This is a genomic window from Micromonospora inaquosa, assembly GCF_003857055.1.
GTDB classification, from domain to species: domain Bacteria; phylum Actinomycetota; class Actinomycetes; order Mycobacteriales; family Micromonosporaceae; genus Micromonospora; species Micromonospora inaquosa.
Genome location: NZ_QGSZ01000190.1, coordinates 1 through 54,968, shown reverse-complemented (window position 1 = coordinate 54,968; position 54,968 = coordinate 1). Strand labels below are relative to the sequence as shown.

Annotated in this window: 54 protein-coding genes, 2 pseudogenes and 1 riboswitch (1 of these 57 running past the window's edge); of the genes and pseudogenes, 33 read left to right on the top strand and 23 right to left on the bottom strand. The window is 72.4% G+C overall.

From position 1 onward, the window contains the following. Positions 1 to 587, top strand: the 3' portion of a protein-coding gene (locus tag DLJ59_RS12315; protein ID WP_124772636.1) for an isocitrate lyase/PEP mutase family protein. Its footprint begins 130 nt before the window's first position; 587 of the gene's 717 nt are visible here — the last part of the coding sequence; its start codon lies beyond the left edge, outside the window; the stop codon is at positions 585 to 587. Between the two features lie 114 nt (positions 588 to 701). Here DLJ59_RS12315 and DLJ59_RS37355 read toward each other — a convergent pair whose 3' ends face one another. The 4 genes and pseudogenes from DLJ59_RS37355 to DLJ59_RS12295 all read right to left on the bottom strand — a co-directional run bounded on the left by DLJ59_RS37355 (position 702) and on the right by DLJ59_RS12295 (position 4,646). Continuing rightward, complete coding sequence (locus tag DLJ59_RS37355) at positions 702 to 1,652, bottom strand: hypothetical protein (protein WP_244235982.1); 951 nt, start codon at positions 1,650 to 1,652, stop codon at positions 702 to 704. A 311-nt stretch (positions 1,653 to 1,963) separates the two neighbouring features. Beyond that, entirely contained in the window at positions 1,964 to 3,313 is a 1,350-nt protein-coding gene (locus DLJ59_RS12305; RefSeq protein ID WP_124772635.1) for an FAD-dependent oxidoreductase, read from the bottom strand. A gap of 94 nt (positions 3,314 to 3,407) precedes the next feature. Beyond that, positions 3,408 to 3,755, bottom strand: a pseudogene (locus tag DLJ59_RS12300) (TcmI family type II polyketide cyclase); the annotation flags it as partial. A gap of 93 nt (positions 3,756 to 3,848) precedes the next feature. Further along, the gene (locus DLJ59_RS12295; RefSeq protein ID WP_124772694.1) at positions 3,849 to 4,646 is read right to left on the bottom strand and encodes an AfsR/SARP family transcriptional regulator; all 798 of its coding nucleotides are present in this window, start codon (positions 4,644 to 4,646) and stop codon (positions 3,849 to 3,851) included. Positions 4,647 to 5,068: 422 nt separating this feature from the next. Between DLJ59_RS12295 and DLJ59_RS12290 the strand changes: the two genes are divergently transcribed. The 10 genes from DLJ59_RS12290 (at position 5,069) to DLJ59_RS12245 (ending at position 13,531) form a co-directional block, all read left to right on the top strand. Beyond that, positions 5,069 to 5,407 carry a TcmI family type II polyketide cyclase gene (locus DLJ59_RS12290; protein ID WP_124772634.1) on the top strand — a complete coding sequence of 113 codons (339 nt, stop codon included), beginning with the start codon at positions 5,069 to 5,071 and terminating at the stop codon, positions 5,405 to 5,407. After that, on the top strand, positions 5,404 to 7,170 hold the full coding sequence (locus DLJ59_RS12285; RefSeq protein ID WP_124772633.1) for an acetyl-CoA carboxylase carboxyltransferase subunit alpha: 1,767 nt from the start codon (positions 5,404 to 5,406) through the stop codon (positions 7,168 to 7,170). Before DLJ59_RS12290 ends, DLJ59_RS12285 begins: the two co-directional genes overlap by 4 nt. Beyond that, positions 7,167 to 7,697 (top strand): acetyl-CoA carboxylase biotin carboxyl carrier protein, encoded by a 531-nt coding sequence (gene accB / locus DLJ59_RS12280; protein WP_124772632.1) that lies wholly within the window; start codon positions 7,167 to 7,169, stop codon positions 7,695 to 7,697. The genes DLJ59_RS12285 and accB overlap by 4 nt, the downstream gene beginning before the upstream one ends. Before the next feature lie 18 nt (positions 7,698 to 7,715). Further along, positions 7,716 to 9,146, top strand: a complete 1,431-nt coding sequence (locus DLJ59_RS12275; RefSeq protein WP_124772631.1) for an acetyl-CoA carboxylase biotin carboxylase subunit — start codon at positions 7,716 to 7,718, stop codon at positions 9,144 to 9,146. After that, positions 9,143 to 9,895, top strand: coding sequence for an SRPBCC family protein (locus DLJ59_RS12270; RefSeq protein WP_124772630.1), 753 nt, complete (start codon positions 9,143 to 9,145; stop codon positions 9,893 to 9,895). Before DLJ59_RS12275 ends, DLJ59_RS12270 begins: the two co-directional genes overlap by 4 nt. After that, positions 9,888 to 10,292 carry a cupin domain-containing protein gene (locus tag DLJ59_RS12265; protein ID WP_124772629.1) on the top strand — a complete coding sequence of 135 codons (405 nt, stop codon included), beginning with the start codon at positions 9,888 to 9,890 and terminating at the stop codon, positions 10,290 to 10,292. The genes DLJ59_RS12270 and DLJ59_RS12265 overlap by 8 nt, the downstream gene beginning before the upstream one ends. Beyond that, complete coding sequence (locus DLJ59_RS12260; RefSeq protein ID WP_124772628.1) at positions 10,289 to 11,563, top strand: beta-ketoacyl-[acyl-carrier-protein] synthase family protein; 1,275 nt, start codon at positions 10,289 to 10,291, stop codon at positions 11,561 to 11,563. Before DLJ59_RS12265 ends, DLJ59_RS12260 begins: the two co-directional genes overlap by 4 nt. A gap of 23 nt (positions 11,564 to 11,586) precedes the next feature. Then, positions 11,587 to 12,834, top strand: coding sequence for a beta-ketoacyl synthase N-terminal-like domain-containing protein (locus DLJ59_RS12255; RefSeq protein ID WP_124772693.1), 1,248 nt, complete (start codon positions 11,587 to 11,589; stop codon positions 12,832 to 12,834). Continuing rightward, positions 12,831 to 13,148, top strand: a complete 318-nt coding sequence (locus DLJ59_RS12250; RefSeq protein ID WP_124772627.1) for an antibiotic biosynthesis monooxygenase family protein — start codon at positions 12,831 to 12,833, stop codon at positions 13,146 to 13,148. The genes DLJ59_RS12255 and DLJ59_RS12250 overlap by 4 nt, the downstream gene beginning before the upstream one ends. 122 nt (positions 13,149 to 13,270) lie before the next feature. Then, the gene (locus tag DLJ59_RS12245) at positions 13,271 to 13,531 is read left to right on the top strand and encodes a hypothetical protein (RefSeq protein WP_124772692.1); all 261 of its coding nucleotides are present in this window, start codon (positions 13,271 to 13,273) and stop codon (positions 13,529 to 13,531) included. A 142-nt stretch (positions 13,532 to 13,673) separates the two neighbouring features. On the opposite strand, the gene DLJ59_RS12240 is transcribed toward DLJ59_RS12245, so the two are convergent. The 4 genes from DLJ59_RS12240 to DLJ59_RS12225 form a co-directional block, all read right to left on the bottom strand. Beyond that, entirely contained in the window at positions 13,674 to 15,110 is a 1,437-nt protein-coding gene (locus tag DLJ59_RS12240) for a glycine hydroxymethyltransferase (protein ID WP_124772626.1), read from the bottom strand. Between the two features lie 19 nt (positions 15,111 to 15,129). Continuing rightward, positions 15,130 to 15,219: riboswitch (ZMP/ZTP riboswitch) on the bottom strand. Between the two features lie 110 nt (positions 15,220 to 15,329). Next, on the bottom strand, positions 15,330 to 15,830 hold the full coding sequence (locus DLJ59_RS12235) for a hemerythrin domain-containing protein (protein WP_124772625.1): 501 nt from the start codon (positions 15,828 to 15,830) through the stop codon (positions 15,330 to 15,332). 79 nt (positions 15,831 to 15,909) lie between these two features. Continuing rightward, complete coding sequence (locus tag DLJ59_RS12230) at positions 15,910 to 16,779, bottom strand: NAD(P)H-hydrate dehydratase (protein WP_124772624.1); 870 nt, start codon at positions 16,777 to 16,779, stop codon at positions 15,910 to 15,912. Beyond that, positions 16,763 to 17,494 (bottom strand): histidine phosphatase family protein, encoded by a 732-nt coding sequence (locus tag DLJ59_RS12225; RefSeq protein ID WP_124772623.1) that lies wholly within the window; start codon positions 17,492 to 17,494, stop codon positions 16,763 to 16,765. The genes DLJ59_RS12230 and DLJ59_RS12225 overlap by 17 nt, the downstream gene beginning before the upstream one ends. Here DLJ59_RS12225 and DLJ59_RS12220 point away from each other — a divergent pair. Next, entirely contained in the window at positions 17,466 to 17,978 is a 513-nt protein-coding gene (locus DLJ59_RS12220; protein WP_244235981.1) for a hypothetical protein, read from the top strand. The two genes, DLJ59_RS12225 and DLJ59_RS12220, sit on opposite strands and share 29 nt — an antisense overlap. Before the next feature lie 103 nt (positions 17,979 to 18,081). Further along, positions 18,082 to 19,053 (top strand): DNA polymerase domain-containing protein, encoded by a 972-nt coding sequence (locus DLJ59_RS12215; protein ID WP_124772622.1) that lies wholly within the window; start codon positions 18,082 to 18,084, stop codon positions 19,051 to 19,053. Positions 19,054 to 19,063: 10 nt separating this feature from the next. Here DLJ59_RS12215 and DLJ59_RS12210 read toward each other — a convergent pair whose 3' ends face one another. After that, positions 19,064 to 19,570: an Lrp/AsnC family transcriptional regulator gene (locus DLJ59_RS12210; RefSeq protein ID WP_124772621.1), complete on the bottom strand. Its 507-nt coding sequence runs from the start codon at positions 19,568 to 19,570 to the stop codon at positions 19,064 to 19,066. A gap of 109 nt (positions 19,571 to 19,679) precedes the next feature. Here DLJ59_RS12210 and pdhA point away from each other — a divergent pair, with 109 nt between their 5' ends. The 4 genes from pdhA (at position 19,680) to DLJ59_RS12190 (ending at position 25,056) form a co-directional block, all read left to right on the top strand. Continuing rightward, the gene (gene pdhA, locus DLJ59_RS12205; RefSeq protein WP_208648654.1) at positions 19,680 to 20,843 is read left to right on the top strand and encodes a pyruvate dehydrogenase (acetyl-transferring) E1 component subunit alpha; all 1,164 of its coding nucleotides are present in this window, start codon (positions 19,680 to 19,682) and stop codon (positions 20,841 to 20,843) included. Further along, a complete protein-coding gene (locus DLJ59_RS12200; protein ID WP_208648657.1) occupies positions 20,840 to 21,844 on the top strand; it encodes an alpha-ketoacid dehydrogenase subunit beta in 1,005 nt (334 codons plus the stop codon). The genes pdhA and DLJ59_RS12200 overlap by 4 nt, the downstream gene beginning before the upstream one ends. Further along, a complete protein-coding gene (locus DLJ59_RS12195) occupies positions 21,829 to 23,223 on the top strand; it encodes a dihydrolipoamide acetyltransferase family protein (protein ID WP_124772690.1) in 1,395 nt (464 codons plus the stop codon). The genes DLJ59_RS12200 and DLJ59_RS12195 overlap by 16 nt, the downstream gene beginning before the upstream one ends. A 153-nt stretch (positions 23,224 to 23,376) precedes the next feature. After that, positions 23,377 to 25,056, top strand: coding sequence for a right-handed parallel beta-helix repeat-containing protein (locus DLJ59_RS12190; protein WP_124772689.1), 1,680 nt, complete (start codon positions 23,377 to 23,379; stop codon positions 25,054 to 25,056). 58 nt (positions 25,057 to 25,114) lie between these two features. Here DLJ59_RS12190 and DLJ59_RS12185 read toward each other — a convergent pair whose 3' ends face one another. After that, positions 25,115 to 27,214, bottom strand: coding sequence for a PQQ-dependent sugar dehydrogenase (locus DLJ59_RS12185; protein WP_124772618.1), 2,100 nt, complete (start codon positions 27,212 to 27,214; stop codon positions 25,115 to 25,117). Between the two features lie 23 nt (positions 27,215 to 27,237). Next, positions 27,238 to 28,203, bottom strand: a complete 966-nt coding sequence (locus DLJ59_RS12180; protein WP_124772617.1) for a sugar phosphate isomerase/epimerase family protein — start codon at positions 28,201 to 28,203, stop codon at positions 27,238 to 27,240. A gap of 656 nt (positions 28,204 to 28,859) precedes the next feature. Here DLJ59_RS12180 and DLJ59_RS12175 point away from each other — a divergent pair. After that, complete coding sequence (locus tag DLJ59_RS12175; protein ID WP_124772616.1) at positions 28,860 to 30,128, top strand: L,D-transpeptidase; 1,269 nt, start codon at positions 28,860 to 28,862, stop codon at positions 30,126 to 30,128. A gap of 62 nt (positions 30,129 to 30,190) precedes the next feature. On the opposite strand, the gene DLJ59_RS12170 is transcribed toward DLJ59_RS12175, so the two are convergent. Then, a complete protein-coding gene (locus tag DLJ59_RS12170; RefSeq protein ID WP_124772615.1) occupies positions 30,191 to 31,207 on the bottom strand; it encodes an SMP-30/gluconolactonase/LRE family protein in 1,017 nt (338 codons plus the stop codon). A 182-nt stretch (positions 31,208 to 31,389) separates the two neighbouring features. Between DLJ59_RS12170 and DLJ59_RS12165 the strand changes: the two genes are divergently transcribed. Then, positions 31,390 to 31,776, top strand: coding sequence for an STAS domain-containing protein (locus tag DLJ59_RS12165; protein ID WP_124772614.1), 387 nt, complete (start codon positions 31,390 to 31,392; stop codon positions 31,774 to 31,776). Between the two features lie 74 nt (positions 31,777 to 31,850). On the opposite strand, the gene DLJ59_RS12160 is transcribed toward DLJ59_RS12165, so the two are convergent. Both DLJ59_RS12160 and DLJ59_RS12155 read right to left on the bottom strand, forming a co-directional pair. After that, the gene (locus DLJ59_RS12160) at positions 31,851 to 32,243 is read right to left on the bottom strand and encodes an FKBP-type peptidyl-prolyl cis-trans isomerase (RefSeq protein WP_124772613.1); all 393 of its coding nucleotides are present in this window, start codon (positions 32,241 to 32,243) and stop codon (positions 31,851 to 31,853) included. A gap of 221 nt (positions 32,244 to 32,464) precedes the next feature. Further along, complete coding sequence (locus DLJ59_RS12155; protein ID WP_244235980.1) at positions 32,465 to 33,022, bottom strand: hypothetical protein; 558 nt, start codon at positions 33,020 to 33,022, stop codon at positions 32,465 to 32,467. A 340-nt stretch (positions 33,023 to 33,362) separates the two neighbouring features. Here DLJ59_RS12155 and DLJ59_RS12150 point away from each other — a divergent pair. Then, positions 33,363 to 34,318, top strand: a pseudogene (locus tag DLJ59_RS12150) (TerC/Alx family metal homeostasis membrane protein). Between the two features lie 40 nt (positions 34,319 to 34,358). Here the strand turns inward: DLJ59_RS12150 and DLJ59_RS12145 are convergent. From DLJ59_RS12145 to DLJ59_RS12130, 4 genes are read right to left on the bottom strand one after another with little or no spacing between them, the layout of a single operon-like run. Beyond that, positions 34,359 to 34,919 (bottom strand): hypothetical protein, encoded by a 561-nt coding sequence (locus tag DLJ59_RS12145; RefSeq protein ID WP_124772611.1) that lies wholly within the window; start codon positions 34,917 to 34,919, stop codon positions 34,359 to 34,361. Beyond that, positions 34,916 to 35,437: a DUF6286 domain-containing protein gene (locus DLJ59_RS12140; RefSeq protein WP_124772610.1), complete on the bottom strand. Its 522-nt coding sequence runs from the start codon at positions 35,435 to 35,437 to the stop codon at positions 34,916 to 34,918. Before DLJ59_RS12140 ends, DLJ59_RS12145 begins: the two co-directional genes overlap by 4 nt. 1 nt (position 35,438) lies before the next feature. Beyond that, positions 35,439 to 35,819, bottom strand: a complete 381-nt coding sequence (locus DLJ59_RS12135; protein WP_124772609.1) for an Asp23/Gls24 family envelope stress response protein — start codon at positions 35,817 to 35,819, stop codon at positions 35,439 to 35,441. Beyond that, positions 35,816 to 36,007, bottom strand: a complete 192-nt coding sequence (locus tag DLJ59_RS12130; protein ID WP_124772608.1) for a hypothetical protein — start codon at positions 36,005 to 36,007, stop codon at positions 35,816 to 35,818. The genes DLJ59_RS12135 and DLJ59_RS12130 overlap by 4 nt, the downstream gene beginning before the upstream one ends. Before the next feature lie 164 nt (positions 36,008 to 36,171). Between DLJ59_RS12130 and DLJ59_RS12125 the strand changes: the two genes are divergently transcribed. Together DLJ59_RS12125 and DLJ59_RS12120 are read left to right on the top strand one after the other, a co-directional pair. Beyond that, positions 36,172 to 37,044, top strand: a complete 873-nt coding sequence (locus DLJ59_RS12125; RefSeq protein ID WP_124772607.1) for a DUF2726 domain-containing protein — start codon at positions 36,172 to 36,174, stop codon at positions 37,042 to 37,044. A gap of 605 nt (positions 37,045 to 37,649) precedes the next feature. Beyond that, the gene (locus DLJ59_RS12120; protein WP_341869584.1) at positions 37,650 to 38,597 is read left to right on the top strand and encodes a hypothetical protein; all 948 of its coding nucleotides are present in this window, start codon (positions 37,650 to 37,652) and stop codon (positions 38,595 to 38,597) included. Between the two features lie 116 nt (positions 38,598 to 38,713). Here the strand turns inward: DLJ59_RS12120 and DLJ59_RS12115 are convergent, their stop codons facing one another. After that, entirely contained in the window at positions 38,714 to 39,061 is a 348-nt protein-coding gene (locus DLJ59_RS12115) for a histone-like nucleoid-structuring protein Lsr2 (protein WP_124772605.1), read from the bottom strand. 144 nt (positions 39,062 to 39,205) lie between these two features. After that, positions 39,206 to 39,814: a response regulator gene (locus tag DLJ59_RS12110; RefSeq protein WP_244235979.1), complete on the bottom strand. Its 609-nt coding sequence runs from the start codon at positions 39,812 to 39,814 to the stop codon at positions 39,206 to 39,208. 98 nt (positions 39,815 to 39,912) lie between these two features. Between DLJ59_RS12110 and DLJ59_RS12105 the strand changes: the two genes are divergently transcribed. The 4 genes from DLJ59_RS12105 (at position 39,913) to DLJ59_RS12090 (ending at position 44,604) form a co-directional block, all read left to right on the top strand. Further along, the gene (locus DLJ59_RS12105) at positions 39,913 to 40,644 is read left to right on the top strand and encodes a sensor histidine kinase (protein WP_124772603.1); all 732 of its coding nucleotides are present in this window, start codon (positions 39,913 to 39,915) and stop codon (positions 40,642 to 40,644) included. 83 nt (positions 40,645 to 40,727) lie between these two features. Continuing rightward, complete coding sequence (locus DLJ59_RS12100; protein ID WP_124772602.1) at positions 40,728 to 41,597, top strand: manganese catalase; 870 nt, start codon at positions 40,728 to 40,730, stop codon at positions 41,595 to 41,597. 141 nt (positions 41,598 to 41,738) lie between these two features. Continuing rightward, on the top strand, positions 41,739 to 44,069 hold the full coding sequence (gene lon, locus DLJ59_RS12095; protein WP_124772601.1) for an endopeptidase La: 2,331 nt from the start codon (positions 41,739 to 41,741) through the stop codon (positions 44,067 to 44,069). Between the two features lie 130 nt (positions 44,070 to 44,199). Beyond that, positions 44,200 to 44,604 carry a DoxX family protein gene (locus DLJ59_RS12090; protein WP_124772600.1) on the top strand — a complete coding sequence of 135 codons (405 nt, stop codon included), beginning with the start codon at positions 44,200 to 44,202 and terminating at the stop codon, positions 44,602 to 44,604. A gap of 48 nt (positions 44,605 to 44,652) precedes the next feature. Here the strand turns inward: DLJ59_RS12090 and DLJ59_RS12085 are convergent, their stop codons facing one another. Further along, positions 44,653 to 46,398, bottom strand: a complete 1,746-nt coding sequence (locus tag DLJ59_RS12085) for a DEAD/DEAH box helicase (protein WP_244235978.1) — start codon at positions 46,396 to 46,398, stop codon at positions 44,653 to 44,655. Positions 46,399 to 46,503: 105 nt separating this feature from the next. Next, positions 46,504 to 47,433 (bottom strand): hypothetical protein, encoded by a 930-nt coding sequence (locus DLJ59_RS12080; RefSeq protein ID WP_208648652.1) that lies wholly within the window; start codon positions 47,431 to 47,433, stop codon positions 46,504 to 46,506. Positions 47,434 to 47,565: 132 nt separating this feature from the next. Here DLJ59_RS12080 and DLJ59_RS12075 point away from each other — a divergent pair, with 132 nt between their 5' ends. The 4 genes from DLJ59_RS12075 to DLJ59_RS12060 all read left to right on the top strand — a co-directional run bounded on the left by DLJ59_RS12075 (position 47,566) and on the right by DLJ59_RS12060 (position 51,203). Continuing rightward, complete coding sequence (locus tag DLJ59_RS12075; RefSeq protein WP_124772599.1) at positions 47,566 to 48,720, top strand: sensor histidine kinase; 1,155 nt, start codon at positions 47,566 to 47,568, stop codon at positions 48,718 to 48,720. Then, positions 48,717 to 49,322 carry a response regulator transcription factor gene (locus DLJ59_RS12070; RefSeq protein ID WP_124772598.1) on the top strand — a complete coding sequence of 202 codons (606 nt, stop codon included), beginning with the start codon at positions 48,717 to 48,719 and terminating at the stop codon, positions 49,320 to 49,322. The genes DLJ59_RS12075 and DLJ59_RS12070 overlap by 4 nt, the downstream gene beginning before the upstream one ends. Positions 49,323 to 49,424: 102 nt before the next feature. Then, a complete protein-coding gene (locus DLJ59_RS12065; protein ID WP_124772597.1) occupies positions 49,425 to 50,624 on the top strand; it encodes a low temperature requirement protein A in 1,200 nt (399 codons plus the stop codon). 60 nt (positions 50,625 to 50,684) lie between these two features. Next, entirely contained in the window at positions 50,685 to 51,203 is a 519-nt protein-coding gene (locus tag DLJ59_RS12060) for a 2'-5' RNA ligase family protein (RefSeq protein ID WP_124772596.1), read from the top strand. 24 nt (positions 51,204 to 51,227) lie between these two features. Here DLJ59_RS12060 and DLJ59_RS12055 read toward each other — a convergent pair whose 3' ends face one another. Beyond that, a complete protein-coding gene (locus DLJ59_RS12055; RefSeq protein WP_124772595.1) occupies positions 51,228 to 51,896 on the bottom strand; it encodes a glycine-rich domain-containing protein in 669 nt (222 codons plus the stop codon). Positions 51,897 to 52,022: 126 nt separating this feature from the next. On the opposite strand from DLJ59_RS12055, the gene DLJ59_RS12050 reads away from it, so the two are divergent. The 3 genes from DLJ59_RS12050 to DLJ59_RS12040 all read left to right on the top strand — a co-directional run bounded on the left by DLJ59_RS12050 (position 52,023) and on the right by DLJ59_RS12040 (position 54,670). After that, on the top strand, positions 52,023 to 52,766 hold the full coding sequence (locus DLJ59_RS12050; protein ID WP_124772594.1) for an ArsR/SmtB family transcription factor: 744 nt from the start codon (positions 52,023 to 52,025) through the stop codon (positions 52,764 to 52,766). Between the two features lie 159 nt (positions 52,767 to 52,925). Then, positions 52,926 to 53,876: a cytochrome P450 gene (locus DLJ59_RS12045; protein ID WP_244235977.1), complete on the top strand. Its 951-nt coding sequence runs from the start codon at positions 52,926 to 52,928 to the stop codon at positions 53,874 to 53,876. After that, the gene (locus tag DLJ59_RS12040; RefSeq protein ID WP_124772592.1) at positions 53,873 to 54,670 is read left to right on the top strand and encodes an isocitrate lyase/PEP mutase family protein; all 798 of its coding nucleotides are present in this window, start codon (positions 53,873 to 53,875) and stop codon (positions 54,668 to 54,670) included. Before DLJ59_RS12045 ends, DLJ59_RS12040 begins: the two co-directional genes overlap by 4 nt. Positions 54,671 to 54,968: the final 298 nt, after the last annotated feature.

Here is a 54,968-nt window from a genome sequence, read left to right as displayed (position 1 = left end):
CGAGCGCGGGTGTCGCCGCCTCGCTCGGCTACGAGGACGGCGCGACCCCGCCAGACGAGATGTTCGCGGCGGTCGCGCGCATCGTCCGCGCGGTGTCCGTTCCCGTGTCCGCTGACGTCGAAGGCGGTTACGGTCTCGCCCCTCGCGAGTTGGTCGGGCGGCTGTTGGACGCCGGCGCCGTCGGCTGCAACCTGGAGGACTCGGACGGGCCCGGCACCCTCAAGGACCCGCGGCGGCACGCGGACTGGCTGGCCGCGGTGCGCGCGGAGGCTGGGGATGCTCTCTTCATCAACGCTCGCGTCGACACGTTTCTGTTCGGGACTGGTGACCCGACCGACGCTGTGGAACGGGCCCGTCTCTACGTGGCGGCCGGAGCGGACTGCGTCTACCCGATCCTGGCGCCGACGCAGGTGCTTCCACAGCTGCGGGAGGGCATCTCCGGACCGATCAACATGACCGCCGGACCGGATCGGGAGTCCCTGGCCGAGCTGGGCCGGCAGGGCGCGACCCGGATCACCTTCGGCCCGGGAATGCAGCGGTACGCCATGACGGCCATCGGCGAGCTCGCGGCCGAGCTGCGCGCCTGAGGCCGACCGCCGAGTGGATCGTGTGGCGGCGCGCGTCGGCGCACGCTCGGCAGCTACGACCGAGCCCCCGGCCACCGTCGCGATGACGGCTGCCGGGGGCTCGAAGACGGACGGTCAGGCCTGGTTGCCGTTCGGCAGAACCGCGGCCATCTCGTCGCCGGCACCAGCGAGTACGCGGGCCTGCTGGGGCCAGCTGGCCAGCCCAGGCGCGGCGCGCAGGCCGGCAGCCCGGATCAGGTCGCGCAGCGCCGGCTCGTCCAGTTCGCCGAGCTGGCCGTACGTGCGCACGCCAGCGTCCTGCAACGCGGCGGCCATCTTCGGCCCGATCCCCTGAATCCGGCGGAAGTCGTCGGCCGGACCCGTCGGGTCGGCGTCGAGGCTGATCGCCGCGTCGGCCGCCGAACGGACCGGAGGGGTCGCGGTGGTGGTCGGCCGGACCGGAGGCGTGGCCACCGCCGACCGTTCGGTCTCCGCGTCGTCGGCCGGGCCGACGGAGACCGGCGCGTCGTCCACGGGCGTGGTGTCGACCGGCGTGGTGTCGACCGGTGCCGGGTCGGCGGGCGGGAGGTCGTCCGCGGGCTGGCGCGGGGCGACCACGGCCGCCGGGGCGGACTGCTCGTCGGCCGTGACCGGCTCGGGGGCTGACTCCACGACCGGCTCCGGCCGCAGCTCAGCGGCGTCGGGCTGCTCGGTGGCCGGTGCGGGCGGCGGGTCCTCGGTCAGCGCCATGTCCGCCGCCTCGGCGGCGCTCGGCGTGTCCGCCGGCGCGGGCACCGGGGTGGGACCGTCCGATTCGGTCATCGCGGCCGGCGCGCTGACCGTGTCGACCGGTGCCGGCTCGTCGGCGACAGCGATGGGTGCCGAGTCGACGGCGGCCGCGGGGTGGGCCTCGTCGGTGGTGGCATCCGGCGTGGGCGTGGCGATCACGGCCAGTCCGGCGACGGGGTCACCATCCACTATCGAATTGCCCTGTACGCCCCGCCGGCCGCGCAGCAGCCACCCGGCGGCCAGGCCCAGCAACAGTGCCAGTACCACTATCAGCGAGTGTCCGAAAGACCACGCCACGGCGAACCTCCCTCTCAGCTCGTTGGAAAAGTCACGAGAAAAACTCGCCGCAGCTTCGCACACGCGTATTTCCGACAACAGACAGGATCGGCCGACAGCGTTACGGTGGCGCCAGTCACCTCAGCCAGTGCCCGCCGGGTGACACAGCGTCGCCCAATCAACCCGATCCGGCCCCGACGAGACCGGGATCCGCGGAGATGCCGGACCGATGAGACCGGGCCCGGACCGGGGTCGGGCGGAGGGCGCGCCAGACATGATGAGACCCGGGCTCGGCGAGGACGCCGAGCCCGGGTCGGCCCGAGGCCGAAGGTTCAGTCCCGGTCGCCCTCGTAGGTGTGGAAGTCGTCGACGAACCGGCGACGCAGCCGGGGCACCCGGCTGGTCACGCCGAAGTAGCCGCGCGCGCCGAGCAGCGCGAGCCGACCCACCACCGGCCGGTACATCCGGTCATCGCCGTTGGTGCCGCTGCGATTCAACGATTCGGCGACCCGCGCGAAGCCGTACGGCGCCATCACCGCCTCGTAGTCGGCGACCGCCTGGAGCAGGGTCTTGTCGCCGGCGGTGGCGCGGCTGAGCTGCTCGCAGAGCAGGCGGGCGTCGCGCAGCGCGGTGTTCGCGCCCACGCCGCGACCAGGCGTCATGGTGTGGATGGCGTCGCCGAGCATGGTGACGGTGCTGCTCTTCCAGGGCGGCACCGGCTCGGACGTGGACACCTTGATCGGTAGGGCGCTGGCCGGGTCCGCGCGGGCGAGCAGCTCCCGTAGGTGCGGATGCCAGTTCGAGGTGAGGTCCAGGGCGACCTGCACCAACTCGTCGCCGCGGCGGTGCATGACGTCGGACGGGAACCGGTTGGCCGCACTCCAGATGATCAGATTGATGTTGTCGGTGGTGGTGTCGTGGGCCAGGCCGGGCCAGGCGCGTAGCAGGGCGGCGTCGGCCTCGCTGACGCCGGGCTTGATCGCCCGCTCGGCGTCCCACTTGAACTCCATGACGTGCAGCACGCCCATCATCCCGCCGACGCCGAAGATCAGCGAGATGCCCTGCTGGACCCGCTCCGGAATGAGACCGCGGGTGTGCGGGGTCAGCGGGACCCGGGTGGCGATGTTGATCGTCCCGGCGTCTCGCGTGACGGCGTGCGGCAGGTACTGGCGGCGTACGGCGGAGTGGGTGCCGTCGGCAGCCACCAGCAGGTCGCCGGTGGCGGTGGTGCCGTCGGCGAAGTGCGCGGTGACACTGCCGTCGTCGCGCTGCTCGTACCGGGTGAAGGTCTTGTCGAAGTGCACCACGTCCTCCAGGCCGGTCAGCAGCACCTGGCGCAGTACCATCCGGGCCACCGAGTGTTCGGTGCGCACCGGGTCGGCGCTCGGCCGCAGCGCGAACGACGCGGTCTGGCGGAGCCCCTGGGTGACCACGTTGAAGTAGTGCGGCGGCCGGGCGCAGGTGGCCAGGAAGGTGGCGAACAGTTCCGGGGGCAGGCACTCCCGCAGCGCCCGGCTACCGGTGGGGCCGATGCCGACCCGGTAGCCGAGCAGCCCTTCGGCCCGGTCGCGGTGTCGTTCGTAGACGGCGACGCTGATTCCGGCGCGGCGCAGGCCGTGCGCCAGGCACAACCCGCCGGTGCCCGCGCCGATGATCAGGACGTGCGGTGGCGCGGCGGACATGTCAGCCGGCCGGGTGCGCGGCGGGTGCCTCGGTGCCGGCCGGGCGCGCGGTGGGCGTGGTAATACTGGCCGGGCGCGCGGTGGGCGCGGTAGTGCCGGCTGGGGGCGCGGTGGGCGCGTGGGTGGCGTCCCAGCGGTAGAAGCAGCCGGCGATCGCGTCCCGGGGGGAGCGCCAGGTCGGCAGGTACGGCGACGTGTGCGCGGAGAGCCGCTCGTTGACCTGTTGGAAGAGCGGGTGGTTGCGGGCCGCCGCCAGCGCGTCCGGGTCGACGTCGTCCGAGGTCTCCAGCAGGTGTACGCACAGGTCGTGCAGGCAGTACAGAGATCGGTGCGTGACGCCGGTCAGGCCGGGGAGTTCGGTGGCGTCGGACTCGGCGAAGATCTGCGCGACCCGCCCCTCCGCTCCCGGGATGATCCGGCTGACGATCAGTAGACGACTCATGGGACCCCTTCCGCCGGTGGCCTGCCCGACCCTCGGGGATCGGTGCCACGTGCTCTGTGCGCCCACCGTGCCGCAGCGGCTGTCACGTCACCGTCACGTACGCCGACCGGCTGTTGACGGGCGGTCGGTGAGGGCGTCGCGGCTGGCCTGGCGGATCGGGGCGAGCGTGTCGTCGAGCAGGGCGCTCATGGCCGGGCTCGGTTCCAGTCGCAACTCCCGGCGCAGCAGGTCCCGGTAGACGTAGAAGGCGTGCACGGCCTCGAAGGCGTTGCCCTCGGCCAGGTGGATGCGGACCACCAGCCGGTGCGGTGTCTCCCGTAACGGCTCGGCGGCCATCGCCTCCAGCGCGGCTTCGAGGGCCTCACCATGCCGCCCCGCGGCCAGGTGGTGCCCGGCCACCTGTTCCAGCATGTGCAGGCGGAGTTGGCGCAGGCGCTCCCGGTCCAGCAGCACCCAGTCGTCGTACCAGCCGGGAAGGAGGTCGTGCCGCCCGGCGGCGAGCGCCCCGGCCGCGGTGCGGGGGTCGTCGCCGTCCCGGACCCGCGCAGCGGTGCCGACCAGGTCGTCCACGTCGAGTCGGACCGCCGGGCCGAGGCGTACGGTGTCGCTGGCCACTGTCATCGGGCAGCACGGGTCCTGTCGAAGCCGCCACAGGGCGGTGCGTAGCGAGGACAGCGCACGCTCCTCCGACGCGTCGGGCCAGAGCAGCCCGGCGAGCTGGCTGCGGGTGGCGCCGGGACGGAGCCCGATCAGCGCGATCACCCGTTGCAGCCCGCGCGGCACCACGACCGGCACCGCCTCGCGGAGGAGTCGGAAGCCTCCGAGCAGGTGGAGTGAGACGCCCTCCTCGGGCGGGTCTCCGGCGGTCGGCACGGACGGATCAGCGGCCACGGCGGCACCCCCTGCGGAACGCTCGTCCCGACTGTCTGCTGTCCCGGATCGGTTGCCCGCGACGCCACTGTCGACCCCGCCGATCGCGGCGTGGTCGGGCGCGGCCCCGCCCACCGAGGCCGCCGAGCTGACCATGCTGAAGATTATCAATGATGGTCACGTTGAGTCAACGTAGCGCGAACCTTCTATTTGCGACAGTCAACCCGAGATCGGTTCTGAACTGCACAAACATTAGCGGGCACGGCTTGCTGGCCGCATAGCTGATACACAGGTTGCGTCAACGCAGCGTCACCACCATGCGTCGCTGACCGGCCTGGCGCGGTGACGCCGCCGTGACGAGGATCGGCGCATCGTGTCGGGAGTCGTCCAGCGCGTCCGGGGGCCACCCGTCGCCCGCCGGACGCTGTGGGGGGAGGCCCAGTATGGACCGATCGCTGATCATCGCGAAGGTGGATCCGACCGCCGAGGAGCGGGTCGCCGAGATCTTCGCCGAGTCGGACGCGACGGAGCTGCCGCGCCTGGTCGGCGTCCGGCACCGCTCGCTGTACCGCCTGCACGACCTCTATGTGCACCTGCTCGAGACCGCCCAGCCGACGGAGGGCGCGGTGGAGGCCGCGCGCGGCCACCCCGAGTTCATCCGGGTCAGTGACCGACTGCGTCCGTACGTGTCGCCGTACCTGTCGACCTGGCGCTCGCCACGCGACGCCATGGCGCGGTGCTTCTACCGGTTCGACGCCCCGGGCACCGGGCGGCGGTCGTGACGGCCACCGCGCCGCGCGAAGAGCAGCTCTGGTCCCGTTGCGCCGGCTGCGCCAGCCTGCTGTACCGCAAACGGCTGCGCCGCAACCTCGACGTCTGCCCCGAGTGTGGGGAGCACGCCCGACTCGGCGCGCCGGAACGCCTGCGCCAACTGGTCGACCCGGGTTCGCTGCGCCCGCTTCCCGACCATCTGCCGGAGGCGGACCCCATCGACTTCGTCGACGTGCTGCCGTACCCGCACCGGCTCACCGGCGCACGGGCCAGCACCGGCCTGGCCGAGGGGGTCGTCTGTGCCACGGCCACCATCGGCGGGCACCCGGTGGTCCTGGCGGTGATGGATTTCCGCTTCCTCGGCGGCAGCCTGGGTTGCGCGGTGGGCGAGCTGATCACCCGGGCGGCCGAACGGGCACTGGACGACCGCACCCCACTCGTCCTGGTCACCGCGTCCGGCGGGGCGCGGATGCAGGAGGGCGCGCTGTCGTTGATGCAGATGGCGTCCGTCAGCCAGGCCATCGCCGCGCTGCGCGAGGCGGGGCTGCTCACCGTGAGCGTGCTCACCGACCCGACCTACGGCGGGGTGGCCGCCTCGTTCGCCACCAACACCGATCTGGTGCTCGCCGAGAGTGGCGCGCGGATGGGCTTCGCCGGCCCCCGGGTGATCCGCCAGATCACCGGGCGGGCACTGCCGGAGGGCTTTCAGACCGCCGATTTCCTGCTCCGACACGGGCAGGTCGACATGGTGGTGCAGCGCCGATCGCTGCGCGGGAGACTGATGGCGCTACTCGCCGCGACCCGGGTCGGCCGCCCGGCGCGTGCGCCCGTACCCCGGCAGGAGCCGGCATCGCGCCGCGAGCGCCTCGCCGCCGACGGCCCGGCTCTGCCGCCGTCGGCGGGTCCGGCTGCCCATGAAGACGCGGTCACCCCGGTCGCCGGTGACACCCCGGCGGTACGCGACGCGTGGGACACCGTCCGGATGGCGCGACATCCCGGACGACCCACCACACTGGATTACCTGGACTCCGTCTTCGACGGGTTCGTGGAGCTGCACGGCGATCGGCTCGGCGCGGACTGCCCGGCCATCGTGGGTGGGGTGGCGCGGCTGGGCGGCCGGCACGTGATGGTCATCGGCCACCAGAAGGGGCACACCACCGCCGAGTTGGTCGCCCGCAACTTCGGCATGGCCAGCCCGGCCGGGCACCGCAAGGCGCTGCGGTTGATGCGCCTCGCGGCCCGGCTCGGTCTGCCAGTGGTCACCCTCGTGGACACCCCCGGCGCCGACCCCGGGGTGAGAGCCGAGGAGCAGGGCCAGGCCGCCGCCATCGCCGAGAACATTCTCACCCTCACCGTGCTGCCCACCCCCGTGCTCGCGGTGATCACCGGGGAGGGCGGCAGCGGCGGCGCGCTGGCCCTGGCGGTGGCCGACCGGGTGCTGATGCTGGAGAACGCCGTCTACTCGGTGATCAGCCCCGAGGGGTGTGCGGCGATCCTCTGGCCGGACCGGTCCGCGGCGCCGCAGGCCGCCCGCGCGTTGCGACTGACCGCGCCCGACCTGTGTCGGCTCGGGGTGGTCGACGAGGTCGTGGCGGAGCCGTCGTCCGCAGCGCACGACGACCCGGCGGAGACCGCCCACCGGTTGCGCGCCGCCCTGCTGGCCAACCTCCTGCCGCTGCTGGACGTGCCGCCCGCCATGCTGGTCCGCCTGCGCCGGCAACGCTTCCGTCGGTTCGGCGCGAACCGCGCCGCCGCCCGGGTGGGCCCGCGATGACCGCCGGGGACCCGGCGGTGTCGACCGTCGAGGCGTCCGACGACGTCGGGGTGGACGGCGAGGAGGCGCTGGCCGGGCTGCGCCGGCAGGCGCAGCACCTGATCGCCGAGCTGGCCGGGCCGGTGCGCCGGATCCGGCTGCGCAGCGGGCCGGCGGTGCTGGAGGTCGAGTGGCACCCCGACGACGTGGCCCGTCCGGAGATACCCGCGGTACCGGCCCAGGCGGCGCCGGCGGTCGTGTCGGCGACCAGTGCCCCACCTGCGGTGATCCGGCCACCGGTGCCCGGGCGGGCCGCGGTGCGCGCCCCGATCGTCGGCACCTTCTACCGGGCGTCGGAGCCCGGCGCGCGGCCGTTCGTGGCGGTCGGCGACCTGGTCCGCCCGGGCCAGCCGGTCGCCATCGTCGAGGCGATGAAGCTGATGAACGAGGTGACCGCGGACCGTGCCGGCAGGGTGGCCGCGATCCTCGTCGAGGACGGCCAGCCGGTCGAGTACGACCAGCCGCTCGTCGAACTGGACCCGGCATGACGGCGCGGGGTGGTTGACATGTTCGAGACCGTGCTGATCGCCAACCGGGGCGAGATCGCGCTGCGGGTGCTGCGCGCCTGCAAGGAGCTCGGCGTGCGAACTGCGGTGGTCTACTCCGCCGCCGACGCCGACTCGGCGGCGGTCCGCCTCGCCGACCAGGCCGTCCGGATCGGACCCGCGTCGAGTCGGCGCAGCTACCTCAACGCCGCGGCCATCATGGAGGCGGCGCGGCAGGTGGGCGCGCAGGCCGTGCACCCCGGTTACGGTTTCCTCTCCGAGGACGCCGACTTCGCCGAGATCTGCGCCGACAACGGGCTGACGTTCATCGGCCCGCCGCCGGCGGTGATGGCCGCGCTGGCCGACAAGTCCTCGGCACGGGCCCTGATGAGCCGGGCCGGCCTGCCGCTGTCGCCGGGCAGTGTCGCGCCGGTTCCGACCGCCGCGGCGGCGGCCGAGGTGGCCGAGGCCGTCGGCTACCCGGTGATCGTGAAGGCCGCCGCCGGGGGCGGTGGTCGGGGGATGACGGTGGTGCACACCCCCGGCGAGCTGCGCCGGGCGTACGGGCGCACCCGGGCCGCGGCGCAGGCCGCCTTCGGCGACGACCGGGTGTACGTCGAGCGTTACCTCACCGAGGCGCGCCACGTCGAGGTGCAGGTGCTCTGCGACGCCCACGGGAACGGGGTGCACCTGGGCACGCGGGACTGCTCGGTGCAACGGCGTCATCAGAAGCTGGTCGAGGAGGCGCCCGCCCCGGCGCTGCCCGCCGCTGTTCTCGACAGCATCGCCGAGACCGCCCTGCGGGGTGCCCTCCAGGTCGGCTTCGTCGGTGCCGGCACGCTGGAGTTCCTGGTCGACGCCGAGGAGAAGTTCCACTTCCTGGAGATCAACTGTCGGATCCAGGTGGAGCATCCGGTCACCGAGATGGTCACCGGGATCGACCTGGTGCACGAGCAACTGCACATCGCCGCCGGGGTGCCGCTGCGCTGGCGTCAGGAGGAGATCCGCCTGCACGGCGTCGCGGTGGAGTGCCGGGTCAACACCGAGGACCCGGGGCGCGACTTCGCCCCCACGCCCGGGCGGTTGGAGCGGTTCACGCCACCCGGCGGCCCGTTCACCCGGGTGGACACCCACGCCAGCGCCGGTTACCTGGTCGGCCCCTGGTACGACTCCCTGCTGGCCAAGGTGATCGTCTGGGCGCCCGACCGGGAGCTGGCCCTCAACCGGCTGGAACGTGCCCTGGACGAGTTCGACATCGCCGGTCCGGGCGTGCACACCACCATCCCGTTCGTCCGGCGGGTGCTCGACGACGCCGCATTCCGCAAGGGCCGTTACACCACCGGCCTGGTCGACCGTCTGCTCGCCGCGCCCGCGCGGCGGTCGACGCCCACCCCCGCACCGCGTACCGCGCCCGCCGCAGATCCCGACGCAACCCACAGGAGGACCCGATGACCGTCACCCATGGTCGCCCGATGACCGCCGAGATCACCGACATCCTGGTGGCGCACTGCGGGCTGGACGCCGACGCCGCGGCCCGGGCGCCCGCCGCGTCGCTGGAGGAGCTGGGGATGGACTCGCTCGCCCTGCTGGAGCTTTCCGCGGTCGTCGCCGACCGCTGGCAGGTGAGCATCCCCGAGCAGGCCGGGCAGTTGAGCATCCCGGCGGTGGCGGACCTGGTCGCCCGCCGCGCCGACCCACCCGGACACACCGAGAACAGCGTGGTCATCGACGCGCCGCTGGGACTCGTCTGGGAGGTCACCAACGACGTGGCGAACTGGACCGAGCTGTTCACCGAGTACGCCGTGGTGGAGATCCTGCACCGCGAGGGGCACACCGTGCGGTTCCGGCTCACCATGTATCCCGACGAGAACGGGGTGAGCTGGAGCTGGGTCAGCGAGCGCACCGCCGACCCGGTGAGCAGGCAGGTCCGGGCGCACCGGGTGGAGACCGGGCCGTTCGAGTACATGCGCATCCACTGGCGCTACACCGAGGAGGCCGGTGGCACCCGGATGACCTGGACGCAGGACTTCGCGATGAAGCCCACCGCGCCGGTCGACAACGCCGCGATGACCGAACGGATCAACACCAACAGCGTGATCCAACTCGCGGTGATCAAGGACCGGGTGGAGCGGATCGCCCGGCAGCGCGCCGACCAGGGCGTTTCGGTGGGCGACGAGCTGACGGAGGCCGACGATGAGTGACCTGAGCACCCGCCCGATCGCCGCCCGGGACGTACCCGCCGACCGCCGGCGCGGCGGTGAGCTGCGGGTGCTGCTCGGCCCTCGCACCGTCGGCAGCACCTCGGGCTTCCTGGGGGTGGCCACGCTCGCGCCGGGGGAGCGGATCGCCGAGCACTACCACCCGTACAGCGAGGAGTTCCTGTACCTGGTGCGGGGCGCGATCACCGTGGACCTGGACGACCAGCCGACGTTGCTGGCCGCCGGTGAGGGGCTGTTCGTTCCGGTGAACGTGCGGCACCGGCTGCGCAACACCGGCGTCGAACCGGCCGAGGTGGTCTTCCACCTGGGGCCGCTCGCTCCCCGGCCCGAGTTAGGCCACGTCGACACGGAACTGGTCGAACAGCGGAGCACCTCATGACCGGGCGCCGCACGGTGGTGACCGGCATTGGGGTGGTCGCCCCGGGCGGCGCCAGCCGGGACCGCTTCTGGAAGACCATCACCGAGGGGCGGACCGCCACCCGGCGGATCAGTTTCTTCGACCCGTCGGCCTTCCGGTCGCAGATTGCGGCGGAGTGCGACTTCGACCCGGTCGCGGCGGGGCTCAGCGAGGCCGAGCGGCGCCGGGCCGACCGGTACGTGCAGTTCGCGCTGGCCTGCTCGGTCGAGGCGGTGGCCGACGCCCAACTGGTGCTCACCGACGCGGAACGGGACCGGGCCGGGGTGGTGCTGGGCACCGCGGTCGGCGGCACGATGGCACTGGAGCAGGAGTACGTCACAGTGAGCGAGCACGGCCGGCGTTGGCTGGTGGACGGGGCGCGCGGTGGCCCGTACCTCTATCAGGCGTTGGTGCCCAGCAGCCTCGCCGCGGACGTCGCCTGCCGGCACGGGTGGCACGGCCCGGCGCAGGTGGTGTCCACCGGTTGCACCTCCGGCATCGACGCCATCGGGTACGCCCACCAGATGATCGTGGACGGTGAGGCGGACGTGATGCTGGCCGGCGCGTCCGACTCGCCGATCTCACCGGTCACTGTCGCCTCGTTCGACGCGATCAAGGCGACCAGCCCGGACAACGACGACCCGGCCCACGCCTCCCGCCCGTTCGACGCCGACCGGCACGGGTTCGTGCTGGCCGAGGGCGGGGCGGTGCTGGTGCTGGAGGAGGCCGAGCACGCCCGGCGGCGCGGGGCGCACATCTACTGCGAGGTGGCCGGCTATGCCAGCCGCAGCAACGGCTACCACATGACCGGGCTGCGCCCGGACGGGTTGGAGATGAGCCTCGCCGTCACCGACGCGCTCCGGCAGGGCCGGATCCTTCCCGAGCAGGTTTCCTACATCAGCGCGCACGGCTCGGGCACCCGGCAGAACGACCGGCACGAGACGGCCGCGTTCAAGCGGGCGCTGGGTCAGGCCGCGTACCGGGTGCCGATCAGCTCGATCAAGTCGATGGTCGGGCACTCGCTCGGCGCGATCGGGTCGATCGAGATGGCCGCGTGCGCCCTCGCCATCGAGTTCGGCGTGGTGCCGCCGACGGCGAACTGGAGCACCCGGGATCCGGAGTGCGACCTGGACTACGTACCCAATGAGGCGCGGGAGGTCCCGGTGGACGTGGCGCTCTCGGTGGGCAGCGGGTTCGGCGGTTTCCAGTCGGCGATGGTGTTCCGTCGGATGCTCGGCGCGGTGGCGGCGTGAGCGCCCCTCAGCAGCGGGGCGGGGTGACGGCCCGGGCGGTGGTGACCGGCATCGGGGTGGTCGCGCCGAGCGGCATCGGCGCGGACGCGCACTGGCGTACGGTGCTCGCCGGCACCCGCAGGACCGGACCGATCACGTTGTTCGACCCGTCCGGCTATCCGACCCGCTTCGGCGGGGAGGTGCCCGGCTTCACCGCCGACTCCTACGCCGACAGTCGGCAACTGGTGCAGACCGACCGGTGGACGCACCTCGGCTTCGCCGCCACCCGGCTGGCGTTGGCCGACGCCGGGTTGCCCGACCGGGCACCTGACCCGTACGGCTACGCGGTGACCCTGGCCAGTTCGTCCGGGGGCAACCTGTTCGGTCAGCGGGAGTTGCAACGACTGTGGGGCGGCTCGTCGCGCACGGTCGGGGCGTACCAGTCGATCGCCTGGTTCTACGCGGCCAGCGTCGGTCAGCTCTCCATCCACCACCAGTTCAAGGGCCCGAGTGGGGTGCTGGTCGCGGAGTCGGCCGGCGGGTTGGACAGCCTGGCGCACGCCGCCCGTGCGGTGCGCCGAGGCACTCCGGTGGTGATCGCCGGGGCCACCGAGTGCCCGTTGAGCCCGTACGCGTTGGCCTGCCAGCTGCGCTCGGGGCTGCTCAGCGACGTCGCCGACCCGGAGCGGGCGTACCGTCCGTTCGACGCCACGGCCAGCGGTTACCTGCCGGCCGAGGGGGGAGCGGTGTTCGTGGTGGAGGAGTTGGGGCACGCCCTGGCCCGGGGTGCCCGGGTCTACGGCGAGGTGAGCGGGTGGGGCGCCACCCACGATGCCGCGCACACCACCGCGGACAGTGTCGGTGACCCGGCCCAGTACGCGCGGGCGATGCGCCTGGCCCTGGACCGGGCGGGCGTCGACCCGGCCGGAATCGACGTGGTGCTGCCCGACGCGCTCGGTGTGCCCCGCTACGACCGCAGCGAGGCGGAGGCCCTGCGGGCCGTGTTCGCCGACCGGCCGCCTCCGGTGACGACCCAGAAACCGCTGACCGGTCGGGCGTACCAGGGCGGCTCGGCGTTGGACGTGGCCACCGCGTTACTCGCCTTCGCCCATGACACGCTGCCCGCGTCGGCGGGGCCGGACGAGGTGGCCGAGGGCTGTGAGCTGGACTTCCTGCGGGAGCACCGCCGGCCGCGCAGCCGGCTCGCGCTGGTGTGCGCGCGCGGCTTCGACGGGTTCAACAGCGCGCTGGTCCTACGTGGGGCCGCGCCGATGAGGGGAGAGGCGTCATGAGCGAGCAACGGGCCCGGGTGGTCTTCCTGGTACGGGTGCCGGTGCCGCGCACCGAGCGGTTCCTCGCCGCGTACGAACAGGTGCGGCACCTGGTCGCCGGGGGCGTGCCGGGGCACCTGGTCGATCAGGTGTGCCGTTCGTCGACCGACCCGGAGCAGTGGTTGATCACCAGTGAGTGGGCGAGCCTGGCCGACTTCGAGAACTGGGAACGCAGCCCGGAGCACCGGGAACTGGTGCGCCCGATGCGGGAGTGCTTCACCGACGCCCGTTCGTTGCGCTTCCACATCCACGCCCAGACGCCGGCCCTGGCCTGACCGTCCGCGCTGTCGCGCGTTCTCGGGGGTTCCGATATCGCCGCGGGCGGGTTGACGCAGCGCGTTCATCGGATGGCAATGCGCGACGGCCCGCGTGCCGCCGTCCTGGGTGGACAGACATAATAGGGCCCATGGTTGCCTGGGAGTACGCCCTGCTCGTCCGTCGCTATCAAGGACAGGGCCGCAATTTTCACGTCTCGTTCGTCTGGTACGCGCCGGACGGGTCACGCAAGGACATCACCGCCTACGGCGACACGGCCATCGCGCACCTCAATCGCGCCGGCCGGGAGGGGTGGGAGCTCGTCTCCGCCGCCGAGGACGTCAACAACGTCCAGGGCAGCACCGAAGTGCACCGCTACCACCTGAAGCGCCCCATGGCCTGAGAGCCGCCGTCCGCGCCGGCCCCGCCGCCGGTGGCACGTCCCTGAGTGAGCGATATACCGCTGGGTCATAACCATGACCCAGCGGTATATCGCTCGTCCGGGCGAGTGTCACCGACGGCGTCACCGTCGGTGACACCGCCGCTCAGCCCAGGTCGATGGCGGGGTAGAGGGGGTGCGTGGCCAGCAGGTCGGTCGCCTGGCGGGCGACCTTGTCGGCCAGGCCGGGGTCCAGGGTGTACTTCGCCTTCGACGGGGTGCCGTCGGCGTTGGCGCCGGCGGTGGTCTGGGCCAGCACGGTGTGGATCAGCTCGGCGGTCTGGTCCATCTCGGCGGTGCCGAGACCCCGGGTGGTCAACGCCGGGGTGCCGATCCGGATGCCGGACGTGTACCAGGCGCCGTTCGGGTCCTGCGGGACCGAGTTGCGGTTGGTGACGATGCCCGAGTCGAGCAGGGCCTGCTCGGCCTGCCGGCCGGTGAGCCCGTAACCGGAGACGTCGATCAGCACCAGGTGGTTGTCGGTGCCGCCGGTGACCAGCTTCGCGCCCCGGCGCAGCAGCCCCTCGGCGAGCGCCTGCGCGTTGTCCACGATCCGCTGGGCGTAGTCGGCGAAGTCGGGCCGGCGGGCCTCGGCGAGCGCGACCGCCTTGGCGGCCATCACGTGCGGCAGCGGACCACCGAGCACCATCGGGCAGCCCCGGTCCACCTGGTCGGCCAGCTCCGGCTGGCAGAGCACCATGCCGCCGCGCGGGCCGCGCAGGGACTTGTGCGTGGTGGTGGTGACGATGTGCGCGTGCGGCACCGGGTCGAAGTCGCCGGTGAAGACCTTGCCGGCCACCAGGCCGGCGAAGTGCGCCATGTCGACCATGAAGGTCGCGCCGACCGAGTCGGCGATCTCGCGCAGGATCCGGAAGTTCACCTTCCGGGGGTACGCCGAGTAGCCGCCCACCAGGATCAGCGGCTTGAACTCGCGGGCGGCCTCGGCCACCCGGTCGTAGTCGATCAGGCCGGTTGCCGGGTCGGTGCCGTAGCTGCGCTGGTCGAACATCTTGCCGGAGATGTTCGGCCGGAAGCCGTGGGTGAGGTGACCACCGGCGTCCAGCGACATGCCGAGCATCCGCTGGTTGCCCAGCTCCCGGCGCAGCGCGAACCAGTCGGCCTCGGTGAGGTCGTTGACCTGGCGGACCTGGGCCTTCTTCAGGGCGGGCGACTCCACCCGGTCGGCCAGCACCGCCCAGAACGCGACCAGGTTGGCGTCGATGCCCGAGTGCGGCTGCACGTACGCGTGCGCGGCGCCGAACAGCTCCCGGGCGTGCTCGGCGGCGAGCGCCTCGACGGTGTCGACGTTCTGGCAACCGGCGTAGAAGCGGCGGCCGACGGTGCCCTCGGCGTACTTGTCACTGAACCAGTTGCCCATGGCCAGCAGGGTCGCCGGAGAGGCGTAGTTCTCGCTGGCGATCAGCTTGAGCGACTCCCGCTGATCGGTCAGCTCGGCGCCGATGGCGTCGGCGACCCGCGGCTCGACGGCCCGGATCACCTCAAGGGCGCTCCGGAATGCGGTGGACTCGGCGTTGCGGGACATGCGACCTCCAACAGACGTGCGGGAAGGCCCAGGCGCTCGGCAAACGTCCACGTGACGAGGCCGCTCCCCGATGGTTTTCCATCCCCACGCGCCAGTAACGGCCTGGGCCGATCCTACCGGGCCGGGCCTGGTCGTTCGGGCCGCCCTCCTGGAGGCGACCCGTCGAGGTGCGCCGAAGGGCCCGGCAGGGTGCCGGGCCCTTCGGTGTGAGCGGCGACCTCAGGCCGTCACCGCATCGAGCGCCTTCTTGATCGCCTTCGGCGCGGTGGGGGTACGCGGCGCGTCCGCGCGCAGCGCGATCATCTTCTCGCCGATCTCCTGGAGCTGCTTGCGGCCCAGCGCGTCGCGGACCTTGGGGAACCACTCCTGCTCTTCCTCCTCGACGTGGTGGGTGACGTTCTCGATCAGCACTGTCGTCTTGGCGTTGAACCGCTCGTCGCCGGCGTCCATGGCGGCCAGTTCGGCGCAGAGCACGTCGGCGACGTGGTGTTCCTCGTACGACTCGAGGATGTCGTCCTCCAGGTCGGGCAGCAGCCGGCGGACCTCCGGGTACATCACCTCGTTCTCCAGATAGGTGTGCACCGTCAGCGCCTCCAGGATCTGGTCCACCAGCTTCTGCCGCTGACTCGCCGGCCCCTCCTCGGCGTCCTGGAAGGCCTTGAACAGGCGGCGCATTTCCTTGTGGTCCTCTTTGAGCAGGACGATGGCATCGGTCGACACCGGTATGACCTCCCTGAAAAGTCTCGGCTGGTGTGGTTCCGGTACCCCCACGCCGAATACGGAAACAGGTGAAACCGCCTCAGACCATGGCGAGGGTGCGGGGGATCTCGTCGAGCAACTCCCGGGCCAGAAAGCCGATCCGGCCGTAGCGGGGGATCAGCCGTTGGCCGCTCACCGAGTGCGCGAACGAGCCCCAGCAGGCCGCCTGCGCCGGCTCGGCACCCCGCGACAGCAGCCCCGCCAGCAACCCGGCGAGCACGTCCCCGCTGCCGGAGGTGCCCAACCCGGCGTCGCCGCTCTCCTCCCGCCAACCCCGCCCGTCCGGGGCGGCCACGTGCCCGTACAGCGACACGACCGCCTCGTACCGGGCGGCCACCTCGGCCGCCTCGGCGTCCAGGTCGTCGCCCGGGTCCCGCCCGAGCAGGTGCCCGGCCTCGGTGACGTTGGGGGTGAGCACCACGGGTCGACCCGAGCCGACCAGTAGGTCCGGTGCGTGGCTGAGCGCGCCGAGGGCGTACGCGTCGAGCACCAGCGACGTGTCCGGACGCGCCGCCTCCAGGACCAGGTCCAGCAGGCGGTTGGTCTCGTCGATCGCCTTCAGACCCGGCCCGATCGCCACCACGTCGGCCTGCCCGACCAGGTCGCCGAGCTGGCCGTCCCGGTCGGCGGCCACCGCGCCGTCGGCGGTCTCCGGCAGGCCGACCACCAACGCCTCGGGCACCTGGATGCTCAGCGCGGCGGCGGTGGACTCGGCGGCGGCGAGCTGGAGCACCCCGGCCCCGGCGCGCAACGCGGCAACCCCGGCGAGCAGCACCGCACCCGGCGTGAAACGGGAACCGCCGACCACCAGCACGGTGCCCCGGCTCTCCTTCCCACCGACCGGCACCGGCAGCGCCCAGTCCCGCAGCAGACCCGGCGTGATCACCTTCACCTCAGACCGGCTCGGCATGGATCTCGTCCTCCCTGGTGGGCTGGGCGCCCTGTCGGTGCAGGTGGCCCACCTCGTTGAAGCCGGCAAGCGTCAGCCGCTGCTCCGCGTCGGCGGACCAGTCGGTGATGGAGCAGTTGGCGATCACGTGCTGGCGGGTCAGCGCCATCAGGTCCGTCTCGGTCAGCCCCTCGATCAGGTAGCGCAGCAGAAAGACCAGCGCGTCGTGGCCGAAGAGCAGAACACGCTGGCCCTCGTGGTCTCGGCGCAGGTCGCCGAGGAGCGTGCGCAACCGCAGCGCCACGTCCGTCCAGGACTCTCCGCCCGGCGGCCGGTAGTAGAACTTGCCGAGTCGTTCCCGGCGCGCGGCCTCGTCCGGGTACCGCTGACGTACCCCGTGGCCGGTCAGCCCGTCGAGGATGCCGAGCTCCCGGTCGCGCAGCCGCTCGTCCCGGCTCACCGGGATGTCGGTGCCGTGCAGTGCCAACTCGGCGGTGGAGACTGCCCGCAGGTACGGCGAGACCACCGCCACGTCCGGCCGACGGTCCGGGGCAAGCCCGGCCAGCCAACGACCGGTGGCCTGGGCCTGCTCCTCCCCGGTGGGGGAGAGCGGCACGTCGGCGTCGCGGTTCCTGAGGCCGATCAGCTCCTCACCGGTCGCCTCGGCGTGTGTCGCCGCCACGTTCGCGGTGCTCTCACCGTGCCGGATGATCCAGAGCGTCGCCAGTTCCGCCATGCCGACCCCCTACCCGGGTGCCCACGGCGGTAACCGTGGCCCGGCCGATCGCACGCCGCCTGACGACCGTGCAGGCCAGCGCCGTCCTTCGGGGCAGCGCCGCGAGGGGTTGATGGGGAACAATGTGCTCGACAGCCAACGGGGGGGGGTGTCGACGGTGACCGTCGTGCGAGGTTTGCGGGAAGCGTTTCTGATGTTCGTGATGGGCGGGGTGCTGGTCGCCGTCGCGGCAGCGATCTGGGTGGCGATCGCCGGCGGTGCCTACACCAACCGGCTGGGCATCGGCTTGGTGGTGGTGGGCGGGCTCATCGGCGTGACGGGCGACCTGACGCTGAGCCGGATGGGCATGCTCGGCCCGCGCGCCACCTTTGGCGCCGCACCGGAACGGGAGACGACCGACGGTGGCCAGGTGCTCACCGGCGTCGGCATCTTCCTCTTCGTCGGGCTGCCAATGATCGTGGTGGGCGTGCTGCTGATCACCTGACCGGGTGCGCCAGCCCCGCCGCCGCCGGACAGTTCCGCCGCCGCGCTGCACGGGTGTCCATTCGATGGCCGTACGGCGTGCCTGCGCGTCGTACCCTCGGCAGATGGCGACGGCGGCGGAGGAGATCCAGGTGGGGGAGCGGCTGGTCCGCGTCTCCAGCCCCGACAAGCCGTACTTCCCGGAGCGTGGGCTGACCAAGCTGGACGTGGTCAACTACTTCCTGGCGGTGGGTGACGGCATCCTGCGCGCGCTGCGGGACCGGCCCACCATGCTGGAACGCTGGCCCCGCGGTGTCTTCGAGGGCGCGACGATCGCCACCCGGCAGACCAACCGGGGCGACGCGTTCTACCAGAAGCGGCTGCCGGCGGGGGCGCCCGAGTGGGTGCGGACCGCGCACATCACCTTTCCCAGTGGCCGTACCGCCGACGAGGTCGCGCCGAGCGAGCTGGCAGTGGTCATCTGGGCGGCCAACCTGGGCACCCTGCGGTTCCACCCGTGGCCGGTCACCGCCGCCGACGTGGAACGCCCCGACCAGCTGCGCATCGACCTGGACCCGATGCCCGGCGTCGGCTTCGAGCAGGTGGTGCCGGTGGCGCACGAGGTGCGGGCGTTCCTCGCCGAGCTGGGCATGACCGGCTACCCGAAGACCACCGGCGGTCGTGGCCTGCACGTCTACCTGTCGATCGAGCCGCGGTGGAGCTTCGGTGACTGCCGTCGGGCGGTGCTCGCGCTCGGCCGGGAGATGCAGCGTCGGCTGCCGGACCTGGTCACCACCACCTGGTGGCGCGAGCAGCGGGACCGGCCGGTCTTCGTCGACTACAACCAGATGGCCCGGGACCACACGGTGACCTCGGCGTACTCGATCCGACCGACGCCGGCCGCGCTGGTTTCGGCGCCGTTGGACTGGTCGGAGCTGGACCAGGCCCGCCCGGAGGACTTCGACGTGCTCAGTATGCCGGCCCGGTTCGCCGAGCGCGGCGACCCGCACGCCGGCCTGGACGGCGACCGGCACTCACTGGAGCCGTTGCTGGAGTTGGCCGACCGCGACGGGCTGGAGGCCCCGCCGGAGCGCTGAGCCCGGCCGGTCACGCCCAGGGGCTGCCAGTCCCGTCGAACTCCTCGAAGACCAGCCAGGTGCGGGTGGACAGCACCCCGGGAATGCTCTGCACCCGGCCCAGCACCACATCGCGCAGCGCCGCGTTGTCCGGGGCGCGCACCAGCGCGAGCACGTCGTGGTCACCGCCGAGCAGCGCGGCGTGCTCGATGTAGCGCACCCGGGCCAGCTCGGCCGACACCTCCCGCCAGGTGTTCTGCTCGATGGTCAGGGCGATGTACGCCGACGTGCCCAGCCCGGCCGCCGCGGGTGCCACCTGGGCCCGGAACCCGGTGATCACCCCGTCGCGGAGCAACCGCTCCACCCGCGCGTACGCGTTGGTGCGGGAGATGTGGATCCGTTCGGCGAGGGTGCGCACCGACGTCCGACCGTCGCGGACCAGCTCGTCGAGGATCCGCCGGTCGACCTCGTCCAGGGATCTGGCCGATCGTCCCGATCCCGCGCCCCGGCTCGCTTCGTCGGCGGTCTCCTGGCTCACTGACCGGCCCTCCGCATGCCAACCGTCCCGCCTTCCGCGTCGATCTTGAGTCAATCATCCAACAGGCGGAAGCATAGGCCCACCACACGTCCCAGGAGGTTCCGCCGTGATGACCACTCCCCAGGCGGTCCGCAGGGCATCCCCGCGCGCCCGTCGAACGGTCACCCCGCCCGACCCGGCCCGCTCGTTGCTGCCGGACGTCGAGCCGGTCCGCCTGCTCGCCGAGAACGGCACGCCGCTGCCCGCTCGCGCCGACTACCCCGAACCCGCCGCCGAGGTGCTGCGCGAGCTGTACCGCCGGATGGTGCTCGGCCGCCGCTTCGACACCCAGGCGACCGCCCTGACCAAGCAGGGCCGGCTCGCCGTCTACCCGTCCTCGCGAGGCCAGGAGGCATGCCAGGTCGGCGCGGTCCTCGCGGTCCGCGACACCGACTGGGTCTTTCCCACCTACCGCGAGTCGACCGCGCTGGTTGCCCGGGGCATCGACCCGGTCGAGGTACTCACCCTGCTGCGCGGCGACTGGCACTGCGGCTACGACCCGACCGAGGTCCGCACCGCACCGCAGTGCACCCCCCTCGCGACCCAGTGCGTGCACGCCGCCGGGCTGGCGCACGGCGAGGCGTACCAGGGTCGCGACACCGTGGCGCTGGCCTTCATCGGCGACGGTGCCACCAGCGAGGGCGACTTTCACGAGGGGATCAACTTCGCCGCCGTGTTCAAGGCGCCGGTGGTCTACTTCGTGCAGAACAACCGGTACGCGATCAGCGTCCCGCTGTCGCGCCAGACCGCCGCGCCGTCGCTGGCCTACAAGGGCGTCGGCTACGGCGTACCCAGCGAGCAGGTCGACGGCAACGACCCGGTCGCGGTGCTCGCCGTGCTCACCCGCGCGGTCGCGCACGCCCGGGCCGGCAAGGGGCCGTTCCTGGTCGAGGCGCACACCTACCGGATGGAGCCGCACACCAACGCCGACGACGCCAGTCGCTACCGCGACGGCGCCGAGGTCGACGCCTGGCGGGACCGGGATCCGATCACCCGGCTGGAGACCTACCTGCGGGCACGCGGTGTGCTCGACGACGCGGCGGTCGCCGAGATCGCCGAGCAGGCCGAGTCGTACGCGGCGGACCTGCGGACCCGGATGAACGAGCAGCCCACTGTCGACCCGCTGAGCCTCTTCGACCACGTCTACGCCGAGCCCACCCCGCAGCTGATCGAACAGCGTGAGCTGGTCCGCGCCGAGCTGACCGCCGCTCGCGCCGAGGAGGGTGACGCCTGATGGCCACCACCATGGCGAAGGCGCTCAACACCGCGCTCGCCGACGCGCTCGCCGCCGACGACCGGGTTGTCGTCTTCGGCGAGGACGTCGGCGCGCTCGGCGGCGTCTTCCGGATCACCGACGGCCTGCAGGGCCGCTTCGGTGAGAAGCGCTGCTTCGACACCCCGCTCGCCGAGGCCGGCATCGTCGGTTTCGCCGTCGGCCTGGCCATGTCCGGCCTGCGGCCGGTGGTCGAGATGCAGTTCGACGCGTTCGCGTACCCGGCGTTCGAGCAGATCGCCTCGCACGTGGCGAAGCTGCGCAACCGCACCCGGGGCGCGCTGAGCGTGCCGATCGTCATCCGGGTGCCGTACGCGGGCGGGATCGGCGGGGTCGAGCACCACTGCGACTCGTCCGAGGCGTACTACGCGCACACCCCCGGGCTGAAGGTGGTCACCCCGGCCACCGTCGAGGACGCGTACTCGCTGCTGCGCGAGGCGATCGACGACCCCGACCCGGTGGTCTTCATGGAGCCCAAGAAGCTCTACTTCGCCAGCGCCGAGGCTGAGTTGCCGACGCGGGCCGAGCCGTTCGGCCGGGCCGTCGTGCGCCGGCCCGGTCGCGACGCCACCCTGGTGGCGTACGGGCCGGCGGTGCCGGTCGCGCTGGAGGCCGCCGAGGCCGCCCGGGAGGAGGGGTGGGACCTGGAGGTCGTCGACGTGCGGACCATCGTGCCGTTCGACGACGCCACCATCACCGCCTCGGTCCGGCGCACCGGTCGGTGCGTGGTGATCCAGGAGGCCCCCGGCTTCGCCGGTGTCGGCGCGGAGATCGCCGCCCGGGTGCAGGAGCGTTGCTTTCACGCGCTGCACGCCCCGGTGCTGCGGGTCGCCGGGCTGGACATCCCGTACCCGGCGCCGATGCTGGAGCACACCCACCTGCCCGGCGTGGACCGGGTGCTCGACGCGGTGGCCCGCCTGCAGTGGGACGACCAGCCGGACGCGCGTTGGGCGGCGGCATGACCACCGTCGAACGGACGCAGGTGTTCCTCCTGCCCGACCTGGGCGAGGGGCTGAGTGAGGCCGAGATCGTCGAGTGGCGGGTCGCCGTGGGTGACGTGGTCACCGTCGACCAGAGCGTGGTCGAGGTGGAGACCGCCAAGGCCGTCGTCGACGTGCCGTGCCCGTACGCCGGCCGGGTGGTCACCCTGCACGGCGCGGCCGGTGAGGTACGCCCGGTCGGCCAGCCGCTGATCACCATCGCGCCGCTGGACGGGGGCGACGAGCCCGCCGGGCACGCCACCTACCGGGAGGAGGAGCGGGCTGGCTCCGGCAACGTGCTGATCGGGTACGGCACCGGCCACGGCGGCGCGACCCGCCGTCGGCGTCGCCCCCGTCTGGCGGTGGCGCCCGAGCCGACCGACTACCCGCCGGGCGCGACACCTGACACTGCCGCCGGGAGCAGCCCGGCGAACCCGGGTTCGGCGCCGGTCGTCGCACCGGCCGGCCCGACCGGGAGCACCGCGCTGGTCATCTCGCCGATCGTGCGGCGGCTGGCCCGCGAGCACGGCGTCGACCTCGGCACCGTGCGGGGCACCGGGCCCGGGGGCGTGATCCGCCGCGCCGACGTCGAGGCCGCGCTGACCGCCCCCACCGCCCGGCTCGCCGCCGTGCCGGACCCGCAGGTCGCCGCCGCCCCCGCCGGGGACGGCGACGTGATCGTCCCGCTCACCGGCGTCCGCAAGGTGATCGCCGACAAACTCTCCCGCAGCCGGCGGGAGATCCCGGAGGTGACCATCTGGGTCGACGTGGACGCCACCGGGCTGCTGGAGACCCGCGCCGCGATCAACGCGGCGACCCCCGACGCGCCGGTGAGCATCCTGGCCCTCCTGGCCCGGATCTGCCTCAGCGGGCTGCGCCGGTTCCCGCAGCTCAACGCCCGGGTCGACACCGAGGGGCAGCGGATCGTCCAGTCCGCCGGGGTGCACCTCGGCATCGCCGCGCAGACCGACCGGGGACTGCTGGTGCCGGTGCTGCGCGACGCCCAGCGGCTCACCACCGCCGAACTCGCCGCCGAACTGGCGGCGACCACCGCCGCCGCGCGGGCCGGCAGCCTCCCGCCGGCCCGGCTGACCGGTGGCACCTTCACGCTGAACAACTACGGGGTGTTCGGCGTCGACGGCTCCACGCCGATCATCAACCACCCCGAGGCGGCCCTGCTCGGGGTCGGGCGGATCGTGGACAAGCCGTGGGTGGTCGACGGTCAACTCGCCGTCCGCAAGGTCACCCAGCTCAGCCTCACCTTCGACCACCGCGTCTGCGACGGCGGCGTGGCCGGTGGCTTCCTGCGGCACGTCGCCGACTGCGTGGAGCGCCCGGCGCTGCTGATCGCCGCCGTCTGACGCGTACCCCCGGCCCCGGCGCTGCCCGTGCGGCGCCGGGGCCGGTGCACGTCCGGGGGTTTCCCGGCGGTGTGTTCGGGCCGGGGGTTTCCCGGCGGTGTCAATGGGAAGTCGGCGCGCACCGAACGCGTCGAAGGGAGCCGGCCTGTGGCCGTGGCGAACGAGCTGCTACTGAACTCGGTCCGGGTGCGGCGGCCCGCCGCCGCCGGCGCGCCGCTGTACTGCGACGCGCTGGAGTACGGGCTGACCGGCGACGGCTCGACCAACGACCAGCCGGCGCTGGCCGCCCTGGTGGACCGCCTCGGCGCCGGGTACGCCTCGGACGGGCGGGCCCGGGTCATCTACTGCCCCCCGGGCATCTACTCGATCCGGGACGCGGGCACGGTGTGGCGCAGCGGGGTGTCGCTGATCGGGGCCGGCCCGGCGGCGACCCGGTTCATGCTCAGCAATGAGGGCAACCGGGCCGACCCGACCCCGTTGGCCTTCTGGACCACGGTGCAGCACGGCGCCGACCGGGACCGGCACATCGCCGACTGCACCTTCTCCGACTTCCAGATCGACGGCTCCGGCGTCGCCATGGCCGAGTACAACTACCTGGCCAAGGGCCTCGGCCTGCAGTACGTGGTGCGGGGTGTCTTCCGTAACCTCTACATCCACCACACCGCGGCCAGCGGGCTGGGCTGCGACTTCCTCCAGGACTCCCTGATCGACGGTGTGGTGGTGGTCGGCTGTGGCCGACTGGACAACGGCGAGCAGATGGGCGGCGCCGGCATCGGGATCGGCATCGGCGGCTGGGGAGCGGTGGAGCGGCTGACCATCGCCAACTGCACCGCCCTGGCCAACGGCACGAACGGCATCTTCCTGGAGCTGCAGAAGGACTACTGGACGCCCCCGCGCGGCTACCGCATCATCGGCTGCCACAGTCAGGGCAACCGTTTCGGCATCTCCGACTGGGGCGCCGACGGCCTGATTGTTTCCGCCTGCACCATGACCGGAAACCTGGAGGCCGGCTTCGACGTGTCGTCGCAGGGCACCTCGACAGTGGCCGGGCGGGGCGGACTCGTCACGGACTGCGTCATCGACGGCAACCTGCGCGACGGGATCAGCCTCGGCAACAGCCCCGGACCGTACATCGTCCGGGGCAACCGGATCAGCGGCAACGGCCAGCACGGCTACCACTCCCGCGACCTCAGGCGCGGTTACCAGGGCCCGATCCGGGACGTGGTGATCGAGAGCAATGAGTTCTGGGGCAACGGCCTCGACGCGGTCCGGATCGACCACCAGATGAGCGACGCGGTCCTTCTCAACAACCGGATCCGCAACAACGGGCGGCAGTACGGCCGGGCCGCCGGCGGTGCGGGCGAAGCCGTCCGCTACAGCGAGCGGAGCCTGGTGGACCGCACCGCCGACTGGCCGCACGACGGGCACCGCGGCAAGATCCTGCGGGTCGGCCGGTCCGTGGCCACGGTGGCCGCCAACACCGGCGACGAACTCACCCTGGCCCCGGTCCGCCCGGACGCGTTCACGGCGTGGAGCGGGGCCGTGCCGCCGCCGGGCTGCGGGTACGAGCTCGACCCCGCACCCGGGCAGCGGGCCGGCATCACCATCAACGCGGCGTTCGACTCGGCCACCATCCGCGGAAACCGGATCTGGGACAACCACGACAACCAGACCCAGACGCACGGGCTGTGGATCACCGGGCGGGGCAGTTGCGTGGACTGCCGGGTCGAGGACAACGACCTCGCCGGCAACGCCGAGGACGGGATGCGGCTGGACACCCCGCCGGTGGGCGGACGGTGGCGGGACAACCACCTGGACAGCGACTGGAGCTGAACGACGTGCGGCGGCGGCCGGAAGGATCCGACCGCCGCCGCTGTCCTGGTTGAGTTGGTCAGCCGGCCAGGCCGGCCACCGGGGTCGGGTCCAGCACCACCGTCGCCGAGGCGGACTGCGGGGGTACGCCCGGGTCGGTCGGCGCGTCGGTGTACTCCGCGACGAACACCGCGGTCAGGTTGTCCGCGCCGCTGTGCCCACCGTCGAGGAAGGTGGGGATCGTCCCGGAGCAACCCGTCGAGGTGGAGAGCGGGTGCCCGTGCTCATCGTGCCCGAGCACGTAGGTGACCTTCACCCGCGAGCAGTCCACCGGCAGGTCGTCGGTGACCTTCACCTCGTACGCGACCGTCTGCCCGAACTCGAACGGCTGACCGGCCACCGGGGCGACGAACTCGACCAGCGGTGCGGTCGGCCCGACCACCAGCGGCAGGTATGCCGAGGCGGACCGTCCGGTGCGGTCGGTCACCTTCAGCGTCGGCGTGTACGAGCCGTTCCTCGGGAACGTCCAGGTCGCGTTCGGAGCGGTGCTGTCCACCGACCCGTCCGCGTTGAAGTCCCACGCGTAGCTCAGCTTGTCGCCGTCCGGGTCGGTCGTGCCGGCGCTGGAGAACGCGACGGTCAGCGGGGCCTGCCCCACGGTCGGGTCGGCGCTGATCTTCGGGATCGGCGTCCGGTTGCCCCGGACGAAGTCGATCCGGGACAGCTGCGCGTCCGGGTTCTCGGCGAAGTAGCCGTCGCCGTACTCCAGCACGTAGAGCGCGCCGTCCGGGCCGAACTCCATGTCCATCGGGTTGTCCACCACCAGCGACGGCACCACCGGGCGAATGTCCTTGACGTCGCCGTCGGAGTCGAGGCGGAACTCCTTGATGTAGTCGCGGGTCCACTCGTAGAACAGCGGCACCCCGTCGTAGTAGGCCGGCCAGCGCGTACGCGACGTGCTGGTCCCGTCGTAGTCGTACGCCGGGCCACCCATCGGGCCGATGCCGCCGGCGCCCAGCTGCGGGAAGTCACCCGAGGCCGCGGAGGGGTACCAGACCTCCGGCTGCTCGACCGGCGGCAGCTGGCGCTTGCCGGTGTTGTGCGGCGAGTCGTTGACCGGGCGCGCGCAGTTGAACTTCTTGCCGGACTGGCCGGTGGCGAAGTCGTAGTCGCGGTAGGCGATCGTCGGCGTCACGCAGTACGGCCAGCCGTAGTTCGCCGGCTTGTCGACGAGCATCCACCGGCCGTGCCCGGCCGGCCCGCGCTCCGGGTTCGGGTTGGAGGCGTCCGGGGAGTAGTCGCCCAGGTAGACGTTGTCGGTGCGCCGGTCGACGGCGAACCGGAACGCGTTGCGCAGCCCCATCGCGTAGATCTCGGGGCGGGTCTTCGCCGTGCCGGGCTTGAACAGGTTGCCCGCCGGCACCGTGTAACCGCCACCGGCCTTCGGCTTGATGCGCAGCAGCTTGCCGCGCAGGTCGTTGGTGTTGGCCGAGCTGCGCTGGGCGTCGTACGCCGGGTTGCGGTCGGCCCGCTCGTCGATCGGGATGTAGCCGTCGGAGGCGAACGGGTTGGTGTCGTCACCTGTCGACAGGTACAGGTTTCCCTTGCTGTCGAAGTCGATCTGACCGCCGACGTGGCAGCAGATGCCCCGGTCGGTCGGCACGTCGATGATCTGCTGCTCGCTGGCGAGGTTCAGCCGCATCCCGTCGAGCTTGAACCGGGACAACCGCAGCGCGCCCTTGAACCGCTGCCAGTCCGCCGCGGTGCCGGTCTCCGGCGCGTCCCCCTCGTTGACGTCGGGGGTGGCCGGGTCGTCCACCGGTGTGTCCATCGGCGGCGAGTAGTAGAGGTACACCCACTTGTTCTGGGCGAAGTTCGGGTCGATGGCGACCCCCTGCAAGCCTTCCTCGTCGTGCTCGTACACCGGGATGTCGGCGGCGAGGGTGTTCAGCCCGGTGCGCGGGTCGTGGATGCGGACCTCACCGGTGCGGGAGGTGTGCAGCACCCGCAGGTCGGGCAGAACGGCGAGGCTCATCGGCTCGCCCGGGAAGTCGTTCAGCGTCACTTTCTGGAAGCTGCTGTCCGGCGGCGCGGCGGGCGCCGCGGCCGCTGCCGACGGTGGTGCGGCCAGGCCGGCCGTCACCAGCAGCAGGGCGGACGCGAGTGCGGTCCTGTTCATCAAGTGTGTCCCCCGAGGTGGTTTCAGTACCGAAGTGAGGCGAGATAGTCGAAGCCGACGCGGGCGGTGTCCAGGGCGTCGGCGGGGGAGCGCGGCGCGGTGCCCGCGTCGTCACGCTCCACGATGTACTCCTCGATGCCGGCCTCCCGCTCGTGAGCGAAGATCCGGCCGAAGTCGATGACGCCGTCGCCGAGGTCGGCGAAGCCAGCCTCGACGTCGAGGTCCTTGACGTGCACCTGGCGGATTCGGCCGCGGTTGGCCCGGATCACGTCGACCGGGTCGTGGGCGCCCCGCCAGGCCCAGTAGAGGTCGAGCTCGAAGTGGACCAGCCGGGGATCGGTCTGCGAGCTGAGGATGTCGAACCCGGTCGAGCCGCCGGTCAGCGGCACGAACTCGAGTTGGTGGTTGTGGTAGCCGAAGTCGAGCCCCGCGCGTTCGGCGAGCCGACCGGCGCGGTTCAGGTCCCGGGCCAGGGCCCGGTAGACGGCAGGGTCCCGGATCGGCTGACCGCTCGCGTCCCGACCGAAGTACGGGTGGACGATCTTCTTGCAGCCCACCACGTTGGCGTCGGCGAGGGCCTGCTCCCAGGTGGCGGCGTCGAACGGCTGCGGGATGCCGACGTGCCCGGAGGTGGAACGTAGCCCGGCCTCGTCGAGCGCGGTCCGGAACTGTGCGGCGGTGCGTCCGACGAAACCGGCGTGCTCGACTCGCCGATAGCCGATCCGGCGCAGCGCGTCCAGGGTGCCGGGCAGGTCGACGGCGAGTTGATCACGCAGGGTGTAGAGCTGAATGCTGATCCGGTCCACCGGCACCCGGCGGCGGCCCTGGGCCTGCCCGCCGGCTGCGCCGGGTGCGGCGGTGGCCGGGCTGGCAAGCAGACCGGCGGCGCCGACGGCGGCCGCGGAGACGGTCGCGGCGCGCAGCACTCCACGCCGGCTGACCGGTTCGGATGCCGGTGTCGGCCCCGGTCGGTTGTCTTGTTGATCCATGGTGGTGGTCCCTTCCTGACGGCTGGTACGCCGTCGGCGGCGGTCGACCTGGCTGCCGTCTGCCGGACGCGCCGAACCGCCGGAGGCGGGCCTCGGCAGGACGGTGAGGGACGGCGCGCGAGTGCGGCCCGGACCCATCGGGAGCGGAACGCGGCGACCCGGCAGAGGTGGCGGCAAGTTGATCGACGAATGGGCAACCCTCTATCTGAATCGTGACCTTACCCTTGCCTCTGGACGAAGGCAAAGCTTTGTCGCGTTCGGCAGAAGCTTCGCTCCAGTTGACAAAAGTCCGCCCACGAGGTGCGCCGCCCCGGTCGGTACCTCCCGCGCCCGGGCTCGTGATCCACTCGGTTTCACGGAAGTCGCGGCATCCGAGACGTCCTGATGCCGCGACTTCATGCAACCCGAGTGGGTCACGAGCCGTCCGACCCGGCCCCAGGTGCCGTCGTCCGGCCGTCATTCGGACAGTCGACGTTGCTTCGCTCAAGCGGAGCAAAGTGCCTGACACGGGTCGGTTGAACGCCTGTTCCGCCAATGGGAACATTGCTGGAAAATGCTCCGGTAAATGCGCCGACGATTATTTCTGAATACGGCGGATACTCCTGTTGGGCGGGTCAGAATGTGGCGGAGGGAAGTCGAAACGGGGGGAATGAAACATGACGTCTAGGCGGCGATTGACGCTGTTGGCGGTAACCATCGCGGCCGCACCACTCGTCCTGGGTGCGTGCACCGCCGAGCGGGAGTCGGCGACCGGCTCGGCCAAGAAGCACGCCGCCGCGCCGGAACTCGCCGTGACACCAGGCGACAAGGCGCGCGACATCCCGCTCAGCGCCGAGGTGGGCACCGTGGTCAAGGGCGGGCGGGTCACCGGCGTACGCCTCACCGACGACAAGGGCAAGCAGGTCAACGCCGAGCCACGCGAGGACGGCTCCGGCTGGGTGCCGAGCGCCCCGCTGCAACCACGGCGGACCTACACCGCCGAGGTGACAGCGACCGGCGACTCCGGTGCGACCACGACCCGCACCACCACGTTCACGACGATGGCCAAATCGACCAAACCGCAGATCACCAGCACCCTCTATTTCGTCGGCAATCGGACGTACGGCACCGCGATGCCGGTAACGGTGGCGTTCGACCCGGGAATTCCGAAAGAGGCCAGGGCGGATGTGCAGCGGCGGTTGTTCGTAAAGACCAATCCGCCGCAGCCGGGCGCCTGGTCGTGGCTTGAGGATGGAAGTCAGGTCTATTACCGGGCGCCCGATTTCTGGAAGCCGGGGACCACCATCAGCGTCCGGGCCGGTCTGGAGGGTCTGCCGATCGGTAAGGACAAGGTCGGCGACGCCGAGCGGACCGCGACCTCCAAGATCGGACGACAGGTCTCGCTGGAGATCGACAATGCCACCAAGCAGATGACCGTGCTGCGCGACGGCAAGCAGATCCGCCGGATCCCGGTCAGCATGGGCAAGCCGAGCACGCCCAGCTCCAGCGGCAAGATGGTGATCATGGAGAAGCACGAGCGGACCACCTTCGACACCCGCGGTGAGCCCAACGGCGGCTACGTGGTCGACGTCGACGACGCCCAGCGCTACACCTGGGGCGGCGAGTTCATCCACTCCGCCCCCTGGTCGGAGGGGGACCAGGGCAGCACCAACGTCTCGCACGGTTGCGCGAACGTCTCCGCCACGGCGGCCGACTGGTTGATGGGGGTCACGCAGGTCGGTGATCTGATCACCGTAAAGGGCACCGAGGTGGAACTGCAGCCGGGCAACGGCTGGACCGCCTGGAACGTGAGCTGGGACGAGTTCGTCCGGGGCAGCGCCCTGCCGGTGCCGCCCGGCCTCAAGCCCGCGCCGGTCGCCCCGGCGCACCCGGGCGCGGTGGCCGGCGGATCGCCCGCGCCAGCGCCCTCGGTCAGCGGCCGCTGAGTCACCGACTGCGGTAGGGACAGGGCCGGCCCGCCACGACGGCGGACCGGCCCTGTCGGCCATCACCCCAGGGGTACGCGGGCCACCCCGGACCCGGTCAGGCTGCCCAACCAGAGCTGGTCGCCGTGCTGACGTACCCCGGTGATCATCGAGTAGTGCCCGTTCGGGCCGTGCAGCGTCCGGCGGACCGCGCCCGCGCCGTCGACCAGCGCGACCAGCCCGTAGCGGCGTGGCTGCGGCTGCATGGCGTCGGGCAGCAGAGCGGCGATCTGACGCAGCCGGGGATGGGGCAGCAGCCGCTCGGCGATCGGCACCCGGGGGCTGGGCAGCGCGATCCAGTACGTCCCGTCACCCACCGAGGCGAGATTGTCCGGGTACGCGGGCAGGTCGGCGAGGACCCGCACACCGCCGCTCAGCTCGACGCGCAGCAGGCGGTGGGTGCTGGTCTCCACGAGCATCAGCGCCGACTCGTCCGGGGTCAGCGCGATCCCGTTGGGGAAGTACAGCCCGTCGGTCACCACCTCGGTGCGGCCACTGCCCGGATGGTGGGCCAGCACCCGACCGTTGGGGCGGTGCTCCAGCAGGTCGCGCTTCCAGTGTGAGACCGGAAACCGATCGGAGCTGTCGGTGAAGTAGATGGTGCCGTCACGGCCCACCGTCGCGTTGTTGGCCAGGTGCACCGGGGGTGCCGTTCCGGTCAGTTCGCGTACCGCGCCGTCCGGTGTGACCCGCAGCAACCCGCGGTACGCGTCGCAGACCACCAGGGCCTCGCCGGACGGGTCCAGCTCGATGCCGAGCGGACGGCCACCGGTCTCGGCCAGCAGTTGGGGCCGGGTGCCGGCCCGCGCGTCGACCGGCCACCACCAGAGCCGACCGTCCTCGTCGCCGCTGATCACCCGCCCGGCGCCGTCGACCAGCACGTCCTCGGGGCCGACGGCGCCCGTGGGGAGGGGAAGCAACTCGGCCTGGTCGAGCCGGCGGTCGGTTGGGGCCCACGCCCCGGCCAGCGCCGGAGGGCTGGTCGCCGGCTCGCGGACGGGACGGATCAGCCGGGGCGGCCGGGGCCGGGGGATCAGCATCGACCTATTCTCCACCCGGCCGCCGGCGACCCCCGAACTCCGCGCCCGCGCGGCGCGCCGCGCGGGGCCCCTGACTCCACCCCGAGAGGGAGGTGGGGCGTCTCGGGGTATGCCCCTGGGCGTACCCGGAATCACTCCGCGCGGCGACGAAAGTGTCGGTGGTGGCGGCTAGATTTCTTGGCATGGAAGAGCACAGCGACCGGCTCGACGTGCAGGTCAGCGTGGGTGACCAACTGGTCCTCATGCGGGTGGCCGGCGAGGTCGACATCGCCACCGTGGCCGCGTTCCGGTCCGCGCTGTGGTCCGCGCCGGCCCGGCCGGTGCTTCAACTGGACATGTCCGAGCTGCGGCTGCTCTCCGCGGCTGGCGTCCGCACGCTGCTCGCCGCGCATCTGCGCGTCCGGGCCTGCGGTGGCGAGTTGGTCCTGGTCGACCCGAGCCCGGTGGTGGCGCGGGTGCTGCGGGTCAGCGGGCTGCACCGCGTCATGACGATTCTGGAGCCGGCCCTGGCGATCGAGGCCGCGCGTCGCCCCGTGGTCGCGACCACCGACCTGCAACTGGCCGCCTGACCCCGGTCGACGAGGTGCGGCCCCTGATCGGGCCGCGGGGCCGCCGGCGTGGGCCGGCGACCCCCGACGTTCGGTCAGCGCACGCCGAGCAGGTCGACGACGAAGATCAGCGTCTCGCCCGGCTTGATGACGCCGGCGGCGCCCCGGTCGCCGTACCCCAGGTGCGGCGGGATGGTCAGCCGGCGGCGACCGCCGACCCGCATGCCGGCGACGCCCTGGTCCCAGCCGGCGATGACCTGACCGCCGCCGAGCGGGAAGTCGAACGCCTCGCCCCGGTTCCAGGACGAGTCGAACTCGCCGCCGGTCGAGTGCGACACGCCGACGTAGTGCACGCTGACCAGTTGGCCCGGCTCGGCCTGCGGGCCGTCGCCCACGGTGATGTCCTCGATCACGAGGTCGGCCGGCGGTGCACCCTCGATCGGACCAACCTCCGGCTTACCCGATCGGGCGCCTGCTGCCTGGTTCATGCGGGGATCTCCTGCCGTGTTGGGTGATGTGTCCGGTCACCGTCGATCCTGCCGGATCACCCCGCACCGATGTGCGGCGGACCCGCCACCTGCCCCGTAATCCATCCGCCGATCGGGCGTCGCCGACCCCGGTGGCGCTGCGGATTCACCGGTGGTGGGTCACCACGACGCGGCGGGCGTCACCGGTGTTGGTGACGCCCGCCGAGGGGTGTTGCGGTGGTTCACCGGAGCCAGGGCATCCGCCGGACGATCGGCAGTGCCGCCCACACCCGGCCGAGGCCCACTGTGTCGCCGACGTTGACCAGAGCCAGGACCGCCAGCACCGCGGCGTAGATCAGGTGGTCGTCCATGAAGGGGTTGTTCTCCGGAGGCAGCACTGCGGTCCACATCAGGACCAGCAGCAGCCCACCGGCCACTGCGGCGACCCGCATCCCGATGCCGAGCAGTAGGGCGACACCGATCCCGGCCAGGCCGACCATGAAGAGCCAGTCCGCCCAGGCGGCACCGGCGATCCCGGTGTAGAGATCCTTGAACGGCCCCGCCACGCCGAAGGTCAGGAAGCCCTTGGTGGGGCTGCCCCCGTTGATCCAGGCGTTCTTCTGCTCGGTGGCCATCCCGAAGCCGAACATCTTGTCGACGAAGGCCCAGAGGAAGATCCAGCCGAGCGCCAGCCGGGTGCCGGCCAGGAGGTACCGAACGGCCCGGTCGTGAACGGTGCCGGCCTTCGGAGCGGTGTTCTCGGTGGTGACCCGCTCGATCGTCGCGGTCATGGTCTCCACGTCCCTTCTCAGCTTCGCACCGCGCTTCCCGGTGGCATCTCCAGTGGACGCCCATCGCGCAGTCGGCGGCAGGGCCGACAGACCGCAACGGCCCGGGACGTTCGACCCCCTCGGGTCCGGTCCGGCGACCCTGACGACCGTCCGCACCCGTTCGTAGCGTCCGAGATGGACCACGAGAGGGAGGCCGAGATGGGCAGGTGGATGACGTGATGACCCGGGAGGTCAAGACCGTGGTGGTGTTCGGGCGGTCCGTCGCGACTTCGTCGGACCGCCCGCTGCCGGGGCGGGCGTTGACCTAGGCTCGGAACGGGCCGGCCGGCCTGGTAGCGGGCGGTGGTCGATGCGGAGGGCGTCGGTGGCTGAGGCGACGGTCGCGGTCCCGCTGTGGGCCTGGGCGGTGGTCGGCGCGGTGATCGGGCGATGCTCGCCGTGGATGTGCTCCTGCACCGGGACAACCACGTCATCGAGCTTCGCGAGGCGCTGCTGTGGAGCGCCGTCTGGATCGGCGCGGGTCTGCTGTTCGGGTTGGTCGTCTGGTGGGGCCTCGGCGGTGACCCGGCCATCGCGTACTTCTCCGGCTACCTGCTGGAGAAGGCGCTCTCGGTGGACAACGTGTTCGTCTTCGCGCTGCTCTTCGGCTACTTTCAGGTGCCGCCGGGCTACCAGCACAAGGTGCTGTTCTGGGGCGTCGTGGGCGCGCTGGTCTTCCGGCTGCTGTTCATCTTCGCCGGTGCCGAGCTGCTGGACCGGCTCACCTGGGCCGGATTCGTGCTGGGCGCGTTCCTGATCTGGACCGGCTGGCGGCTGGCCGTACGCGGAAAGCCCGACGTCGACCCGGAACGCAACGTCGTGGTCCGGCTGTTCCGGCGGGTGGTGCCCACCGACGCCCGCTACCACGGCGGCCGGTTCACCGCCCGGGTGGCCGATCGGCGGGTGGCGACGCTGCTGCTGGTGGCGCTCGTCGCCATCGAGGCCACCGACGTGGTCTTCGCCATCGACTCGGTGGCGGCGATCCTCGCCATCACCACCAACACCTTCCTGGTCTGGACGGCCACCGCGTTCGCCGTCCTGGGGCTGCGCAGCCTCTACTTCTGCCTCGCCGGCCTCCTGCGACACTTCGGCTACCTGCGGTACGGGCTCGCGCTGCTGCTGGCCTTCGCCGGGCTGAAGCTGATTCTCGCCGAGACTCCGGTGGGCAAGCTGCCGGTCTGGTTGACCCTCGCCGTGGTGGTGCTGACCCTGGCGGTCTCCATCGGCGCCAGCACCGTGGCCGCCCGGCGCCCCACCGACCGCTGAGCCGCCGGCACCGATCATGCCGCTCGGGTCGGCGGCCGGGTCACTGACGGCCGGGCTCGATGCGGGCGGTCACGTCGAGGTGCGCGGGCTGGCACTGGGTCGTCGCCGCGAATCGGCGGACCGCGGCGTGCACGTGTTCGCGTACGCCAGCGGGTGGCGCGTCCGCGGTGAGGTCCACCTGGATCCACACGTCGGGGTGCGGTGGCGCGCCGGTGAGCACCACCCGGGCCCGGCGTACCCCGGGGTTGCCGGTCAGGTCGCGGACCAGCGCGTCGGTGAGAATGTCGGCGGCCACCCGGGTCCGGCCCGGCCGGCGTCCGGGCTGGCTCAGAGTGCCGCGCAGCGTGCCACCCGGGCCCCGCAGCTCCCGGGCCAGCAGGTGCTGCCCGGCCAGTGCGAACAGCGCCCCGGCGACGGCTGCGGCCAGGGTGCTCCACGGCGCGGTCATCCGCCACCGGTCGATCAGGTCGGCGCTGAGCAGCAGCGACGCCGGGTCGACGCCGGGCAGCGTGCCGAGGCTGGCCGCCAGCGCCGCCGCGCCGCCCGCCACCAGCAGCAGCGCGATGATGGTCCACAGCAGTCGGTGCCCGGCGTTGGTCACGCCGGCCTCCGTCGAGGCAGCAGCCGGACGTCGACCCGGGAAGGGTGGGGCGCGGTGAGCCTGTGCAATTCCTTGTGCACGGCGAACTCGATCTCCGCCCGGGCCGCCGGGTCGCCGCTCGCGCGGACCCGGGGACGCCACTGGCCGTCGTGCCGGCGGAGCCGGGCGCGGGCACGGCGGACGCCCGGCACCGCGCTGGCGGCGTCGGCGAGCCGGCGTTCCACACAACGCCGGTGCAGGTACCAGCCGTCGCGTTCGTCGGCGCGCAGGCGGACCGGCGTCCAGCGGCGCAGCTGGGCGGCGAGGAGGGCCAGGCCCAGCAGGAGCGCCCCACCGGCCACGGTTCGCACGGCGGGGTCGTGCCACCGGGTGCCGCTCACCGCGTCGAACCAGCCGCTGGTGTCCAGCGGCGTCGGGCGGTGCAGGGTGAGCAGCACCGCCTGGACGGCTGTCACCGCGCCGCCGACGAGCAGCGCGGTGCCCAGCAGCAGTGACGCGACCCGGTTGGCGGTGCGCATCTCAGCCGTCCTCCGGTGCGGCGGCGCCGGCTGCGGAGGAGTCGACGCCGGGGACGAGCAGGTCGTCCACGGTGACGGTCACCACCGCCACGGTGAGCCCGGTCTGGGCGGCCACCCGGTCGGCGACCACCGTTCGGACCGTTTCGGCGATCGTCGGCACGCTGTGCCCGTACCAGGTGATCAGGTGCAGGTCGAGTCCGACGGACCGGTCGTCCAGGCGGACCGCCGCCGGGCGGACGACGGACACGCCCGGCACGAGGCTGGCCGCCTGCGCCGCGATCCGCGCGACGTCCGCCGGGTCGTCCGGGCGGCGCTCCGGACCGGTCGTCCCGGCGGCCAGTCCGGTGCCGGTGTCCGACCCCGTGGACGGCCGGGTGGTCATCGGCGTCGCCGAGCGTCGGCGCGGCGGTCGCCGAGACCGGTCACCGCGAGGTCGCCGTCGAGGACCCGGACGACCAGCCAGCCGAGTAGGCCGGCGAGCACGGCGAGGGCGGCCACGCCGGTGCCGGCGAGCGCCCAGACCGCCACGGCGAGGAACCCGGCGAGGAAGCCGAACTGCTGTCGCGACATGCTCACCTCCGGGCCGGTCCGGTACCGGCGGTCGCTGGATACACCCGGCGGCCATCCCTGGAACGTCGGCACTGCTGTGATCCCGGTCACATCAGAAGTCGGTGGCCCATGATCGACCACCTAGACTCGGCCCGGCTCGACCGACCGGCGGATGGATCAGGCAGATGACGAGCATCGGCAGCGACGACCGCGGCTGGCTGCGGGCGATGCCCGCCGAGGCGGGGCACGACGCCCTGCTCAGCCGCGCCGACCATTGGGTCCTGCCGGCCCGCCGGCTCAGTGATCTGGTCCAGGGCCGCCCAGCCGGTGTCACCGGCAGCCAGTGGACCTCGGCGAGCCGGGCCAGCTTCGACTTCGTGGTCTACGCCGCCGACACCGGCCGTCCGGTCGTCGCCGTGGAGATCGGCCCGGTGCCGTCCGCCGCCTCGGCGGAGCAGCGCGTGGAGCGACTCAAGGACGCGGTGAGCGCCGCCGCCGGCCTGCCCGTGCTGCGGATCGGCTCGCCGACGCTGCGGGCCGTCGAGCACGGCCGCCGCCTGGTCGAGTACGTGATCGACGCGCGCGTCTACGCCGCGGGCGGGACCGCAGCCGGATCCGAACCGGCGCCGGTGGGCTTCCGGGACATCCTGGGCCGACTGCCGGACGGGCGTACCGGACCGGTCAACGACCTCGGCGCGCTGACCCGCGCGGCGGCGGTCGAGGCGTACGTGGCCGGGCAGGTGGCCGACCCGATCGTGCGAGGGCTGCACGTCCGCTGGGTGGACGGGCCGGCGCAGGGGTGGAATTGGGTGCAGGTACGCCCCGACGCGTGCCTCATCGAACAGGTCTCGGTGACCGAACACCGTTTCTCCTGCGGTATCGACGCGGCGCGGCTGGCCGAGGATCTCGCCGCCGTCGCCGTGGGGGAGCGACTGCGGGAGAACGCGGTCGCGGACCTGCTGCCGCGCGCCGAGTGGACCGCGCAGATCGTCGCGCTGAGCGAGCGCCGCCACGAACTGGTCGGCGGGTTCGCCTTCGACCATCTCTGCGCCGACTGACCAGCGCCCGTTTCGCCTGCTGATCCCCGCTCCGCGCCGGCTCCGTGCCGGGTCGCGGCAATTTCCTGTGCGTCAGTTGAACCTTCCCGGCCGGGGCCCCGTACTCCTGCGCGAATGAACAGGATCTCCCCATCCGCGTCCACCGGGCGCGGGAGACGGTGCGGAAAGGGCATCGTCGGCCATCGACGCATTACCGGGTAGGTCACGGTGGGTCCCTGCCGCGGCCGTGCCACCTCACATCCGTCGGTCCGCCGAGGGCAGAAATTTACTACCGGATCGAGAAGGAGAGCAATTCGATGCGCAGGTCCACTCGGGCGCGCCGGCCTTCCGGCAACGCGCGGAGCAAGCGTCTGCTGGCAGTTGTCGGCACGCTCGCGGTCTTCGGCGGAGTTGTCGCCGTGACTCAGATTTCGTCGGCCCAGGACCGGCGGACAAATAAGCCACGTCCGGCTGCGGGGCAGTGCGTGGAGCCGAGCCCGGGCGCGACCGCGCCGACCGGCGCCGGTTCGACCACTCGGACCTGGCAGAACGGTCGATGGGTACGTAATCACTGGGGTGACGGACAGCAGTCGGTCCCCGAGTGCGAGGACGGCAAGGACGGCACGGTGGGCACCGGTACTGCCATCGCCTGCCCGGATGTGGCGGCCAAACTGCCGCAGGTGCCGAACCGGGCGCGGGCCGAGGTGGACCGCAACCTCGCCCAGTTGCAGACCCAGATCGCCGAGGCGGACCGTCGGCTGGCCGCCGAGGGCAACAAGGGTGAGGCATTCATCCGCAGTGCGATCCTCCAGCCGTTGGCCGGCAAGCGGCGCGCCGTGCTGGACCGGATCACCACCGCCATCGACCGGGTCGGACCCCGGCCGCAGGGCCTCGCCCAGCTCGCCGAGTGCCAGGTGCAGCCCACCGGCAACACGGGTGGCAACAACGGCGGTGGCAGCACGCCCACCACCCCCGGTGGCGGCAACAATGGCGGTGGGAACAACGGCGGCGGCGCCGAGCCCGGCGCCGGGCTCGGCGTGCTCGCCAACGACTGCGACGAGAGCCGGCTCCAGCCGCACGACGGTTTCCAGACCGGCAACCGCTGCGTGAGCACCGAGTTCGGTGAGGTCGGCGCGGCGGCCAACAACCCGTCGCTGCTGATCACCCAGTTCCCCGAGCAGGTTGCCCAGAACCAGCCCTTCACCCTGCGGGTCAGCACCCGCAACCTGATCCGGGACCGCTTCCTGGCCGCCGGTCAGGGTGGCTACTACGTGGAGAGCTCGCTGCTCAACGACCAGGGCCTGGTCCGCGGTCACTTCCACACCGCCTGCCGGATGTTGGACAGCCTGACCGCTCCGCCGGAGCCGCAGGAGGTGCCGGCGTTCTTCGTCGCGACCGAGGACGGCCGCGGTGGCGCTCAGCCCGACGAGGTGACGATCCAGGTTCCGGGCCTGGCGGAGTCGGGTACCGCCCAGTGCTCCGTCTGGGCCGGTGACGGCTCGCACCGCCTGCCGATGATGGAGCGGGCCAACCAGACCCCCGCCTTCGATTCGGTGCGCATCGACGTCAACTGAGCTGACGTATCAACGGCGGCCGGCCACCCCGGGTGGCCGGCCGCCGCGTCGCTTCGGGCGCCCGGACACACGACGGGGCCCCGCCGTTTCCGGCGGGGCCCCGTCGTCGAGTCGTGTCAGCGGCTCTTGTACGCCTCGACGACCTCAACCGGGATCCGGCCACGCTCGGAAATCTTGTAGCCGTTCTTGACGGCCCATTCCCGGATGGCCCGGTTCTGCTCCCGATCCATTCCCGCGCCGACGGGTCGCCCGGGCCGGCGGACTGAACGGGCGCTCTCCACCGGACCGCGCCCGATCCGCCGACCCGCATTGATGTACGGATCGAGCGCCTTGCGCAGGACCCCGGCATTCTCGTCGGAGACATCGATCGTGTAGGCCACGCCGTCGAGACTGAACTCAACTGTCCGGTCGGCCTTCCCACCGTCGAGGTCGTCGGTCAGGACCGTGATTACTTTTCTCGCCATTGCCGATTACTCCCTGTGTGCGGCGGGATGTGTCCAAAGTCTGACCTATCACCCCGGTAATCCGCAACAATATGCCTTCCATTCATTCGGCGCGTCGCGATTCCGTTACCGAGCAAAACCGTGAATCGGCCCGATGTCGGGGCTTCATTCCCCGAGGATGCCGCTGTGACCGGCGACGGCGGCCGCCTCGGCCCGGTTCGAGACGCGCAACTTGCGCAGCAGCGCGGCGGTCATGCGTTTCACAGTCCGTTCGGAGACGTGCAGTTCTTCGGCGATGTCGATGGTGCTGCGGCCGACGGCGATGGCCCGCAGCAGCCGCCGTTCCTCGCCGTCGAGGTCGACGGGCGGGCAGCGCGTGGGCCGGAGCATGGCGCGAAGCAGTTCGGCCGGCAGCACCGCCCAGCCGTCGAGGATGGCCAGCAGCGGGGGCAGCAACTCCTCCGGTTCACTGGTCTTGGGCAGGAATCCCTCGGCACCGGCCCGCAGCGCCTCCACCGCCGACGCGGGGGCGGCGGAGCCGGACATCGCGACCACCCGTACCCGTGGGGTGGTCCGACGGATCGCTGCCACCGCGCGGATGCCGCCCGGCGGAGGCATGTGCAGGTCGACCAGGGCCAGGTCGGGGCGGCAGCTGTTGACCAGCGCCGCCGCGGCGGCGGCGTCACCGGTCGAGGCGACCACCTCGGCGCGGCCGTTGCTGGTGATCGGGAGCAGCAACTCCAGGCCGCGGACGAAAAGGGGGTGATCGTCCACGACTACGAGTCGCAAGGTGGTGCTTCCCGGCATGTCTGGGCCGTTCCCCAGCGGGTACCGATCATGCGGGTTCGCACCGAACGAGAGGAGTCGGGTGGATGCGCGTACGGCACGGTTTGCGGGACCTGCTGCGAGGGTTGCACCCCATCGAGTCGACGCCCGGCGAGAGGCGACCGACGGAGGCTGATTCGGAGTTGCTGCTGCGGGTGTTGTGCCACGAGTTTCGAACGCCCGTCAGCACCCTGACCTCGCTGACCCGCGCGCTGGCCGACGAGCGTCGGGAGCTGACCAGTGACGACCGGCGGGCGATCAGCGAGTTGGCCCGCGACCAGGCCGCCCACCTGCAGAGTCTGCTGCGCGACGCGACCGCCAGCACCGGTGCGCTGACGTTGACCTCGCAGCCGGAGCCGGTCGTCGCGCTGGCGGGCATCCTGCGGGAGGCCGCCGCGTTGGTGCCGGCCGGCCGTCGGCGGGCACGGGCCACCCGACGGGCGGCCTCCTGCCCGGTGCCGGCCGGACGAACTCGACAGGTGCTGGTCAACCTGGTGCAGAACGCGTTGCGGCACGGTCCGCCGAACGGGCAGGTCGGGCTATACGCCACAGTGCGCGGCACCGGCGTGAGCATCCTGGTCACCGACGAGGGCCGGGTCGACGATGCGCTGCTGGTCGCGCTGCGGCGTCCGGCGCCGGCCGTCGGGATGTCCGGTCTGGGCCTGTGGATCGCCCGGCAGCTCGTCGCGACGGACGGGGGAGCGCTGCGGGCGCACCGGCTGCGCCCCCGTGGAGTGGCCCTGGAGGTGCTGCTGCCGTTGGTTCGTCCGCCGCGCTGACCCGGGCGGGACACCGGTTGGCCCGCTCGGGTCAGCGCAGCGGGAACGGCCTCGCTACCTATTTCTGGTACCGAGGAGGTTGGATGTTCAGCCACGTCAAGGATCTGCAGTTCGAGGCCAAACCAGACGGCCCGGACGCGGCGTTCGCCCGCCGCTTGCAGGAGGTGTTGGGCGGCAAGTGGGGCGAGATGACAGTCGCCAACCAGTATCTCTTCCAGGGTTGGAACTGCCGGCTGCCCGGCAAGTACAAGGACCTGTTGCTCGACGTCGGCACCGAGGAGATGGGCCACGTCGAGATGATCGTCACCATGATCACCCGGCTGTTGGACAACGCGCCGCTGTCGCTGACCGAGGGGATCGCGGAGGATCCCGGAGGCGCCGCGACCTACGCCGGCGAGAACCCGGCGCACTTCATCCACGGCGGTGGTGGCGCCCTGCCCGCCGACTCGAACGGGGTGCCGTGGAGCGGCGCGTTCGTCACCGCCAGCGGCAATCTGCTGGCCGACTTCCAGCTCAATGTCACCGCCGAGGCGCAGGGGCGGCTCCAGGTCGCCCGGTTGTTCCACATGACCGACGACCCGGGTGTCAAGCAGATGCTGCGCTTTTTGCTGGCCCGCGACACGATGCACCAGAACATGTGGCTGGCGGCGATCGAGCAGCTCAAGGAGGACGGGTTGGAGGAGATGCCGGTGCCGGAGGCGTTTCCGGACTCGGGCGAGTTCACCGAGGAGTACGGCTACACCTACCTGGGTTTCTCCTCGGGCACCGACGCCGCCCAGGGACGCTGGGCGTCCGGGCCGTCGCCCGACGGCAAGGGCGAGTTCCGGTACGACGACAACCCGCGGGCGAACGCGCCGGAACCGGTGCTGCCCCCGGGTGACCCCCGCCTGTACGGCACCAATCCGGGGGTGGCCGGTTCGGTCGTGAACACGGTGAAGAGCAAGCTCAGCTGAGGTGCCTCGTCGGGTCGCCCGCCGGTCCCGGGCGACCCGACGGATCACGTGAAGGAGTGGTCTGGGTCACAGGCCGGAACAAGGGGAACGCTTTGTTACTTGAGTGAGACACGCTCAACTCAACGCGATAGCAGGTGTTCGATGGCAACTCTTCCGGTACTTCCCCTGACCGACGCCGTGCTGCTGCCCGGCATGGTCATCCCGGTGACCCTCGACCCCACCACCCAGGCCGCGATCGACGCGGCGCGGGCGACCGGCGACCGACAGCTGCTGGCCGTGCCGCGCATCGACGGCGAGTACGGGCCGGTCGGCGTGGTCGCCACCATCGAAAAGGTCGGCCGACTGCCCGAGGGTGAGCCCGCCGCCGTCATCCGTGGCCTGTCCCGGGCCCGGATCGGCTCCGGCGTGCCCGGCCCCGGCGCCGCCCTCTGGGTCGAGGCGACCGAACTCGACGAACCCGCCTACGCCGGTCGGGCCCGGGAACTCGCCCGCGAGTACCGCGCCCTGGTGACCTCCGTGCTGCAGCAGCGGGGCGCCTGGCAGGTCATCGACGCGGTGGAGCGGATGACCGACCTCTCCGAGCTGGCCGACTCGGCCGGCTACGCGCCCTGGCTGACGCTGGAGCAGAAGAACGAACTGCTCGCCGCGCCGGACGTCACCGCCCGGCTGGAGCTGCTGGTCGGCTGGGTAAAGGACTACCTCGCCGAGCAGGAGGTCACCGAGCAGATCAACAGTGACGTCCGCGAAGGGCTGGAGAAGTCCCAGCGCGAGTTCCTGCTGCGTCAGCAGCTGGCCGCGATCCGCAAGGAGCTGGGCGAGGACGAGCCGGACGGCTCCGCCGACTACCGGTCCCGGGTCGAGTCCGCCGAGCTGCCCGAGAAGGTACGCGAGGCGGCCATGCGCGAGGTCGGCAAGCTGGAGCGGGCCAGTGACGCCTCCCCGGAGGCGGGCTGGATCCGTACCTGGCTGGACACCGTGCTCGAGATGCCGTGGGGCACGCGTACCGAGGACAACACCGACCTGGCCGCGGCCCGGGCGGTTCTCGACGCCGACCACGCCGGTCTGGCCGACGTGAAGGACCGCATCCTGGAGTACCTGGCGGTGCGCAACCGGCGTGCCGAGCGCAACCTCGGCGTGGTCGGCGGTCGCGGCTCCGGCGCGGTACTCGCCCTCGCCGGCCCTCCCGGGGTGGGTAAGACCAGCCTCGGCGAGTCAGTGGCGCGGGCGCTCGGGCGCAATTTCGTCCGGGTCTCGCTCGGCGGCGTCCGCGACGAGGCGGAGATCCGCGGGCACCGGCGCACCTACGTGGGTGCGCTGCCCGGTCGGATCGTCCGCGCGCTGCGCGAGGCCGGTTCGATGAACCCGGTCGTGCTCCTCGACGAGGTGGACAAGCTGGCCGCCGGCTACGCCGGTGACCCGGCCGCCGCCTTGCTGGAGGTGCTCGACCCGGCGCAGAACCACACCTTCCGGGACCACTACCTGGAGGTCGACCTCGACCTGTCCGACGTGCTCTTCCTGGCCACCGCCAACGTGGTGGAGTCCATCCCCGGCCCGCTGCTGGACCGGATGGAGCTGGTCATGCTCGACGGCTACACCGAGGACGAGAAGGTCGCCATCGCCCGGGACCACCTGCTGCCCCGGCAGCGGGAGCGGGCCGGGCTGACCGCCGACGAGGTGGAGATCGCCGACGAGGCGTTGGCGCTGATCGCGGGGGAGTACACCCGGGAGGCCGGCGTCCGGCAACTCGAACGTGGCCTGGCCAAGATCCTGCGCAAGGTGGCGGTGACACTGGCGACCGACCCGTCGCCGGTACGCGTCGACACCGACAACCTGGCCACCTACCTGGGTCGACCGAAGTTCACCCCGGAGTCGGCCGAGCGCACGGCGGTGCCCGGCGTGGCGACCGGCCTGGCCGTCACCGGCGCCGGTGGAGACGTGCTCTTCATCGAGGCGACCAGCATGGAGGGCGAGCCGGGGCTGACCCTGACCGGTCAGCTCGGTGACGTGATGAAGGAGTCCGCGCACATCGCGCTGTCCTACCTGCGCTCCAACGGGCGGCGGTTCGGCATCGACCCGAACGTGCTGGCCGGACGCCGGATCCACGTCCACTTCCCGGCGGGCGCGGTGCCCAAGGACGGCCCGAGCGCCGGCATCACCATGGTCACGGCCCTGGCGTCGCTGGTCACCGGCCGGCCGGTCCGCCCCGAGTTCGGGATGACCGGCGAGGTGACGCTCTCCGGGCGGGTGCTGCCGATCGGCGGGGTGAAGCAGAAGCTGCTCGCCGCGCACCGGGCTGGCCTCACCGAGGTGATCATCCCGGCCCGCAACGAGCCCGACCTGGACGACCTGCCGACCGAGGTGCGCGAGGCGCTGACCGTGCACACCCTGGCCGACGTGGCCGACGTGCTCGCCCTGGCGCTGCGCCCGGCCGACGTGAAGACGCTGGACGGTCCGGCGCTCTTCACGGTCTGAGGCTCCGACCACAAGGACCCCCGCCGTCTTCCGACGGCGGGGGTCCTTTGGTACGCGGACAGAGGTCTACTGTCTCGCTTGAACCCTCAACTACCTCTTCGCCGTGAGGCGTCCCCTCGGAGGAACCCCCGTGAACGTGGTGCTCTGGATCATCCAGATCCTGCTCGCTGTCGTCTTCGCCGGCGCCGGCTTCGCCAAGCTGACCCAGCCCAAGGACAAGTTGCGCGAGCTGATGCGGTGGGTGGACCCGGTCCCGCCGACCCAGGTCAAGGCGCTCGGCGCCGCCGAGGTGGTGGGCGCCATCGGGCTGGTGCTGCCCCCACTCACCGGTATCGCCACAGTGCTCACCCCACTAGCCGCCGTCGGGCTGGTCATCGTCATGATCGGCGGCATATTGGTGCACCTGCGCGACCTGAAGAAGCAGGACACGCAGGACGGCCGTCAGAAGGAGATCCAGGGCGTGATCACCTGCGCGGTGCTGCTCGTCCTCGCCGCCGTGGTGGCGTGGGGCCGGTTCGGGCCGTACGCCTTCTGAACCTCATCGCCGGCGACCGTCGTACCCCGGCGGTCGCCGGCAGCGTGCTCAGCGCTCGTCGCCGCCACGGTCGCGGCGCACGGTGGCCTTGCGGCCCTTGATCGTGCTGGAGCGCAACCCGGAGATCACCTCGTCGGCCACCCCCTGCGGCACCTCCACCAGTGAGAACCGGTCGGCGATCTCGATCGAGCCGATGTCTCGGCCGCGGATGCCGGTCTCCCCGGTGATCGCGCCGACCAGATCCTGCGGACGTACCCCGGCGCGTCGGCCCAGACCCACGAAGACCTGGACGGTGTTGCCACCGCCGGAGCGTGGCCGGCCCCCGCCCCGCCGGTCGCCGCCCCGGCCGCCGCTCTCCGGTCGACCCTCGCGCGGTCCGCGGACCGGCACCTGCGGGATCTCCACCTCGTCGTCGGAGCCCGGCGACGTCACCTCGTGAGCCAGCTTCACCGCGGCGAGGGCGACCTCCATCAGGTCGAACTCGTCGGTCAGCGTCTCCACGATCACCCGGAACGGGTCGAGGTCGTCCTCCAACAGGCTCTCGCGCAGGGCCGCCTGGGTCAGCTCCAGCCGCCGGGTCCGCATGTCGGCCACAGTGGGGATCTTGTCGATGGTGATCCGTTGGCCGGTCACCCGCTCGATGGTCTTGAGCATCCGATGCTCACGCGGCTCGGCGAGGGTGATCGCCACGCCCTCGCGGCCAGCCCGACCCACCCGACCGATCCGGTGCACGTACGACTCGGGCGCCGACGGCACGTCGTAGTTGACCACGTGGGTGAGCTGCTCGACATCCAGCCCACGGGCCGCCACGTCGGTGGCCACCAACAGGTCGGCGGTGCCCGCCCGCAGCCGGCCCATGACCCGGTCGCGCTGTTCCTGGCTCATGCCACCGTGCAGCGCCTCGGAGCGGTAGCCCCGACCGTTCATCGTTTCGGTCAACCGGTCGACCTCTTCGCGGCTGCGGCAGAACACGATCGCCGCGGTCGGGGACTCCACGTCCAACACCCGGCCCAGCGCGGCCGGCTTGTGCGCCCGGGTCACGATGTACGCGCTCTGCCGCACCCGGGGCGCCTCACCCGCGACGGGCTGCTCCCGGCCGATCTCGATCCGGACCGGCTCGCGCAGGTGCTGGCGGGCCATCCCGTCGATGCGCGACGGCATGGTGGCCGAGAAGAGCACCGTCTGGCGCTGCGCCGGGGCGTGCTCCAGGATCGCCTCGATGTCCTCGGCGAAGCCCATGTCGAGCATCTCGTCGGCCTCGTCGAGCACCACCGTGGCCAGCCCGCCGAGGCGCAGGGTGCCCCGGGCGATGTGGTCGAGGGCCCGCCCCGGGGTGGCCACCACCACGTCCACCCCGCTGTCCAGTGCCCGCAGCTGCCGCCCGATCGGCTGCCCGCCGTAGATCGGCAGCACCCGCGCGCCGAGGTCCTTGCCGTAGCGGTGGAACGCCTCGGAGACCTGCACCGCCAGCTCCCGGGTCGGCACCAGCACCAGCGCCACCGGGTCGCCGCCCTGGCGGTGCGCCGCCATGAGGTTCAGTAGGGGCAGCGCGAACGCGGCCGTCTTGCCGGTGCCGGTGGCCGCCTGACCCAGCAGGTCCCGACCCTCCAGCAGCGGTGGGATAGCCTCCCGTTGGATGGGGGTCGGCTCCTCGTAGCCGAGGGCGGCGAGCGCGCCCAGCAGTTCGGTGCGCAGCCCGAGCTCGGTGAAGGCGCTCACCTCTTCGGTGCCGTCTGGGGTGGCGTCAATCGGTGCGTCAATCGGTGCGTCGTGCTGTGCAGGTGCGGAACTCATGCGTCAAGCTTTTCATCACGCCGTCCGGGCCGTTGCGGCGACCGCCACAAGAGCTGTCCGCGAGCCCGTGCTGTGCCCGTTCCACGACCCCGGCGGCGGCCTCGATCAGGCGTCGGTGGTCAGGATGGCCAGCACCATCACCGCGGCCAGGGCCACGTCGAGCACCACGCAGAACTCGCCGTAGCCGCGCGGCACCACCCGGCGGTTGCGGTGGTGCGCCAGGTCCCAGCCCGCGTGCGCCAACCACCCGAACGCCACCAGCCAGTCGGCGGTCCGCCCGCCGGCCTTCACCGCGACCAGCGTCAGGGCGGCCCAGCCGGCCAGACCGGCGAGTTGGGTGGCGAGCACGCCCCGCCCGCCCAGCGTGCGGCGGGCCACGCCGATCAGCAGGTAGCCGCCGGGCAGCACCAGCATCGTCCACGGGCTGAGCACGCTCGGGTCGACCCACATCTCCACGGTCATCAGCAGCGCCAAACCGACCGGCCAGCGGTGGCCGAACGCCACCACGACCGGGTGTCGACGTATCGGCGCCGACGTCTCGTGTCGGTGCCGGACCGCCACCAGCACCATCGCGGGGATCATCAGCAGGTGACCGCCGAGCACCATGGCGTCGGCGTCGATCAGGCCGGCCCGAAACGGCACGAGCAGCAGCAGGAACGGGACGTACATCGCGGCGGCCATCTCGCCGACCGCCAGCCAGCGGTGCGCCCGGTAGCGCATCACCACCGTCATCCCGACCGTCATGTTCGTGGCCATCACCAGGGCGGCGACCTCCGGCCGGGCCAACGTGTCGCCGACGCCCAGCGCGGTGCCGGCCAGCTCCCACAACGGCCCGAGCAGCAGCATCCCGGCGACCATCGCCAGGGCCATCTCGCCCAGGTGCCACAGCAGCCGCCGTCTGCCGCTGGTCGGTGCCGCGGCGGTCGATGCCGCGGCGGTCGGTGTCGGGGCCGCGGGGGCCGGCTCGTCGGTGGGCACTGGCGCGGGCGACGGTACGGCGGTGAGGCTGTCCGCGTACATCCGGGTGTTTTCCATGCCTCGACAGTGCCGGTGGCCCCGGTGCGGCCGGCAGACCCGTTTGTCACGGGAAAACCGTGCGGGCCGCACGGTCCAACCGTGACGGTTCGCAGTGGTGGACCGTGCCAGGGACGGTCCTAGGATCGGTGCGTGTCGAGCGAGGCGGTGACTCCCCGGGCGGACCACCGGCTGCGTCGCGCCCGGGCCGCGACGCTGGTGTCGCTGGCCACCGGCGTCTGGGCGAGCGTCCTGCTACCGGCGGTCGGCCTGACCCGCGAGCCCGACCCGGGCCGGGTGACACTCGGCGCGGTCGGCATCCTCGCCTTCGTGATCGCCCAGACCGTCGTGCTGTACGCGGCCGTGACGCCGTGGCTCGAGCCGCGCTGGCGGCGTCGGGCCGAGCTGAGCCTGGTCGGGGTGGCGGTGCTGACCGTTCCGCTGGTGGGTCCGGTGGCGGCCGGCAGGTGGCCGACCTGGGCCTGGCTCGGTGCGGCGCTGATCGGCATGACGCCGCTGCTGGTGCGGTGGCGGGCCGGGCTGGCGGTCGCGGTCGGTGTCCTGGCGGTGGCGGTCGCGGTGGCCTGGTGGACCGGCGGTTCCGTTCCGCGCCACCTCGCCGTGACCGGTGGGATCGGCGCGGCAGTGGCCGCCGTCAACGGGTTCCAGGTCTGGTTCTGGGACCTGCTCGTGGAGGCCCGGCAGGGCCAGGCCGCGCAGGCTCGGTTGGCCGCCGCCGAGGAGCGGTTGCGCTTTGCCCGCGACGTGCACGACGTGCTGGGGCACCGGCTCACGGTGATCGCGTTGAAGGCCGAACTCGCCGCCCGACTCGCCCCGGTCGACCCGGAACGGGCCGGGCGGGAGGCCGCCGAGGTGCAACGGTTGGCCGCCTCCGCGCTGAGCGAGGTGCGCGAGACAGTGCACGGCTACCGGGCCGTCGACCTCGACGAACAGCTCACCGCGGTGGTGGGGGTGCTGCGCTCCTGCGGGGTGCGGTGCACCGTCCTGCCGCCACCGGCGGACCTGCCGCAACCCGCCGCCATCGAACTGGCGGCGGTGCTGCGCGAGGCGAGCACCAACGTGCTGCGGCACAGTCGGGCCGACTGGTGCCGGATCCGCATCGACTGGGAGGATGACGTGGCCAGGATGACGGTGGCCAACGACGGCGCCGACGACAGCGGCCCGGACGCCCACAGCCACGGCCTGCGGGGGCTGGCCGACCGACTCGCCGCTGCCGGGGGAGAGTTGCGGGTACGCCGGGAGGACGCGATTTTCACCCTCGAAGCCACAGTGCCGGCGCCGTCGTGATCCGCGTCCTGCTCGCCGACGACGAGGACCTGATCCGGGTCGCCGTCGCCGCGCTGCTCGACCTGGAACCGGACATCGAGGTGGTGGCACACGCCGCTGACGGGAAGGCAGCCGTCACCGCGGCGCTGGCGCACCGCCCGGACGTGGCAGTGGTGGACCTGGAAATGCCCGGCTTGGACGGCATCGCGGTAGCCGCCGAGCTGACCCGGGTCCGACCCGACTGCGCGGTGGTCGTGCTGACCGGCCACGGTCGTCCCGGGCACCTGCGGCAGGCGTTGACCGCCGGCGCCCGGGGGTTCCTGCCCAAGGGCTCGCCGGGAGGGGCGCTCGCCGACGTGATCCGGCGGGTGCACGCCGGAGGTCGCTACGTCGATCCTTCGTTGGCCGCCGACGCGTTGTCCCTGCCCCCGTGCCCGCTGACCCCTCGGGAACTGGAGACGCTACGGCTGGTGGAGGTGGGTGCCCCGGTCGCGGTGATCGCCCGTCGGGTGCACCTGTCCACCGGAACCGTGCGCAACCACCTCTCCGCCGCCGTGCAGAAGCTCGGTGCCGCCGACCGGGCGGAGGCTGTGCGCACCGCCCGGGACAACGGCTGGCTCTGACCGTCGACGCGCCTCGCGGACGACCCGAAGCGTGAGTGGACGGACGCTGATCAATAGAGGCAGTCGAGTCCTCGCCTCCCAACCGACTGCGAAGATGGGCAAATGCCCAGGAAAGTCGCGGCGGGTCCGGTCGACCCGGTGCGGTCCAGTGCCGTCGAGCTGTTCTTCGACCTCGTCTTCATCTTCACCCTCGGCCGGCTGTCGGCGACCCTGGTCGAGGAGCCCAGCCTGCTCGCCGACGCGCAGGCCGTGATCTTCCTGCTCGCCTTCTGGTGGATCTGGTACAACACCAACCTGGCCACCGACAGCCTCGACTGCGAACGGCCCACGGTGCAGATTCTGATCATCTGCGTGATGCTCGGCAGTCTGCTGATGTCCATCAACGTTCCGGACGCCTTCGGTGACCAGGCCTTCGTCTTCGTGAGCGCGTACCTCGGCATTCACCTCGGCCGTACCCTGATCATGGCCGTCTACCTGCGCGGCACCCCGGCCTGGCGTCGGCCGGTCCGGGGACTCGCCTGGTATCTGCTGTCCGGGACGGTCTGGTTCGCCGGAGTGGCGGCCAGCGGCGACGACGCCCGGGTCCTGCTGTGGGCGTTTGCGCTGGCGATCGACTACTCGGGGCCGGTCCTGGGGTGGCCGGTTCCGGGGCTCGGCCGGGCGCGGGCCAACGAGTGGCACCTCTCGGGCGAACACCTCAACGAGCGGTACCGGCAGTTCATCATCCTGGCCCTCGGCGAGACGATTCTGGCCACCGCCAACTTCTACCGGCTCTCGGCGCGGGACCTGGCGGACACCACCGCGTTCCTGCTCACCTTCTGGACGGTGGTCTTCCTCTGGTGGACCTACTTCTACCGCACCACGAGCAGCCTCGCCGTGAAGATCGACACCGCGGCGGACCCGTACCGGCTGAACCTGCGGGCGAGCTACACCCACCTGGTGATGGTGGGGGGCATCCTGCTCACCGGCATCGGCGGCGAGTTGATGCTCAAGGAGCCCGGCGGGCAGCGGTCGGCCGGCAACGTCGTGGCGATCCTGATCGGGCCGCTGACCTTCCTCGTCGGGCGGATGCTCTTCGAGATCTGGGTGTTTGGCCGCCTGACGAGGCACTGCCTCGCGGCCGTGGTGGCGTGCCTCGTCCTGAGCCCGGTGGCGGCGCGACTCCCACCGCTGGCGGTGGGCCTGCTGGGCGCGGCCGCCATCACCGTCGTCGCCATCTTCGACCTGACCCATCGGGCCCGGATCGCGGGTGAGGTCAACCCGGTGTCGGGCGAGGACGGCCCACGCCGGTACCCGGCGTGACGGAGCGGCACGGTGCCGATCCGAGGAGGGTGGCGTGGACCGTCCGGCTAGCGTGGGCGCGTGCGTACGGTGGAACTGGTCTGCTCGCCCGGTGTGGAGGTCGCGGTCCGGGCGGTCTGGGGCCGGCTGGCGGCCGCCGGGCTGCCCAGCCTGGCCCGCAACATCCACCCGACCAACCGGCCGCACCTCACCCTCGCCGCCGTCGACGAGTTCCCGCCGGGGGTCGAGCACCGCCTGGCCGAGCTGTTCGACACCATGCTGCCCGTGCCGGTGGCCCTCGACCGGGTCGTCGTTCTCGACGGCAGCGCCCCACTGGTCTGGCTCGTCCGACCCAGCCCGGCGCTGACCGCGCTGCACGCCGCCGTCTGGGATGTTCTCGCCGACGCCGACGGGCAGCGTCCGTGGCACGCGCCCGGCGCATGGGTCCCGCACCTGAGCCTGGCCCTGCGGTTCCGCAACGCGGACCTGCGGTTGGCCCGCGCCGTCGCCGGTGGACAGCGCCCGACGGGGACTTTCGACGCTGCTCGCAGCTACGACGGCACGGACCGGTCGGTGACCTCGTTGACCGGTCGCGGCTGAGGTCGTCGCGCGTCGTCCGGAACCTCAGTTGCTACCGCCCCCGCCGTCGCCCCCGCCGCTGAACTCGCCGCCACCTGCACCGCCGGCATAGCCGTGGCGGCCGTCGTTGAAGGGCAGGTCGCCGCGAATGCCGGCCGGTTTGGGTCGCTTGCCCGGCCCGGCGAGGTGTTGCAGGCAGACCCGGCCGGAAACCGGGAAGCATTCACCACGACCTCCGCAGTCGGCCAGGTAGCGGTTGCCATCCTGGACGCGGAGCTCGTGGTCCACTCGGAACAGCAGCGGAAGGCCGGTCGGGCCACAACCCTCGTCCCGGCGGCCGTAGCTCAGCGTGGCGAGCAGGAGGGGCCCGCGATTGGCGGCGGTCGGGTCACCGCTTGTCGCGGAGCTTGGTTGGTGATGCGGAGAGCGCCCGAACGCGGCGTCGCAGAAGGTGGCGTAGTCCTGCGCGTGCAGAGTCAGCGCGTGCCACAGATCGGCCACGGCCACCGATGGCATCGACAGCTTCGCGCGGGGCTGACGGGCGATGATCCGGAACCACTGCCGGGTCGCGGTTTCGACGAGAACGATGTCGTCATCGCTGAAATGGGGATACAGATTTCGTAGATGTTGGCGCCCGCTGGCAGGAAACCGCAGGTCGGACACGGCGCGGAGTCGGCGAGGGGTGCGGTCGCTTCTGAACTTCGTCCAGATCATCCGGTTACTTCTATCCGCCCGGCGGTGCGGGCGCTAAGGCCCCGACTTGCCGGAATGGCGTCGCGGCCCCTTCAGAGTAAGGCAGTGGGCAAGCAGGCCGGCCTGCCGTTTTCCTAGACTGGGGCGATGAGTGTTGGCACCGACGGTCGGGGGATGGCCGAGCTGGCGGCACTGCTGGCCGACAGCACCCGGGCCGGGATGTGCGTGGCGCTGCTCGACGGGCGGGCGTGGACCGCCGGTGAGCTGGCCCGGCGCGCCGGGGTCGCCGCGTCGACGGCCAGCGACCACCTCACCCGACTGGTCCGTGGCGGGCTGCTCGTCGAGGAACGGCAGGGCCGGCACCGCTACCTGCGTCTGGCCGGGCCGTCGGTGGCCCAGCTGATCGAGGACCTGGCCGGGCACGCCCCGGCCACCCCCACACCGACCGGGTCGCTGCGCGCGGTCACCGCCACCGCCTCCCTGGCGTACGCCCGGACGTGTTACGACCACCTCGCCGGGCGGCTGGGAGTGCTGATGTACGACGCGCTGCTCAGCGAGGGCCGGCTCGACCGGTCCAGCGGGTTGGCGCTGACGCCCGACGGGTGGACCTGGGCGGCCGGGTTGGGCGTACCCGTGGACGTGCTGCGCGCCGCCCGTCGCCCGGTGGTCCGCGACTGCCTGGACTGGACCGAACGCCGCCCGCACCTGGCCGGGGCGCTCGGCGCGGCGCTCTGCCGTCGTTTCATCGACCTGGGCTGGATCAGCCGGGGCACCGGCCGCGCCGTCCGTCTCACGCCCACCGGCAGCCGTGACCTGGCCGCGGCCCTGGCCATCCCCGACCACACCCTCGACCCGCCGGTAGCCTCGCCGTCGACGAGCGGCCGCGCCTGACGGGCGACCCGCAGGTGACCGCGGCTCGATCGTTCGGTGCGGGGCGAAAGGTTCGCGCCCTACGGTCGGGCGGTGACAGACAACTGGCCCGTTATCGCGCCTGCCCCGGGAACACCCGCGTGTGGACCGCCCTCGTTCGAACCGGAGCGCGGCTGGACGGTGACCCGCCACGCTGACCTCCGCACCGCGCTGACCGACCCGGCGTTCCAGGTGCCGCCCGTCCACAGCGGCCCGTTCGGCACCCTCGCCTGGCTGCGCGCCACGGTCAGCCGGTTCAGTCCACCGCGACAGCACGCTGATCGTCGGGCGGTCGCGGTGACGGCGCTGGCCCCGCTGGACCCGGACGAGCTGCGACACGACGCGGCGCGGCTGACCGTGGCCGTTCTCGTCGACCGGGCCGGCGACCGGGTCGACGTGGTCCGGGAACTGGCCCGGCCGGTGCCGCTGCGGGCGTTGGCCGATCGCCTCGGTTTCGCGGATCCGGCAGCCGCCGGGACGGCGGTCGCGGTCGTCGCGGCGGCGTACCACCCGGGGGTGGATCCGGCGTTGACCGCGCGGGCCGACCGGGCGGTGGCGGCGTTGCTGGAGCTCGCACCGGAGGGCCCGCCGGTGGTACGGGCGAACCTGATCGGTCTGCTGGTCCAGGCGTGCGACGCGACCGCCGGCCTGATCGGCGCCGCAGCCCACCACCTGCTGCCCCCGGCCGGCCCGGATATGCCGGCCACGGCAGGGACGGTCGACCTGCTGGCCGAGGTGCTGCGCCTCGACCCGCCGGTGCGGGCCACCCGACGGGTCACCGTCGACGCGGTCGGGCTGGGCGGGCAGGATCTGCCGGCGGGTAGCCCGGTCCTGCTGCGTTTCGACGCGGCCAACCGTGACCCGCAGGCGTTCATCGACCCCGCGAGGTTCCAGCCCGGTCGGCCCGGTGCCGGGCTGTTGACCTTCGGGACGGGGGAGCGCGGCTGCCCCGGCGACCGGCACGCCCTGGCGCTGGCCACCGGGGTGCTCGACGTGCTGCGGGAACGCTGCCGGCGTCACCCGACCCTGTTGCGGCACGAGCCGCACCCGACCCTGCGTGTACCGACACATCTGGAGGTGAGCGTCCGATGATCGACCGTCGTGCCGCGTTCCACGCCCTGCACCGCCCCGGCCGCCCGCTGCTGCTGCCCAACGCGTGGGACAACGCCTCGGCGGCGGCGCTCGCCGCGCGTGGGTACCCGGCCATCGGCACCACCAGCCTCGGTGTCGCCGCGACCACCGGCCTTCCCGACGGCACGGCGGCCACCGCGGGGGAGACCCTCGCCCTGGCCCGCCGGCTGGCCGGGTTGCCGGTGCTGCTCAGCGTGGACGTGGAGGGCGGGTTCAGTGACGACCCGGCGGAGGTCGCCGCGTACGTGGCGGAGTTGGCCGGGCTCGGCGTGGTCGGGATCAACCTGGAGGACGGCCGCCCGGACGGCACGCTGGCCGACCCCGAGTGCGTCGCCGACAAAATCGCGGCGGTGAAGGCGGCGGTGCCGGACCTGTTCGTCAACGCGCGCACCGACACGTGGTGGCTCGCGGTGGCCGACCCGCTGCCGCAGGCCCTCGCCCGCGCTCACGCCTACCGGGCGGCCGGCGCGGACGGGATCTTCGTGCCGGGCACCGTCGACGACGCGACGCTGCGAGTGCTCACCGAGCGGCTCGACGCGCCCGTGAACGCGCTGCACTCGCCCGGCGGGCCAGGGCTGGCCGAGTTGGGCAGGGCCGGGGTGGCCCGGGTCAGCACCGGCTCGCTGCTGTTCCGGGCCGCGCTGGGCGCCGCGCTCGACGCCGCCGACGCCATCCGCGTCGGCGGGCCCACCGCGTCGGCGGGGCTGCCGTCGTACGCCGAGGTGCAAGCGCTGGTGCCGACTGACGGCGACTGACGGCGACTGACGGCGACTGACGATGGCGGCCGGCGCCCCGACGGTGTCCGCCGGCTGCCCCCGGCCCGCGCGGCGGCGGCCCGGTCACCCGGCGCCGGTGGGCGAGGTGGAGGTCGGCGCCTTTGGAGCTGAATCGTTGACGACATCACAGGCGGCTCTCCCGCGCAACCAGTCCGCGCCGCTCACGAAGCCGGTCGTCGGCTGCCTGGTCCCGTGACCCCCGCCCACCCTGTTGATCAAGAGGTTTGCGTCATCCGGAGCCGCTCCGGTGACGCAAACCTCTTGATCACTTCAGGTG

Excerpts from the sequence above, each read along its gene's own strand:
- DLJ59_RS12305 (WP_124772635.1), bottom strand. The coding sequence starts at position 3,313 with ATGTCCGCCGCGCCACCGCACGTCCTGATCATCGGCGCGGGCACCGGC.
- DLJ59_RS12290 (WP_124772634.1), top strand. The coding sequence starts at position 5,069 with ATGGACCGATCGCTGATCATCGCGAAGGTGGATCCGACCGCCGAGGAG.
- accB (WP_124772632.1), top strand. The coding sequence starts at position 7,167 with ATGACCGCCGGGGACCCGGCGGTGTCGACCGTCGAGGCGTCCGACGAC.
- DLJ59_RS12275 (WP_124772631.1), top strand. The coding sequence starts at position 7,716 with ATGTTCGAGACCGTGCTGATCGCCAACCGGGGCGAGATCGCGCTGCGG.
- DLJ59_RS12270 (WP_124772630.1), top strand. The coding sequence starts at position 9,143 with ATGACCGTCACCCATGGTCGCCCGATGACCGCCGAGATCACCGACATC.
- DLJ59_RS12265 (WP_124772629.1), top strand. The coding sequence starts at position 9,888 with ATGAGTGACCTGAGCACCCGCCCGATCGCCGCCCGGGACGTACCCGCC.
- DLJ59_RS12260 (WP_124772628.1), top strand. The coding sequence starts at position 10,289 with ATGACCGGGCGCCGCACGGTGGTGACCGGCATTGGGGTGGTCGCCCCG.
- DLJ59_RS12250 (WP_124772627.1), top strand. The coding sequence starts at position 12,831 with ATGAGCGAGCAACGGGCCCGGGTGGTCTTCCTGGTACGGGTGCCGGTG.
- DLJ59_RS12240 (WP_124772626.1), bottom strand. The coding sequence starts at position 15,110 with ATGTCCCGCAACGCCGAGTCCACCGCATTCCGGAGCGCCCTTGAGGTG.
- DLJ59_RS12230 (WP_124772624.1), bottom strand. The coding sequence starts at position 16,779 with ATGCCGAGCCGGTCTGAGGTGAAGGTGATCACGCCGGGTCTGCTGCGG.
- DLJ59_RS12220 (WP_244235981.1), top strand. The coding sequence starts at position 17,466 with ATGATCCAGAGCGTCGCCAGTTCCGCCATGCCGACCCCCTACCCGGGT.
- DLJ59_RS12225 (WP_124772623.1), bottom strand. The coding sequence starts at position 17,494 with ATGGCGGAACTGGCGACGCTCTGGATCATCCGGCACGGTGAGAGCACC.
- DLJ59_RS12215 (WP_124772622.1), top strand. The coding sequence starts at position 18,082 with ATGGCGACGGCGGCGGAGGAGATCCAGGTGGGGGAGCGGCTGGTCCGC.
- pdhA (WP_208648654.1), top strand. The coding sequence starts at position 19,680 with ATGACCACTCCCCAGGCGGTCCGCAGGGCATCCCCGCGCGCCCGTCGA.
- DLJ59_RS12185 (WP_124772618.1), bottom strand. The coding sequence starts at position 27,214 with ATGAACAGGACCGCACTCGCGTCCGCCCTGCTGCTGGTGACGGCCGGC.
- DLJ59_RS12180 (WP_124772617.1), bottom strand. The coding sequence starts at position 28,203 with ATGGATCAACAAGACAACCGACCGGGGCCGACACCGGCATCCGAACCG.
- DLJ59_RS12175 (WP_124772616.1), top strand. The coding sequence starts at position 28,860 with ATGACGTCTAGGCGGCGATTGACGCTGTTGGCGGTAACCATCGCGGCC.
- DLJ59_RS12170 (WP_124772615.1), bottom strand. The coding sequence starts at position 31,207 with ATGCTGATCCCCCGGCCCCGGCCGCCCCGGCTGATCCGTCCCGTCCGC.
- DLJ59_RS12165 (WP_124772614.1), top strand. The coding sequence starts at position 31,390 with ATGGAAGAGCACAGCGACCGGCTCGACGTGCAGGTCAGCGTGGGTGAC.
- DLJ59_RS12160 (WP_124772613.1), bottom strand. The coding sequence starts at position 32,243 with ATGAACCAGGCAGCAGGCGCCCGATCGGGTAAGCCGGAGGTTGGTCCG.
- DLJ59_RS12140 (WP_124772610.1), bottom strand. The coding sequence starts at position 35,437 with ATGCGCACCGCCAACCGGGTCGCGTCACTGCTGCTGGGCACCGCGCTG.
- DLJ59_RS12135 (WP_124772609.1), bottom strand. The coding sequence starts at position 35,819 with ATGACCACCCGGCCGTCCACGGGGTCGGACACCGGCACCGGACTGGCC.
- DLJ59_RS12130 (WP_124772608.1), bottom strand. The coding sequence starts at position 36,007 with ATGTCGCGACAGCAGTTCGGCTTCCTCGCCGGGTTCCTCGCCGTGGCG.
- DLJ59_RS12125 (WP_124772607.1), top strand. The coding sequence starts at position 36,172 with ATGACGAGCATCGGCAGCGACGACCGCGGCTGGCTGCGGGCGATGCCC.
- DLJ59_RS12115 (WP_124772605.1), bottom strand. The coding sequence starts at position 39,061 with ATGGCGAGAAAAGTAATCACGGTCCTGACCGACGACCTCGACGGTGGG.
- DLJ59_RS12105 (WP_124772603.1), top strand. The coding sequence starts at position 39,913 with ATGCGCGTACGGCACGGTTTGCGGGACCTGCTGCGAGGGTTGCACCCC.
- DLJ59_RS12100 (WP_124772602.1), top strand. The coding sequence starts at position 40,728 with ATGTTCAGCCACGTCAAGGATCTGCAGTTCGAGGCCAAACCAGACGGC.
- lon (WP_124772601.1), top strand. The coding sequence starts at position 41,739 with ATGGCAACTCTTCCGGTACTTCCCCTGACCGACGCCGTGCTGCTGCCC.
- DLJ59_RS12085 (WP_244235978.1), bottom strand. The coding sequence starts at position 46,398 with ATGAGTTCCGCACCTGCACAGCACGACGCACCGATTGACGCACCGATT.
- DLJ59_RS12080 (WP_208648652.1), bottom strand. The coding sequence starts at position 47,433 with ATGGAAAACACCCGGATGTACGCGGACAGCCTCACCGCCGTACCGTCG.
- DLJ59_RS12065 (WP_124772597.1), top strand. The coding sequence starts at position 49,425 with ATGCCCAGGAAAGTCGCGGCGGGTCCGGTCGACCCGGTGCGGTCCAGT.
- DLJ59_RS12055 (WP_124772595.1), bottom strand. The coding sequence starts at position 51,896 with ATGATCTGGACGAAGTTCAGAAGCGACCGCACCCCTCGCCGACTCCGC.
- DLJ59_RS12050 (WP_124772594.1), top strand. The coding sequence starts at position 52,023 with ATGAGTGTTGGCACCGACGGTCGGGGGATGGCCGAGCTGGCGGCACTG.
- DLJ59_RS12040 (WP_124772592.1), top strand. The coding sequence starts at position 53,873 with ATGATCGACCGTCGTGCCGCGTTCCACGCCCTGCACCGCCCCGGCCGC.